This is a genomic window from Paenibacillus sp. BSR1-1, from assembly GCF_030403775.1.
GTDB lineage: Bacteria > Bacillota > Bacilli > Bacillales > Cytobacillaceae > Neobacillus.
Genome location: NZ_JAQMWQ010000026.1, coordinates 1 through 57,671, shown reverse-complemented (window position 1 = coordinate 57,671; position 57,671 = coordinate 1). Strand labels below are relative to the sequence as shown.

The following is a 57,671-nucleotide window of genomic DNA, read 5'->3' as shown; positions in this document are numbered from 1 at the left end:
CTCCTCCAGATATGATCATATTTATAGTATGTATAAGACTTATTTATAAAATGACAAAAGACCGCTAAGCTCATAAAAGAGCTTTAAGCAGCCTTTATCCTCAACAGTATAATTATAGTATTTCAAACCTTTAGGACGTTTTTTGTAATTAAAAAAAGTCTTCGGGTGGAAGCGTTATTTCAACGTGAAACTCATTATCATCTACGGGTTTAGGAACTAAATGAGTACCTATATCCATACAGAAGGAGGCATCAACCAAATCAACCTAAAATAGGAAGGGACGGTAGGGTATTGGACACAATTTGAATAAAAAAGGCCATTAGGATGCTTGTTGTACAAGCATTTCATTCTTTTCCTAATATCATATATTAAAAGTTTAAAAGGTGGTGATAATTATGTCAGATCTAAATTGGAAGAAATCCTCACCAGCCTATGGCTATGTGACACTCACAGGTTCAGATTCAATGACTATTCCAGTCAATCCAATGGAAAATGTAAGATTTAATCAACATGGGGCTTTGGAAAATATAAAGTTCTCCCCATCCAGCGGTACATTAACTGTTTTAGAGTCAGGGGACTATAAGATAGAATATATTTTGCTCATTGGCGGCCCTAAGTCAACATCGGTATATGGTATATTCTTGAATCATTCTCCGGTTAGTCTTACTGACTATGGCATCACAAGGCAAGTGGATAATGCTATTCTTATGCTTACTGGACAGGCTATTATCCATATTCGCCGTAACACTAAGATACATCTTAAAAATATAGGGCGAACTACTGATATCCTATTACCGTTTGTAATAGATGCAGGGGAAACTATTCCAGTTAATGCAGCATCGTTATCGATTGAGAAACTTAGTTGATACCATCAAAATCGAGGCTCATTATAAAAGAGGAGTTTTATAGGGGCTGTTGACAATCAAATAGGAAATTTGAAAAACCTGTATAGAATTTTATTAAATACAGGTTTTTTATATATTCATCAGAGCCAGGGAACCCATAACTGATAATGAGCCCATTGTTAAAAGACTAAAGGTTATCTTTTGGTGTTGTCATTAAACCCTATAACGGATGATAAAGGTGATGCACACACACTTCTTTATTAATTGAAGCTGGTGTAGGTATTAAAGAAATTCAGCAGCGGTTAGGACACAGCGATATTAATACCACAATATTTTTGTTAATTTATTTTCGTCCTTTACACTCATTAAAAATCAACACTTCCTTTTGTATCTTTTTATGTACCTAATAACCAAAAAGGCGGCAATACTCTTTTGCAGTATTGCCACCAGTAAATTACTTAATTCTTAACTTATTTCTATTTTAGTTAGAACCACTGCTTTGCAGGGTGATAAGCTTCTGTTCAACATCCTTTAGGCCATTAAACTAAGTGGGCTCCACCATCAATAAGAACAGCTGTACCAGTAGTAAAACCATTTTTAGCAAGGTATACATAGGTTTCAGCTATGTCTTCCGGCTTTGCAATCCGTCCAACAGGGAGCTGTTGTGCAATGCCGTTGAACAGTGCTTGCCTCTGATCATCTGGCATTCCAGCATAGATTGGAGTGTCTACAATTCCAGGTGAAACCACGTTTACCCTAATAGGGGCTAGGTCTACGGAAAGTCCTCGAACCAATCCTTCAATGGCTGAATTGATTGCCGCTAAAGTAGTAGCACCTTGAGGAGGACGAACGCCATATACACCAGAGGTTAAGGTGATTGAGCTTTCATTGTTTAAATATGGAAGTGCTGAACGGACGGTAATATATTGCCCCCAGAACTTACTATCAAACGCCTCTTTAGCACTTGCCACAGGCAATTCGCTAAAGTGCCCCATTGCGCCTTCCCCTGCTGTTACCACAAGGTGGTCAAATTTTCCAACCTTGCTGAAAAATTCTGCTACTTTTTCTTCGCTTCGAAAATCGATTTCATTTCCTTCTACATTGCCACCAAGAACTTGTTTTGCTTCATTTAATTTGGAAACAGAACGGCTGGCAATGATCACTTGAGCTGATTGATCGAGAAACGCTTTGGCAGTTGCTAAACCAATACCAGAAGTACCCCCTAAAACAACTACTCGTTTACCATTTAATGACATAGTATAACCCCTTTCTTATTAAAACCTTTGTATTGAAATTCATTGTGAAATATTAATTTCTAAAACGATACTATTGAGTACTTACGCTATTATTCAGCTAATAATTTTAAGGATTCACGATTAAAGGCAGGAATGTTATCCGGAAATCGGCTTGTTACAATATAATTGCTTACCACAACTTCTTCATCTTTGTAGTTAGCACCTGCTTTTTGAGATCATTCCTTATTGATTTGAAACCTGTTATATCGACGCCTTTTAATAGGTTTTTCTCATTATGATACGCCCCCTTATAATTGTAAAACGTTGGTATTTTTCTTTTTTAACACAATAAATACAGTAATCTACTGTGTTTAGTTTATGATACTGTTAGATATATGAAGGTATAAAAACATTTAGTATCGCTCTGTCACGTGTTTAATGATGGTGATGCCCTTTGGAAGAATTCGTGATGTCAAATCCTGCTTGCGGCACATAGAAATACTTGATCCAAACCCCATCTAAAAACGGTTCCCTTTTATCAAGTAAAACATCAATGCCTTTGTCTGTTTTCACAATTTCATCATGGTCCGTGGGAGTATCCAGTTTTACTTCATAATGGGCATGGTCCCCATGGTCCAATGTAACATAGACACGAACCATTTTCCCTTCAGCCTCTTCACTTTCCAACATTTGTTTCAGCACTTTAGCAGCATTTCGGTTAATTTTGCAGTTCATATCATTGTCTCCTATTCTAACAACTTTTATCTTTTTAATTAAGGAATCCTGTAAACAACCTCATAACCCGATTTCACGGTTTCATCCATATTCAATGCCCTAGAAAAATCAAAAAGGTTTCCTTGCTGATGTCCTCCTTTTTACCTTTCGCCTTTTGTAATTTCTGTCAGAAGCTCGTATGAATGCAGGCGAGCTTTGTGGTCGTAAACTTGGGCAATGGCCATGATTTCATCTGCCTGGCTCTCCTCCAAAAATGTATGCAGCTTGTCCTTTATGGTCTGCTTGCTGCCAACAATCGATGAACCTAATTGCTGCTCGAGAGCATTTAATTGGTAGCTGCTGGCCACTTCGGATATGTCATCTACCGGTGGTTGAAGCGGTGTAAGGTTGCCACTCATCAGATTCAAAAATTGCTGCTGTATTGTTGTAAAAAGGCGCTTTGCCTCTTTATCCGTTTCTGCTGTAATGATATTCAATGCCACCATCGCATACGGCTTATCGAGAACATTCGAAGGCTTAAACGCCTTGCGATAGATCTGTAGAGCACCCAGAGTGTTAAGTGGCGAGAAATGGGCGGCAAACGCGAATGGCAAACCCAGTTCTCCGGCCAGCTGCGCACTGAAGCCACTTGAACCCAGCAGCCAGACTGGAATATTCAAGCCTTCACCTGGAATCGCTTTTATAGGGTTCCCTTGTGCCAGGGATGGATCAAAGTAACCGCGGAGTTCCACTAATTGCTCAGGAAAGTCATCTCCGGTACTTCCTAAGTCGCGTCTCAATGCACGAGCGGTCCTCTGATCTGTACCGGGTGCCCGCCCCAGACCAAGGTCAATTCGCCCAGGATATAATGATTCAAGAGTGCCAAACTGCTCAGCGATGACGAGCGGTGCGTGATTCGGCAGCATGATTCCTCCTGAACCAATCCTGATTTTTGATGTTCCGGCTGCCACATGGGACATCACCACAGAAGTGGCGGAACTGGCAATAAACGGCATATTATGATGTTCTGCGAGCCAAAAACGGTTGTAACCAAGTTTTTCAGCAAGCTGTGCGAGTTCCAATGTATGGCGGAAAGAGTCAGCAGGAGTACTTCCGGCTGTTATCGGTGAAAGATCAAGCACCGAGAATGGAATTTCGTTTAGTTTATTTGCATGTTTAGACATAAGTTCATCTTCTTCCCTTATCTAATTTTATTAAAAACTAATCTCATACTGGAATTTCATGAGTCGGAAAGTAAGGCCGCACAAACTCTCCAAGCTCCTGGAGGACTTCCTCGGGAGGGCGCTTTGAAAAATACAATACAAATGCCGGGTGATTGACACCAATGGATTGAAATTGATATAGAATATCTAATAACTGTTTGCGCCCTACACGAAATCCTACGGAATCGGAACAGGAAGTGAATCGGGATTTTCCGATAAATCGATAAATAAAGTCTGAGTGAAAGGTTTAAACACTCCTGGGGCGTGAATTTCCGACAATTCGCGATACTCGTTATTCAATTGAGTTTGTTGTGGGATAATCCTCGGGTACTGGATCCAGCCGTCCCCATTCTGGGCGATCCATTCAATCGATTGATTGCTGAATCCTACACTCGCCGTCCCAAGTGCAATATCCTTGGTATGGGCCGCAAGATAGGTCAAATAAATCCATACATCATACATTTGACCATTATCATCAATATTCAAATTCTGAATCGTAACGTCCCTAAGCCACAATGCCGCGAAACCATGGTCGTCAATTTAGCGGGCAAGCGACAGCTGATTTTCCATAATCGGATATTTGGACATCCTTGCCGTCGGAATAGCGAAACCAAGCGTCATTTTATCCTGTTGGTACAACCTGTTTAATGCTCGATGCTGTAATAAACTCACTTCAATTCTCCTTAAATTTTTGTACCAATGTATTTTTCGAACTTTTTAATCGTCTCCTCATTACGGCGATAATACGTCCATTGTCCGATTCGCTTCATTTCAACCAGTCCGCTTTGCAGCAGAATCGATAAATACTGTGAAGTAGTGGATTGCGAAATCCCGGCCTTGCTTCGGATATCCCCTACGCAAACCCCGCCTTCAAATCCTTTATCAGCAATAATGTGGGCTTGCGGTGAAAAATGACTGTCGGGATCTTTTAACATTTGAAGAATGCTCACCCTAGTCTGGTTCGACAATGCCTTAAAAATTTCAACGGCTTGCTCATCATTTAAGCGTTCCAATTCCTGCTTCAATGTCATTTGCCTCTTTCTATATCGATTATCACTATCCCAATGGAAGCTGGATAGATGATCTGAGAGCATCACGCCAAATCGGTAATTCGCGATATTAATATATTAGCCATCTGGTCCGTACAAATCAAAAGATTTGTTTCGAAGGAGATACGGCGAAAAGCTCACATCTTAAAAAAGACGACTAAAAAACCTGCATATAACAGGTTTTTCCGACAGTTCCGCCACTCCATCTTGTGAACTTATTCCATTATTTTTAGTTTATACACTTTTCTAGTTGATACAAGGTCTGCAATATTGTTCCTGTATTCCTGATAATGAGCCGACTGAATATGGTGTTCCAGCGCTTCCTCATCCTTCCACACTTCATATAAAACAAAAGTTTGGTCTTCAGATTGGTGCAAGTCATACTTTATACACCCCGCCTCTTCCCTTGATGCCGCTTGTACCTTTTTGAGTTCTGATAATAGTTGCCCCTGCAGGCCTTCTTTTGGTTTTAATACAGCAGTAATTACAATATGCTCCATTTTCATCCCCCTTAATAATGAGTAGTTTGTCTTTCTTTTAAAAGTTGGTGGCAGTGGAGTTAATGTCCCTCCCAGAATCATGTAAAAATATACCCTTTTTAATCTCTTATCCACTTCAGTTATGTAAGCTTTTAACTGTTACTCTTAACTTTTTTAGTTAGGCTTAAATTAGTACAGGACTTGATACACATTGATAAAACCTCATAAGCAGTTGCTTTAATAAATTATAAAAATAAGGACCTACCAGGTCTGGGGCTTCAAAACCAAATTTCTTATAAAAATCTTGTTTTCCTTTTCCACTAAATAATTGAACTCACTTAATATCTTCTTCCTCATATTTTTTAATAATATTAATAATGATGTTATTACTTTCTTTCCACACTATAAACTTGATGGCAATTCGTTTCCTAAAAACTATACTCCACTTATCAAAGTACAAAAAAATATTTTTATACACTTGACACTTACATTTTTAAATATCACCCCTAAAAAAAGCAAGTGTCAAGTGCTATTCTTTAGATTATTGGGTAATTCAGCTCGTAACTTGGGTAGCAATAGTATGGTGGTCTAAGGGCTATTTTAGACATTGGCCAGGAATCCTCCATATAGACCATCTTTACTTTTTCATTTGAATGGTTTACTAACAATAGCTTTACTTCTGGGTTAAATTCATATCTCAAAATGGTAACCTCCCTCCATTAGGAATGTGTGGATTCTCCCCCATCTACATGAAGAACTTGACCAGTAACAAAACGAGAATCATCAGAAGCAAGATAGACGAAGGTTGGTGCGAGTTCAAATGGATGGGCAACTCGTTCCATTGGATTAAATGCTCCATATACAGCGACTTGGTCTGACGAGAAACTTGCTGAAATAAGTGGGGTCCAAATCCGGCCGGGGGCGACGGCATTGACTCGGATCCCTTGTTTCACGACATTTTTAGCCAGGGCACGTGTCCAACCAACTATTGCGCCTTTTGTGGCCGTATAATCAATCATTTGTTGCTCCCCTACATACGTCACCACTGAAGAAGTGCCAATGATTGAGCTGCCTGGTTTTAAATGAGGAATTGCTGCTCTTGTTGTGTAAAAATGAGAGTATATATTTACTTTGAAGGTGTCATCGAATTGCTCATCGGTAATGTCAAGCAGACTTAGTTGTTGGAATTGGATACCAACGTGGTTACAAAGAATATCAAGACGTCCAAACGTCTTTACTGTTTGTTCTACAATGGAGATACAATGTTGTTTGTCTCGCAAGTCACCAGGCATTAGAAAACATCGTTGTCCGAGTTGTTCAATCCTCGTTTTTGTTCTATTTGCATCCTCATGTTCATCTAAGTATGAAATAGCAACATCTGCGCCTTCTTTAGCAAACGCAATTGCTACTGCTGCACCAATACCACTGTCACCCCCTGTAATAAGTGCTACTTTTCCTGTTAACTTTCCACTCCCTTTATAGTTCGGGTTTTCGATAATTGGAAGGGGTACCATAAATTTTTCCACTCCGGGATGGCGCAGCTGGCGCTGTTCAGGTAAACTTATCGGAATTTCTTCGTAACGTGTGATTTTCCCATAGTTAGGGTACATGGGATAAGGATGAGTTTTCATGTTCGCTTTAAACATTTGTTGCATTTGCTTTATTTGGTCTAATTGACGACTTTGATCCTTTTGATCCATCGAAACCTCCTATAGAAATAATTTTCTTCTATAGAATGTATATGTTGTTCACTACAAATAAAGTAAAAAAAGGTGGGGAAAAAGTTGTTTACTTTCAACACAGAAGCGTATTCTTCCTCAAAAGAGACACCTTTTTCTTTCCCAATTCTGCCCCTTTTTTACTGCGCCCGAAAACCCTCTAGCTTACTTTTTTGGCAAAGTATAAAAGTGATGATTAGATAGAATACTTTATTAGTCAGTGGTCTAATAACATTTCGGAGGAAAAATGCCAATGAATACAAAAGAGTTAAGAAATATCCATGCCCTCGTAACAGGTGCTTCAAGCGGCCTAGGATTTTCCATGGCGGAGGCTTTGCTTCACGCTGGAGCCACGGTGGCGTTAGCTTCTAGAGGTGGAACTAAATTGGATCAAGCAGTAGAGAAGTTAAAGCGCGAGGGTTATCCTGCTGTTGGAATTCCTTTGGATGTTCGATCAGAACAATCCGTTAATCAGGCGGTCGAATGGGTGAAAAGAGAATGGGGGAAGCTGGATGTTCTCGTCAATAATGCGGGAATTGGGATGAGGACAGTAAACCCGCGTTTTTTAGTCGAGCCTCAGCCATTTTTCAAAGTAACACCAGAGGGGTTTCGAGATTTAATTGATACCAATCTCACAGGATATTTTTTAATAGCTCGAGGGTTTGCTCCTTTAATGATGGAACAGGGTCATGGGCGAGTCATTAATATTTCTATGAATCATGAGACTATGAAAAGAAAGGGTTTTGTACCTTATGGACCATCGAGGGCAGCCACTGAATCACTCTCATATATAATGGCAGAAGATTTAAAGGAATATGGAATTATGGTGAATATGCTTTTACCGGGTGGTGCCACTACTACCGGGATGATTCCGGACGAAGTTCGAAAAGAGATTGAATCAAAATTCCAGCTATTAGATCCAAGGGTTATGGCCGAGCCGATTGTTTTTTTAGCCTCAGCTGCTGCAGAGGGAATCACAGGTGAAAGAATAGTAGCCACCGATTTTCAAGACTGGCTTCTCAAAAGAAAATAAGTTTTTTAATCACAGGGACGAATTCTTTCCTCTTTAAAGAAGTAGAGCTGTCCCTGTGCTTATTTTTTTATATTTTATGAGATGTCCAGCTCCGGCGTGTCCGTCAAGAAGACTAAAGAGCAAAGCTTCTCGCCAGCTTATCTAGACTCAACCCTCTCATCTACGCGCTTCCGCTTTTGTTCCTTCGGGTTCTGCAAAGTTTAACGATAAAAAAGGAACATTACGGGTAACCAAAACCTTATATAATCCAAATAACAATTTTGAAGGATATCAGCTTCTTACTCCCAAAACAAAGGGATCCGTCCGAACAATTAAAATTGATGATCACCTGGTCAATTTACTAAAAAGGCATCGTATAAAGCAAAATAAACTCAAAAACAGACTCATTTATAAAGATAGTGGGTTTATATTTGCCCGGGATGATGGACATCCACAATTAAGAAAAGTTATTGAAACAAGGCTTAAACGATTGCTGAATAAATCAGGGATAGAAAAAAATATCACTCCCCATTCCTTCAGACATACTCATACTTCTTTATTAATCGAAGCCGGGGTGGGAATTAAAGAAATCCAGCAACGGTTAGGTCATACGGATAGCAATACAACAATGAACATTTACGCCCATATGACCGCCAATATGGAAGAAAAGGCCTCCCAACAGTTTAGCAAACTGTTGAAAGACCTTCTCATTTAGTTAACTTTTTTGTCATAGGTTGCCGTGTTTTTGTAAAACGAGGACAAATCCGAGGACAAGAAAAGCAAATATTCATTTTAGACGTTGGTATAACAAGGTTTTAAAACCTTAATTACATCATGCCGCCCATGCCGCCCATTGCGCCCATGTCAGGCATTCCAGCAGCACCAGCTGGTTCTGGCTTGTCAGCAACAACTGCTTCAGTTGTTAAGAACATAGCTGCAACAGATGCAGCATTTTGAAGCGCAGAACGAGTTACTTTAGTTGGATCCACGATACCAGCTTCGATCATGTTTACCCATTCGCCATTAGCAGCGTTGAAGCCTGTTCCAACTGCTTCGCGCTTTAAGCGGTCAACGATAACTGAGCCTTCAAGGCCAGCGTTGTGAGCGATTGTGCGAACTGGCTCTTCCATCGCACGTAATACGATGTTGATACCTGTTGCTACGTCACCTTCAGCTTGGATTCCAGCTACTTTGCTGTATACGTTTAGAAGGGCAACACCACCACCGGATACGATACCTTCTTCAACTGCAGCACGAGTAGAGTTCAAAGCGTCTTCGATACGAAGCTTGCGCTCTTTTAATTCAGTTTCAGTTGCAGCACCAACTTTGATTACTGCTACACCGCCAGCTAGTTTAGCTAAGCGCTCTTGTAATTTTTCACGGTCAAATTCAGAAGTAGTTTCTTCTAATTGAACACGGATTTGGTTTACACGAGCTTCGATTGCTGCAGAATCTCCTGCACCTTCAACGATTGTTGTGTTTTCTTTTGTTACAACCACTTTAGAAGCGCGTCCTAAAGATTGGATTGTAGCAGTTTTTAATTCACGGCCAAGCTCTTCAGTGATGACTTCTCCGCCAGTTAAAGCAGCGATATCTTCAAGCATTGCTTTACGGCGGTCACCAAAGCCAGGAGCTTTAACAGCTACAGCATTGAATGTACCGCGAAGCTTGTTCACTACTAAAGTAGATAATGCTTCACCTTCGATATCTTCAGCAACAAGTAATAATGGCTTACCTTGTTGAACCACTTGCTCGAGAACAGGAAGGATTTCTTGAATGCTTGAAATCTTCTTGTCAGTGATTAAGATATATGGGTTTTCTAATACAGCTTCCATTTTTTCAGTGTTTGTTACCATGTAAGCTGAAACGTAACCGCGGTCGAATTGCATACCTTCAACAACGTCTAGTTCAGTTGTGAAGCCTTTAGACTCTTCGATTGTGATAACACCGTCGTTGCCAACGCGCTCCATTGCTTCAGCGATTAATTGGCCTACTTCTTCGTCAGCAGCAGAAATAGCCGCTACTTGTGCAATAGAAGATTTGCCTTCAATTGGTTTTGAGATAGCTTTTAATTCTTCAACAGCTGTAATTACTGCCTTTTCAATCCCTTTGCGGATACCCATTGGGTTTGCACCAGCTGTTACGTTCTTTAAGCCTTCGCGGATCATCGCTTGAGCAAGAACAGTTGCAGTTGTTGTACCGTCACCGGCAACATCGTTTGTTTTGCTTGCTACTTCAGCAACAAGCTTAGCACCCATGTTTTCGAATGCATCTTCTAATTCGATTTCTTTTGCGATCGTTACACCGTCATTTGTGATTAATGGTGAACCGAATTTTTTTTCAAGAACCACGTTGCGTCCTTTAGGTCCAAGAGTTACTTTTACTGCGTTTGCAAGTGTATCTACACCGCGAAGCATCGCGCGTCGTGCGTCTTCACTAAACATAATTTCTTTAGCCATCGTTCAAAAAACCTCCTCTTAAAATTACAGATGTTATTTTTTAAAAATCAACCTTACTACGCTAAAACAGCAAGGATATCGTTTTCACGTAAAATTAAATATTCAACGCCTTCGAATTTTACTTCAGTACCAGCGTATTTTGAGAAGATAATGCGGTCACCTACAGCTACTTCAAGGGCAACGCGTTCGCCATTTTCTAGCACACGGCCAGTTCCAACAGCAACAACTTTTCCTTCCTGAGGCTTTTCTTTCGCTGAATCCGGTAATACGATACCGCTTGCAGTTTTTTCTTCTGATTCAACAAGCTCAATGACAATGCGATCACCTAATGGTCTTAACAAATCAAACAACCTCCTCAAAAATATATGTAATTCTGACATTATTAGCACTCTCTACGAATGAGTGCTAACACAATTATTATAATAATGAATCTGTAAATCTTTTGCAAGTCTGAAGCATAAAATTTTTACAGCAGGGCAAATCTTTTTTTCAACCTTAATCAGTATGTGAAATACAGCAATTTCTATACAAAGAATTTGGATAAATTGTTCAAAATTGAACGGGGCCCTTTTTAAAGGTAAAATGTAGGATGGAATCATATCGAATTTATTTCTTTTTAAATTAAGGCTGTGTTAAAGGGCACTGATGATTTTTTAAACCTGTTGATTGGAGCGGAAGGCGCGAGACTTCTGCGGGATATAGAGGTCACTGGAGACCCCGCAGGCGCCAAAGCGCCGAGGAGGCTCCAGGACCTCCCCGCGAACCGCACGCGCCTGAAGCGCAAATCAACAGCCAAGTCAAACACAGCCATATTAAAAATAGATCAGAAGGAGATTACTTATTTGAAAAGGGAATATTGGATAATTTTAATTGTTTATATCGTTATGCAGTTTTCCAGTTTAGCTGGCGTTCCGTTATTCATGTTCGGTTTTAAGCATTTTGGGGGCAAACTGGAATTAGCTGTGCCCGTTTGGCTGTTGACTAGTTTTACAGTTGCTCTCATCATTATTCTTTTTATTTTACGGAATGAAATGAAAGGACAAAGCTTCGAGCGCAAGGGAAGTTCCTTCTCGTACTCGGCGATGTGGGCAGTGGCCGGCTTTTTCTTAGCTCTATTTGCCCAGTACGTAGCGGCTATTATTGAGCACCTGATTGGCATTAACCCAGGCTCTGAGAACACGAAAGAGATTGTTAATATTATCGAAACCTTCCCATTGGCGATTTTTGTCACAAGCATTGTGGGTCCGATTCTAGAAGAAATTGTTTTTCGAAAAATCATTTTTGGTGCCCTTCATAAACGATTTAATTTCTTTATCTCAGCGATTATCAGCTCGGTCATTTTTGCCGCAGCCCATATGGAGTTTCAGCATATCTTACTGTATTCGGCTATGGGCTTCACCTTTGCTTTTCTTTATGTCAAAACAAAACGCATAATCGTGCCGATCTTTGCACATGTCACGATGAATACCTTAGTTGTCCTCGTTCAGTCTGTTTATCGGGAGGATATCGAAAGACTGATGCGGGAGGCCGAGGCGGTTCAAAACTTTATCGGAGGCTTTCTATGAGACGTTCACCCTTGATTTCCGGATTGATTTACTTTCTACTCGGCAGTTTATTTACTTACTTCGCTGTTGATGACGTGCAATCAAATGGCTGGGGTTTTTTCAGCTACCTGCTCGTTGTCTTAGCCACCTTTGACTTCGGCTCCGGCATAAAAATGATCACTTTCCACTTTAAATATAAAAACAAAGTAGATAAATAATGAAAGGTGTCAGGCACCATGTGAAAAATTCACAATGGTGCCTGACACCTTTTTATTTGGAAATCCCTTTCTGCTTATGGAACACCATTCGTTCTTTGCCTAAGATAAAGATGAAGAGAAAGGCGATGCCTGCCGGGACGAGTGCCCATGTAAAGGTATGAACAATGGAGCTGGAAAGAGCATCGGTGATTTTATCAAGAATCTGAGGAGGAATGTTCTTTCTTGCCTCTTCCGATAATAACGCTCGTGAATCGCCAAATGCGCCACCCTTAGGCATTGGCCCCATTCCGGAAAACGCCTTTTCCAATCCCTCTTTGAAGTCGCTCCTTTGAATTGTTCCAAAAATCGTAATCCCAATAGTCATTCCCAGGGAGCGGATAAAGTTGCTGGTTGAGGTGGCGGAGCCCCTTTGCTCCATCCCGAATGGATGAATCGCAGCCATGCTTAAAACGGAAAAAGAGAAGCCTACCCCTAAACCTATGACAATCATATACAGGGTCAAGATCGCCCTGCTTGTTTCTGGTGCAATGGTGCTTAGAAGGATAAACCCGCCTATTAAAATAACACCTGATATAAACATAATGTTCCGGTAGCTCATCTTCGTCGTTAAAAAGCCGCCAAGCTGTGCCGTCACAACGGAACCAAGCATCATCGGCAATAAAATAAGCCCCGAATTCGTAGCGCTCCCACCATATACCCCCTGCACAAAAATCGGGATATAAACGGTTCCCGCCATAAAGGCAGCCCCGTAAAACAAGCCAACTAGTGTACTTCCAGCGAACAACTGGTTTTTAAACATCGCAAACGAAATAATTGGATCCTTCGCCTTTGTTTCAGCAAACAAAAAGATCAAAAGTAGAACCCCGAAGCCTGTGAATAAACTAATAATCGTTGAAGAATTCCAATCATACTTTTGTCCCCCTAATTCAAGGGCAAACATTAAACAAACAACTGCGCCAATTAATGTCACAGCTCCCCACCAGTCAATCGACTGCTTCTGGTGAATCGGCGATTCCTTGTAAGAGATAACGATAAAAATTAATGATAAAATCCCAAGCGGGAGATTAATATAGAAAATCCAATGCCAGCTGATGTGGTCGGTAATATACGCACCCAACAGCGGCCCGAAGATACTTGAAAGCCCGAAAACTGCCCCGAACAAACCGCCCATTTTCCCGCGTTTTTCGGGTGGAAATAAATCGAACATAATCGTAAACGCAATTGGGACAAGCGCACCGCCGCCAACCCCTTGAATCGCGCGGTAAATACTTAATTGCGTGATCGTTTCGGCTGTTCCGCACAGGGCCGATCCGGCCATAAACAATATAAGTCCAAAAATAAAGAACCTTTTGCGGCCATACATATCCGATAATTTGCCAAAAATCGGCATCCCGGCCATTTCCGCGACCATATAAGCGGAAACCACCCAGACAAAGCTTTCCAGCCCGCCAAGGTCACCAACAATCGTTCCCATCGCTGTGACGACAATCGTGTTATCCATCGATGCCATCAATATCCCTAATAATAGCCCCGCGACAACTAAACCTAATTTACTCTCTTTTGCTACCATCCGATTTCTCCTTTATATCTTTGTCTTTGTTTTGATTGTTGCTTGGGAATCCTGGCTTAGATGCTCTCGATACTCTACCAATCCTATTTGGCAGCCCTGGCCAATTTTCACCTGATTCCCGCGGACAATATCTGCCGTTGTGTTTTCAAGAAAAATGTCATCCCCTTCGATGACTTTCGCTTTAAGAGTCCCAACCTCTTTTCCAAAGGGAAGAAGGGTGTTTTTTTTCTTTTTGACAGTTATTTTTCCCCCGCCAATTTCCTCTGCAGTGCTTTGGCCGAAGCGCAGCCCTACCTTAATCGTATCTGCGGTTAATAAACCCTTAATTTCAAAACCGCCGCTTGAATCGAAGGTTTCATACTCTACATCTCCATTTACCACGATGCTCCCTTTAATTGATGCTTGATCGCCGATAAGTCCCTCGCCTACTTCGAGCAGCCCAAGGATCTTTATTTTTTTCATCTGTGCCCGGCTGCCGACAGACATCGTTCCCATGATAAGCGTTTCTTCAGCCTCGATATTCCCTTTAACCTCTGCCTCCCCCAGAATTTTTACTGAACCTGTTTTAACATTTTCGACCGCTTCGCTCGTTCCATATACATGAAACGAGGAACATTCTACATCACTTACAATCGTTCCTTCTCCCCTGATGCTGATTTTATCGTAACGGCCGCCAGGGTAACTTCCTGAACCATTGATAATCAAGTTTGCGTCTTTTTTCATTTCCCTTCCCCCCTTATGCCTTTCTGATATCATTCACGATAGCGTTTTTATCCTGTGAAAATTCGTCTGTGTATTCAACTACGCCAATCTGACAGTTCGGTCCAATTCTGACCTGATTGCCTCGGACCACTTTGGCAATCGTATTTTCCAAGTCAATTTTATCCCCTTCAATTAACTCCGTTTCTAATTGCGCTTTGAAAATTGGCTTTAATAAAGCACTGATGAACGACCCTTTATGCTGCCTTACAGTTATGGTTTGCCCGCCAATCTCTTTTGCTTTGCATTCCCCATATATCTTTATCTCAACTTGATCCGCGTTTAAAAGCCCTCCGATTGTGAAGCGATATTCTCCTTTAAATAACTCAGCCTCGCAGTCTTCCCCCACTGAGAGCATGCCGCGAAGTTTAATCTCCTCACATTTTACGCTCCCGCCTACAGAAGCTTTCCCAGAAACTCTTAAATTTTTCACATTCAGGTTCTTCTCAAATTTTGCCGTCCCTTCAACTGTCAACTTTTCGCTCTCGAAGGTTCCTTTAAACTTGGCATTCCCGTTTACTCTGGCCGTATCTGCTGTAACATTTCCATTAACCGTCCCTAAACCATTACATTCAAATTCATGACATTCCACATCATTGTTGATCGTCCCTCTGCCATTTAATGTAACTAGGTTAAACTGTCCCCCATTTGAAGAACCTAAGCCATTAATGGCCAAATCCCCTCTATTTTTCAATTCCATACGGATTCTCCTTTATACTAATTTCGATTTGATTTCTTCCATACAGGTCATCAAGGAAACCTGGACGACAACCTTCGTTCCCCGCTCAAAATGGACCTCTTCAGCATTAATCAGTAAGAGACACGATGATACACCGAGCTTGCGGGTAATCATGAGTTCACAGCTTTTTTGCTTAATCAGCGCTGCATTATCCTTTAGTACCTGCAGCAGCATTTTCCCTTCATCCAAATTGATTTCCCCAGATTGCAGCAACTTTTCTAAAACATAAACTTCAAGCATTCTGGAAAAGTTAAATTTTGGGCCGCTTTGGTCATTTTCAAGGTAAAGATTCATCACCGCATTTGAAACAATGTTACGTTTTATTAACTCGTCCCTATCTAACTGCAAATCGCTCAGGCTTGGAGAAAACATGTCGGCTAGTTCATCCAACGATAAATTTTCCTTCATTGTTTGAATCTTATTGATTCTTTCTAGGATTTTTTCCTTCGGAAAGAAGGTTTCCTGGCCGGTAAATGTCGATTTCCTTACAAACCATTCCTCCGGTATAAGATCTTTACGCTTCCATCTATACAGCTGACCATAAGATATTCCCGCCAGCTCTAATAATTCCTTTTTCGAAATTAACTCCTCGCTCATGATTAAAACCCCTTTCTACGTAACAATGTAACATAACACTGTTACGTTGTAAAGATTCAAAAAACTTGTCCTAATAAAAAAAGGGCCATCCGCAAAATTTTGCGAAAAGCCCTTAAACCTTTTATTCTTCGATTTCGATTTCATCTGTTGGATTTGGATAATGCTTTAAAAAGTAAATCAGTGATTGCAGCTCGACAGCTAAATCAATGTGATGAACACGAAGAGAAGACGGAACATTTAATCTTGCTGGTGTGAAATTTAAGATCCCTTTCACATTTGCCTTTACAAGCCGGTCTGTAATCATTTGGGCTACCTGTGCCGGAACGGTTAAAATCGCCACCGATATTTGATGTTCGGTGATTACCCTTTCCAGCTCATCCAAATGATAAACCGGTACCTCGCGAATCATCGTTCCCATTTTTCCAGGATCGACATCAAATGCGCATTCAATTTTCGTATTGTTATTTTTTAAAAAATTATAGTTTAAAAATGCTGTGCCAAGATTCCCTACCCCAATTAAAGCAACCTTTGTCAGCTCATCCTGGTCCAATGTTTTCCGGAAAAAGGTTAATAAGTAATTCACATTGTAGCCATAACCCTTTTTCCCTAAAGCTCCGAAATAGGAAAAATCCCTTCGGATGGTCGCCGAATCTACCTTTACCGCTTCACTTAATTCTGCGGATGAAACTCTTTGCTTGCCGGAAGAATGCAGGTTTTTTAAAAATCGATAATAAAGGGGCAGCCGTTTGGCTGTCGCCTGTGGTATTTTCATCGTTTCATTACTCATAATCTCCCACACCCCATATAAATAGTTTTGTTAAACTAGTTCTGTTCTCTTAAAATCTCCATTTTTACCGCCCGTTTTCTCTACTAAATAGGTCGGTCCGATGACCATTCCTTTATCAACGGCTTTACACATATCATAAACGGTTAAAGCACAGGCAGAGGCTGCTGTTAACGCTTCCATTTCTACACCTGTATTTCCTTTTGTTTTAACAGAAGCAGCAATATGTAATTGATAGTTATCTCCGGTCTGCTCCCATGAGAAAGAGATGTTTACTCCCGTTAATGGAATCGGGTGGCACATTGGAATGAGATCCCATGTCTTTTTCGCAGCCATCACGGCGGCAACCTGCGCTACAGCTAAGACATCGCCTTTTTTCATTTCATGATTTGTTATTTTTTCAAAAATTTCTCTGCTGACTGTAATACTTGAATGAGCAAGAGCGGTGCGAGCCGTTTCCGGTTTATCGCTGACGTCAACCATCTTAGCCCTGCCTTCTTCATTAAAATGAGTGAATTCTGCCATATAAACAATCCTCCGATTAAATCATACACTATTTTTCTTTCTATGTCTGTGAAACTTTGAACTATCGGTACATTTTTTTGTCCATGAGGTATTCACATCAGGGGAACTGACATGCTTTATTGCCGGACCTTAGGGAATACGGTAAACTATTAAGTAGTATAGAGGTGAATTTTATGATTTTATTACAGGTTAATCAATTACAAAAATATTATGGTGCTGACCTTATTTTATCGAATATAAAGCTGGAATTACAAACAAGAGACCGCGTCGCCCTTGTTGGCCGTAACGGTGCAGGCAAATCAACGTTGTTGAAAATCATTGCCGGCCATCTGTCACATGATGGCGGGGAAATTATTAAGCCGAAAGATGTGACCATCGGATACTTGGCGCAAAATACGGGGTTAGAATCCAATTTGTCTATCTGGGAAGAAATGCTGACTGTTTTTGAAGAACTTCGGCAAATGGAGAAGTCGCTGCGCAAACTTGAGGAACAAATGGCGGATCCTAGAATTTTCGAAGACTCGAGCAGATACGAACGAATTTTAAAAGAGTACGATGGACTTCAAGTGAAATTTAAGGAGCAGGGCGGCTACCAGTTTGAGGCGGATATTCGCTCCGTGCTTCATGGACTAAATTTTCATGATTCAAATGTGATGATCGCCAGTTTAAGCGGTGGTCAAAAAACCCGGCTTGCTTTAGGGAAACTGCTATTAACCAAACCTGACATCTTAATACTGGACGAGCCGACCAACCACTTGGATATCGATACTCTATCGTGGCTGGAGCAATACCTTCAGGGTTATGAGGGTGCCATATTAATTGTTTCCCATGACCGCTATTTTTTAGATAAAGTCGTCACACAGGTGTATGAGGTATCCCGGAAGCAGATTCAGCGCTTTACGGGCAATTACAGCTCATATCTAGACCAAAAAGCGGCCAACTATGAGCGCGACATGAGGCTTTATGAAAAGCAGCAGCAAGAGATTGCGAACCTGCAAGACTTTATTCAGCGCAATTTAGCCCGTGCCTCAACAACCAAACGTGCGCAAAGCCGGCGGAAAAAGCTTGAGAAAATGGAGGTCATGGATCGTCCATTAGGGGATGAAAAGTCTGCTTCTTTCTCATTTGAAATTGAGCGGCAGAGTGGTAATGATGTTCTTATGGTGGATTCCCTTGCGGTCGGGTACGAGGGTGCTGTGATTTCTGAGGGGATTTCTTTACGGGCCTTTAAAGGTGAAAGTATAGCTCTTGTTGGTCCAAATGGAATCGGCAAATCAACGCTTTTAAAAACGATCATTAAAAAGCTTCCAGCATTGAGCGGGACGATTCATTACGGGACAAACCTCTCAATTGGCTATTATGACCAGGAGCAGGCGGAGTTAAAATCAAACAAACGTGTCCTTAACGAATTATGGGATGATTATCCGTTGAAAAATGAAAAAGAAATCCGGACAGTGCTCGGCAATTTCTTATTTTCTGGCGATGACGTACTGAAAACGGTCTCGACTTTAAGCGGCGGCGAGAAGGCGCGGCTTGCCCTTGCGAAACTTATGCTCGAGAAAGCAAATGTTTTAATCTTAGACGAGCCAACGAACCATCTTGATTTAGATAGTAAAGAGATTCTTGAGAATGCCCTAATCGATTACCCTGGCACGATTTTGTTTGTATCACACGACCGCTATTTCATTAACCGCATCGCTACAAAAGTGTTGGAGTTAAGCCGTGAGGGCAGCTGTGAATATCTTGGGGATTATGATTATTATTTAGAAAAAAAGCTGGAACAGGAAGAACTGGCGGCATTAGCCCTTGCCGATTCTGTTAAAAAGGTTCAAGTTGATACATCAGAAAAAAATAGTTATCAACAGGACAAGGAAAGTAAAAAACTAGAGCGGCAGCGAAAACGAAAATTAGAAGAAATCGAATTAAGGATTGCTGAGCTTGAAGAGGACATTCAGGATTGTGAAGTTTTATTATGTGAGCCGGATATTTTTCAGAATCACGAAAAAGTGTTGGAAATTAACATAAAAAGTGAAAAAGCCAAAGCTGAGCTCGAGCAATTGATGGAAGAATGGGCGGAGCTGGCGGAATAGTGGAATAACCGGACTGATTAGTCCGGTTATTTTTTTGTTAGGATATCCACAAGCAAATCTCCTTTGCTCACTAGCTTATCCACATTTCAAATAGCATAAATACAAATAGTTTTATTAGTTTTCCACATTATCCACAATAAAACGACTAGTTATCCACAATATTAACAGGAACACATGTACTTATCCACATTAGTGGCTATATAGCCGTTTTTAACAAAAAAATTATCCACATACTAAACAATCTAATTTTAATATTGCGGAAACCTTTCTCCTGTCTCCACTAGTCTCTGAGCATTTAAAACAATCCCCGTATCCAGCAAAGAGATTTGCTTTAATACCTCGCTTCTGCTCGTATCTATTACAATAGTAGCTTCTGATGTTTTCATAATGAGGCTTTTTGCTTTTTCGGATTGAAAATCTACAGCCTTAAAAGTCTCGACGGAGCGAATTTCATCAATATTCCAAACGGCTGCATCAATTTGATTTTCTTTTAACATTTGAAAAAGCTGCATATAGTTTAGATCGATAAATTGAACATCCAGGCCTTCACATTCAAGCAGCGTTATGTTTGTTTGGTCTGGTGACGAACGGTCAATGCCTACTCGCATCCCTGGTTCAATCTTGACCTTTGTTGAATCAGACAAGAATATCTTATGCTCTGAAACATAGGTCCCCAAGCCAAAGGATTTAACGATCTCCAATCCTTTATGGTGTTCTGTCCCCTCTTCAGCAGCCAATCGTGACACAATAGCAAAATCATAACGTCTTGCCCTAAGCGCTTCCAAGCGGTTGCTGGCACCTCTCATATAAGCTAGGCTAATTCGTTTGTTCAGGAGGTTGAAACCATCAATAATGCCGGTTGCCAATCCTTCGTATTTTTTAGAGTATGGCAAAGGCATGACTCCAACCAAAGGACCTGTACCAGATATATCAAGAAGTAGACTTACATCCTTTTTGATTAAAAATGTCCCTAGATGACCTCTTGCCTCTAATTCAATGGCTCCAAGCATTTCAAGCAGTTTAATTGCCCCCTGGACTGTGCCTCTTCCTAAACCGAGTTCATCACAAAAATCGGTGACAGTTGGAATTTTATGGCCTACTTCCAATGCTAAGAGCTCTAGAGCTATATTTTTAGCTGCTAGTCCGTTTTTTGAATACAATTTTTCCCACATATGTCTTCTAACCGCCTTCAGACAAAATCCTATATTCAGTATCTTGAATATATCAATATAAGGACCGCTGGTAAAGAGATCCCCAACTACTGATCCCTGCAAAGCAAAAGAAGCCGCATCTTGTACGGCTTCCTCTAACTGGCATATTATGATGTTTTTAGCTATGGCTCATACTCATTGTAGCGATTAACTTTGAGACAGCCTTTTCATCCGCCACCACCACTGCATTAGGATGGTTTTTCAAAACAGAGGCAGGGCAGTCTATACTTGATTCCCCGGTAAACATCTGATAAATGGCCTCTGCTTTTGATTCACCTGAAGCCAATAATAAAATTTCCTTGCTTTTTAAAATGCTGGCAATCCCCATCGTTATCGCCTTTTCCGGAACTTTATCCACACTTTCAAAATAACGGGAATTAGCTCTTCTTGTTGATTCCGTTAATGTTACAATATGTGTCTCCGTGTCAAATGGGGTACCAGGTTCATTAAAACCAATATGGCCGTTTTCACCAATTCCTAGTAATTGCAAATCTACACCACCGATTTGATCAATGATATATTCATAGTTACTAGCTTCCTGGTGAATGTCCGCTGAAAGTCCATTTGGTATATAGACTTTTTCCCTTGGAATGTTGATGTAATCAAATAAATGTTTAAACATAAATGAATGATAGCTATTAGGATCATCCGGTGCAATCCCTACATATTCATCTAAATTATAGGTAGAAACATTTTGATAGGAAGTATAGTTCCTTCTAAAATCCTCAATCAACATTTCATAGGTTCGAACAGGAGTACCTCCTGTTGCAAGACCTAATTTAACCTGGCAATTGGATTTCACTTTATCCAAAATATAATTGGCGGCAAACTCGCTCATTTCTTCATGACCTTTAACTTTTACAAGTTTCATCTTACCATCTCCTTGTTAAAAGGCACGTCCCCCTCAAATTTCTCACAAAACCTCATGTAAAAAGCTCTCACCGTACTCCGGTCTTTCAACCCCTACAAATTCGGCCATCGTTGCCGCAATATCCGCCATCGTCTCTCTCGTTCCAATGGAGACCGGTTTGACATGTTTGCCCACAATTAATATTGGTGTTTGTTCTCTTGTGTGATTAGAGTGGCCAATCGTTGGATCGTTTCCATGATCCGCGGTAATGATAAGCACGTCTTCGTCGCCTAATTCCGGAATAAAGGAAGCCAAAAACGTATCTGATGTCTCTAATACTTCTTTATACCACTCGCTGTCTTCTTTATGACCAGCAAGGTCGGTTTCCTGTACATTGACCAAGAAGACCGCATTTTCTTCACTTTCGCGATAAAGCTTGGCATAGGTTTCAAGAACGTCTTTTGTATTCACAACAGGATCACTGTATCCATTTGCTTGAATGACATCGGCTGTTTTACCGACACGATAAACAGGGATCTGATTTAACTCGGCAATATGGGCAAATTGCTTCTCAAAATCAACTCCGTACCCTAAATGAAGTACCCGGTATCCCTCTCCATAAACATTTGCCTTCGGAGCATCCACGCCCCATTGCCCAGGATTTTTCTCTTTCACAACGGAAAGGATGGTTTCAATATCCGATTTTTCATTCCCAAAAATAATGACTCGGCTTGTATCGACGTTTTCTCGTACCACTTTCCCTATTTCAGTAACTTCCTCGAAAGATAACTGCTTCAAATCTCCGACAACGTTAATGATATTTCCAAGCTGTGACTCGAGATTGTCACCAATTACAACAGCACCATTTACTAGTAAAATAGTAGACTCTTCAAATGGATTGGTCACAATGTAGCCCTTTTCTTCCAATGCATTTTTCAGGGTATTTCTGATGTCTTTCATTAAGCGTTTTTTTGAAACCTGCGGTCTGCTTCCCATCAGTTCCTGATGGCCCATAAAGGTGTCTGCTCCTGGATGCGCCAAGTTGCTTTTTCCATAAGCAGCTGTTGGAGTACCTACCTGATCTACGATTTTTCCCAATCCTAAGTCATATAAAGTAGGAATATTTAAATCAACGTTCTCTCTGATATGTTTATACGTATGGGCATTGATGTCCTCAACCTTTTGTTCCTTGCAGTCCTCCATGGCCCCGACTCCAAATCCATCCAACACTAGTAACGTGATTTTACTCATACCTTAATTCCCCCTTCTTTGGAAATACACAAGCTCTGGCTGATCAGAATTGACGTTTCGAACGAAAGCAACATGGGCTCTCGTTACAAATATTTGCGTACGAAACGCGTAGATAACCGTGTCGGCCACCTTCATATTTTCCTCACGCTTTAGACATCCATAATAATCAATATTTTCAGGTGATACACAGTCCACTGTTGCATGCTGTTCCAAAATGTCTGTTTCATGGCTTCCGTAAAGTGCATTTTCCATATTGGAACGCGGGTAAAATCCGCCTGCGATCGTGTACGCATATTTTTCATCCATATGAGAAATTTCGGATACATACACCATCGCCGGGACTTCTGGTAGATCCTCTTTGTAGGCATGTAATGGCGTCGTGCCAGTCAGTGCATGTCCTGGTTCTCCATGTGTTACACCATACTCTTTCAGCATTGGTATCGTGTGGCAGCATGTCGCACTCGGAGCATTCACATGGGTCACGGTAATTCCTTTATTTTCAAGGATTTTACGTGACAGCTGGATCGTTTCCATATTGGAGGTAAAATCAAAATTATTTTTTTCTCCATTTATTTGCAGTACAGGAAAACTTGTAATTCCAATTACACTGATTCCTTTAAGCTGCAGCAGCTCGTCCAAACTATCTTCAAGCTGATCCAATAGGAAGCCGCCAAATTGACCTGGATAAACCATATCAGATTGTCTAATCACCCTCAGAATGACATCCTGAACCAGGCCCAATTTTTCAGCTGCCTCTGAAAGCTGTCTGCCTTTTTCTACTGAAAAAAGAGTAACAACCTCCGGCTGTAATTTAGTCAATACTTCTTCCCATTGAGATTTGCCTGGCTGAACAATGTGACCAATATTGCCAATATGACAATCTTGTTTTTTAAGTTCAAATGCTTCATCTATATCAACGGCAACTGCCCGCTCGATGCCACTTTGCTCGATGAACTTGCCCACAAATCCGCTTCTTCCGATTTGCTTTGACATATAATACAAATTAAGTCCATGCTCTTTTGCAGTTTGACTAAGTTTTCTTACGTTATCTTCCAACGAATCCACGTCAATCACATACGTATTGGCAGGTATTTTTCCTTCCTGATGTAGTTTTACCGCCGCTTGGATGAGTCCAGGATTTCGTTTTTTTGTCATATTGATAAACATGGGCAATCACCCCCTAGAGATTTCTTCCAGTACATTTTGTAAAATTCTAATCACAGTAGTTGCAGAAGATTTCATAGGATTTACACGAACCCCATGCATTTTCAGTTCTGGTCTGCTTTCAAGAAAGCTCCCAGATACTCGGTAAATCATCGGAATCAATTCATAACGTGATTCAGCACCGACCGGGTAAGTGGCTGCTCCATATTTGGAGGCAAGCTCAATTACTTGAACGGCAATTGGCTTCTCGAATTCAATGATCACGTTCTTGGATTGTGAATTAGTGATATAAGCTTCTTTAATGTCTTCTAATTCGCCATGATGGATTCGGGAACACAATTCCTCAACCTGCTCATTTTGGATGGCAATCATAACAGGAGCAAACGCCAAGCTTCGAAGCAGTTCATTCGCCTCAAAACCTTGTACTTGCCCTCCACCGGAGTAGTTTCGCTGGTGAAGCCGCTGAATTGTGTCCTTTTTGCCTAAAATCACACCAATCCCTTCTGGCCCTAACAATTTAAAGCCAGAAAAAGTGGAGAAGTCCGCCCCTAACTGCGTACCGATAAACTGGGTTTTCATCGCACAATAATTGTCATCCACGACAATCGCTAAGTCAGGACGCAATTCTTTTACCAAGGAGATGATTTCCTTTAAGTCATACTCATCGACAGGCTGCTGTCGTGAGTGCTGAACATAAAAAACCTTGGATTCTTTATCTGCTTCTAACGATGTTACAAGTGCTTGCATATCATTAAAATTGACTTTGTTTTGTTTTAAACCCATCAGGCGAAATGTTTCTTTTGTTGACGTATACATTGGAGCCGAATGAACGATACATTGATCACCAGGTTCAAGTAATACACTTAGTATCGCCCGGATCGCGCCTGTCCCGCTCCCACGCACTAAAGCACAAGCGTCTGCACCAAAGGTATTGCCAATAACCTTTTCGACTCTTGCAGTGGTTAGCGGTCGTTGATAGTCCGGATGAAGACCGACATCGCCAATTTGAAAGAATTCATTATTCGAAAACTCTTTCGTTACTTCATCCAAGAGCCGAAATTGCAGCTTTTTTGCTTCTTCTAACGTCATATTCTTCAAAATAGAACGTTCATATTTAAGACTCATTTCCTGCCCTTCCTTCTCATAATTCGTACCATTTTAAAATGCTAAAAATTTACGTGGGTTATGAATGAGCATTTTTTCAATGATTTCATTTGTCACGCCGCTTTTTAACAGCGCGGGAATGAAGCTTTCAAATAAATGGTTATAACCATGTCCGCCGTTAGCCTTCAAATGAGAGTTTCTTGTAATATCGCAAGATAGCATAATTTGATCCTGATAGCCGCGGTCCAGTAATACAAGCAGGTTATCAACCTTATCAGAATCTTTTCGGTAGCTGTTTTTGCCGATGGTATCAAATTGGATATAGGCCCCGCTTTGCAATAGAAGCAATTGTTCCTCCAGATCAGTGTTTAAATCCTGGTGGCCGAAAGAAATCTGTTTTAGATTGACTTCATATCTTTGGAAAATCTCCAGCTGTCCTTTTCCCATCGTTCCAATTTCACAATGTGTGCTGATTGGTGCCCCTGTCATCTTATGGGCCATAATGGAAGCTTGAAATACTTTTTGTTCAGTTGGAGTGATTTCGTTCAAGCTGCTGCCGATTTCAGAGATGAAACCTGCTTTGATATCCGTGTCATCCATGCCCTCTGTAATTTCGCGGATCATCATATCAGCCAGCTCTTCAGCTGATTTTTCAAAAACAAAGGCAGGATAAACGGATTCTTTATAAAAACCTGTGGAAGCCACAATGACTAAGTCATGCTTTTTGGCAATGTGATAAAGTCCCTTTGCGTCTCTGCCCATTCCCATATTAGAAACTTCTACGATCGTGTTGCAGCCTGAATCCTTCAGCATTTGGATTTCTCGGTCTAAGATCGGAGTGTCTTCGAGTTTAGAATCCTTATCTACTTCCTGGCGTACACCTGAAAGATCAAACACAAGATGTTCATGAATCATCGTTTTCTGTACTTGCTGCGGATCAACTGTTCCTGTAACGGAATGAACTTTCATAGTAATTACCTCCATAGGGAAAGGTAGGATAAACCTACCTTTCAAGTTTTAGATTAGATGAAGAAAATATAATAAGTTCAGAATAATACCTGTTAAAATAATCGCTACTGGACCGGCTGCAAGTTTCATGACTGGACGGCCGAGACCTTCGTTTGCAGCGTATAATAGAATATAAACGGTTAACGATAAACCAACTGCATCTGGTGCCATTTTCATCGCGGCGAAAGCTCCACCGATAAATAAGGCCAATTCAATCATAGAGTTCATGGATGAACGGATATTATCGGACGCTTCACGCAATGAGGGAAAGCGCTGTAAGAAACGGCCAATTCCGCGAAGAGCAATAACCTCTAAGCAAACCCACAGTGCACCGATAATACCAGCTAGAATTGGATTCGGTAATAATAGACCAATAGGAAAAACAAAGGTTAAACCAACAACACCATAAACACCTGTTGCAAGAGCAGTGGTCGCAATCAATGGAATAAAACTTATACCCCTAATAATGTCAGCAATCGCTGCACTGTGAAGAAGGTTGCTTCGCTCTGCCCCTGAAGCTGCCCAAGCTTGCTGCAAGATTGGACCATCAACCTCTGATCCATTCATTAATCCGAGATTAGTAGCAATGGCAAGTAAAGCACCAATCGCTGCTAGGATTGGCAGACCTTTATATATCCGTTTTGTACGTGCTTCAAAGATGTTTTCTTCATCCGTATCGATAGTAATTTCAGCCTTATTTTTCACGTCTTTCATGACCGCAAAGGTAATTAATAGAATCATACCCATTAACATCAATACGGCAATTTGCATCGTAAAACCAGAAATTGTACTTCCCAACGAAAAGTTATTGGTTGCTTGTGAAATTAAATCTTGTACGTGTGGATTACTTTCAGCTGCGTCCTTCAGCGCCTTCACTTTACCAGCGAAATCAGCCTTATCAGGGAAAGTAACACCAGCAATTTCACTTGCTTCTTTTAAATTTGCATTTGCCTTATCCGTCCAAACGCCGCCGACAATTGGAAGCAATTGACGGACAACCAATGCTGCAAGCCCAGAAAACAAGGCTCGTACCCAGCCAAATTGATATAAAATCGCGATAATCGGAAACGCTGTAAACGCTACAAGAACGGGTGTAGATAATTCCCCTAAAGAACCAAGTAAATCAATTGGCAGTAAGGAAAACGCTGTCTGAACGCCTGTTAGTCCAAATAAGGCAACAACTCCCCATACAGCTCCAAGTCCTGCCGCCATCCACCAGCTGGCAGCCATTACCCCTAAAATATCCGTTGGCAGGAAAAGCAGCCACGGGTTCAGCATCTTAAAGGATACGGCGAACGAAATCCCGACAGAGACGATAAATCCGATACTTAAACCGAAGGAGATTGAAGCCAATTCTGTACGCTTCATTCGACCTTCTAAAAACTCAGGAAGGATCGGGCGAATTCCATCGTGGAATACCGCCTTTCCCAAATGAGCAGCTAACCCAGTCAACGCAGTCAGCAAGACCACAACTGCTATTTCAAAGAACGATAAGTTTTGAAAGATATCCATTTCCCCATCTCCTATCAAAGGTTATGTTTTTTAAGCAAGCTATTCACAATTACTGGTACAGCTTCTTCTATGCTCTCTACAGCCATACCAAAAGCGATTTTTCCGTCCTGAACTAATTTTTCAATTTCTTGCTGATTTGGTTTTTTTCCGTTTTTGGCGACTGTCGAACATTTGCCATAGCCAAGAATACCGATTGCAACCGAAAGGGCTGCACCTCCGCCGCTGTTGCATGCACCTAAATAATAGTCGGCATCTCCGGCTTTTACTTTTTTAGCTGCATCAAAATCAGATGTAACGGTAACTTGTACATTCTCTCCACCAACAGCTTTTGCACTTCTTTCAATAACGTCCTTTTTAAGACCTCCAACAACGATTCGTAACATTATTCATTCCCCTTTCCAGTTAACAAACAGAAATATAAAGTGATAAATGCTGCTTCTGCATCAATATTTGTTTCGTCATTTTCCAATAAATCTTTAGCAAATTGATAATAATCCGGGTTTTCTCCGATAAGCGTTTCCAATTCACTCGCGATGTCTGTGACAGGCTCGTTTTTGGAAATTCTCTGCAAAGCCACTGAAATGTGGCTCGTAAAAGAACCGGCATTTTCTTCCGTTAGTTTTACATCAAGGAAGTTTTCAACTTCTTCCATTAAATAAGGCAGCCGATTATAAATTTCATCATTGATTTGGTTTGTATCATGCAAAAGATCGATTCTCTCTTTTAAAGTAGCATCCATTATTAATGCCTCCCCTTGCTTCTTCAGAATATCAATATATCAAAAACTGTATATTGAGCTATATGATTACGATTAGTTTGCGGATTTAATGTTTTTTTAATCTGGAATGCGTGAAACTGTCATTGTTTGTTGGAAAGTAACCACCCCCATTAAAATACAATTTTTCGTATAATAACTGAAAAAATTAATATTTTGGAATTAAGTCCCCGTTTACGACCTTGGTTTGCGTTTCTACTATTCTTGTTAAAGATAAATGGTGCAGAATGTATTCCATTTTTCGATTTTCCGAACGGATTACACAAACAGCTTCATTCATATGTTTTTCAAACTGAAGCGCAAGTGGTGAGGTCAGCGGCTGAATATTGTACGCTGAATGGTTAATTTCATCCACGTTCCAAATCATCGCATCCACCGTTTGTGCCTTTAAATGTTGAAGTAAATGCATATAGTTGAATTCAAGGTACTGAATGTTGTTTAAACCCTGAACTTCTGCATTTGTCAGGATTTGTTGGTCGGTCGAGAAACTGTCAATTCCAACTTTCATTCCGTCGCTCATGTTTTTCTTTTCCGGGTCGGAAAAAATGACGGCATGTTCAGATACATAGGTCTTTGCGCCGAATTCTAACGCAATTTTTAATGACCGATCTTTTTTCATTTCTTCTATGGCCGAGAATTTCGATACGAGCGCAAAATCATATCTTCCATCCTTCACTCCATGAAGTCTTGGTTTGGATCCTCTCATAAAGGCAATATTGAGAGAAATGCCCAATTGTTCAAACTGTGACGTTATTCCTGTTGCTAATCCTTCATACTTCTTGGAATAAGGAAGCGGCATGACGCTGGTAATTTGATTAGCTCCTGAAAATCTTAATAAGTTTGAAATATTTTTGTATCGCAAAAAGGTCCCAAGATGGCCTCTAGCTTCTAGCTTAATACAGTTTTCATCTTCTAATTTTTTTAACACCGTTTGGACCGTGCCGCGGCCAACATGAAATTTAGCGGCAAAGTCACCAATCTTCGGCAAGCGTTCATTCACTTCAATGAACAATAATTCCTCCGCAACCTTTTGTAATAGGATGCCCTTTTTCGTAAAAAGGTTTTCAAGATTGTCCATCATCACCATCCGTTCAATGTACAGTATTTTGTATAATTAAGATAAAAAAAATCGCTCAAAGCGTTTTGAAAGGTGTTTTGTGATTAATGTGAATGTACAATTTTTTGTACTTTCGACACTCATAATGTAACATCTATTTAAAACGTTTACAATACTTTTTTAAAAGAATTTTTTTCCAGTTATTGAATCTTTTACGTATAATTATTTTTAAATATACAAAAATCAGTATATTGTATTATGATAGAGAATGAAATAAAACTATAATCGTCGAGGTGATTAAATGTATCGCATCGTTTTTCTTGATATAGATGGAACGATCCTAGATTCCAAAGAAGAATTAAGCTTGGAGCTGGTGCAAACCGTAAAGAAACTTCAGCAAAAAGGAATTCTTGTTGGATTGGCGACAGGCCGATCTTATGATGGTGCCAAAAAATATGGAGAGCAGCTCGGAACTTCCATTTTCGTTACTTATAATGGCGGTTTTTCTCTCATTAATGGAGAAATCATTCATGATGGGAAAATACCTGCATCATTAGCCTATCAGTTATGTGTTACGGCGGAAGAATTAGGCAGTGCTTATATTCATTTTTCATATAGGGAATCCCGTTCTAATCGCCCCCCAAAAGGGATTGAGTACTTGCTCCCAGAAGCGAAGCTTTCCGATTTAAACGATACAAATCGTGATGCACATCGGTTAGTACTTTATGTAAACCAGGAGCAGCGGGCCATTTTGCAGGAAACAGCAAAGGATGCAGCAGCGCCTTTTGATGAAGGAGACCGCTTGGAGGTATTTCCGAAGGGATCAAAATGGACGGGGATTTTACCGGTCATCACCCACCTTGGGATATCCCCTGAAGAAGTCGTAACAATTGGTAACGGCGTAAATGACATTGGGATGTTAGAAGCAGCTGGCCTGGGGATTGCCATGGGGAATGCTCCTGATTGTGTCAAAGAGAAAGCGAATTATGTTACACAGGATAATGATCATGCTGGGGTTATAGTGGCATTAAATAAGGTTTTTAGTACCCAGCTTCAGACAATATCTATGGTCTAACTTGCAATAAGCCGACAGGACATTTATACCTGCCGGCTTTCCTCCAAAGCAGCAAAATAAAAAAATTATGATGATTTTGTCTAAAAATATCAAATTGTGTTCTCAATGGAAGAAAGAAAATAGTGTTAATGAGTAGGCTGTTTTTGAAAAAATTGTTGTTTTTGAACTGATTTATTTATTTTTTACTTAAGGGAATCTGATTCAGACAGGATTGTTCTTAAATTCTTCATAGCTGTCCGACTGGGCCCTTGATTCGGACAGGAATCTAATAAAAATGCCCCAATGTTTCCCTAAAGTTTTAGAAAGAATCGAGCATTAGGTTTTCATTCTCCTGTATCTGCCTGGCAGCACGACAATGCCCGCCTTTTAAAAAGAAAGAGCGATGCAATTGCCGGTCATCGCCCGTAGTAAGAGCTTTTTTCATTATTTTTGCCCAGTCGCATATTGCATGACTAATTCCGAATTTGCCTCTTCTCTTGATAATTCCCCTGCAATTGTGCCTCCACGCATAACAAGGATTCGATCACAAACCCCTAATACTTCAGGTAACTCAGAAGATATCATAATAATCGCGACGCCTGTTGAAGCTAGTTTATACATCAGTTTATAAATCTCGGATTTAGCACCAACATCCACACCCCTTGTTGGTTCATCAAAAATTAGTAGCTGCGGCTTGGTATCCACGGTTCTCGCTAATACAACTTTTTGCTGATTTCCCCCACTAAGCTCTACTACTTTCTTTTCAGGTCCGGATGTACGAATTTTAAAGTCTTTAATGTACTGCAATGCTTTATTCCTTTCCAACTTCGAATGCATTAACCCGCCACGGCGAATGGATTTTAGATTCGACATGGAGACGTTTGTTTGAATGGGCATATTAAGAAAAAGCCCCATGTCCTTTCGGTCTTCAGGTACTAATCCAATGCCCAAAGACATGGCCTTTGAAGGTGAATCAATGGAAACGACCTTGCTTCTCAGCTTTATCATTCCGACTTCCGGCTTCATTAACCCATAGAGATGATAAGCTAATTCCGTTCTCCCTGCTCCAACTAATCCGGCAATTCCAAGAATTTCGCCCTCTCGTACAGAAAAAGAAATATCTTTTAGAAGTTCTTTATTCGATAGCCCATCTACTTCCAGTAATACCTTGGGTTTAACATTTGTTTGAAAATCATAGATTTGATTTAGTTCTCGTCCTACCATTTGATTTATTACCGAAGCTTTATTCGTTGAATCGGTTGAACTGGATGTTACTGTGCAACCATCACGTAATACTGTAATTCGGTCGGCTAGTTTAAATACATCATCCAAGTCATGACTAATATAGATAATCCCTACGCCTTTCTTTTTTAAAGCGGCAATAATATCAAATAGATATTTCTTTTCCCCCTCCGTCAAAGAAGAAGTTGGCTCATCCATAATGATAATTTTTGCTTCCATTGAAATAGCCTTTGCAATCTCAACGAGTTGTTTTTGAGCCATGCTTAATCGACTTACCTTCACTCTTGGATCTAATTTAACTCCAATTTGATCTAATGATTTTTTTGCTTCCTCGTTCATTCTTTTCTCATTTAAGAAAATCCCGTGTTTGAATTCTCGATTAAGAAAGATGTTTCCAGCAATACTAATAGTATTAATAAGATTAAGTTCTTGGTAAATCATACTAATTCCTGCTTTTTGGGAATCATCTGTATTTGAAAAGTTTACTTCTTTTTCATCAATCACAATCCGACCTGTATCAGGTTGATGAACTCCAGCTATGACTTTCATTAATGTGGATTTCCCTGCTCCATTTTCACCGACAAGAGCATGAACCTCACCAGCATAAAGATTAAAATCTACTCCTCCTAATGCTTGAACTCCCGAAAATCTTTTGGATATATTGGAAATAGTAAGCAAAGCTGCACCCAAGTGAACACACCCCCATTTTTTGATCATTTTATAACAAGGTAGCTGCGGCAATGCCGCAGCTACTATTTTTAACTCCTTTTACTTTTTCTTGTCCCACTGGGGACCATTTACAACTTTAGATTGTTGAAGTACCCATGTTCTTCCTTCGTGTTGTTCCGTAATTTTTTTACCTTTAAGAACGTCAACGGCTGTTTTAATGGCAAGCTTCCCTTCCTCAAGAGGCAGGATGTCCACTGTAGCAAGTAATTTTCCTTGTTTTACTGCATCTAAAGCTGGAGCAGTTCCACCTACACCTGTTACTACGATTTTGTCTTGTTTCTTTGCTGCAATAATAGCATCAGAAGCACCAAGGGCATTATCGTCATTGTAGGCATAGACTCCATCGATATCCGGATTAGCCGTTAAAATATTTTCCATTACAGACATGGCCTCAGCACGGGAAGTAGCAGATTGACGAGCAACTACTTTAATTCCAGGATATTTTTTTAGTGCTTCATCTAACCCTTTAGTACGATCAATAGTAGTAGATGCACCGGGAATATGTTCAATAACGGCAATTTTCCCTTTTCCACCTAAGTATTCAAAAAGTGCCTCACCGGCTTGCGCACCGATTTCAATGGCTGAAGCCCCTACGTGAGTTACCGTTTTTCCGCCAGTCACCCATCTATCAAAGGTAATGACCGGGATTCCAGCATTATTTGCCTCTTTAACAGCAGGCACAAGTGGGTCTGCTTCTGTTGGGTTAAGTACAATTAAGTCTACCTGCTTTGAAACAAAATCTTCTACCTGGGATAATTGCGTTGCAGTGTTTGCTTGTCCATCTGCGAATACAACTTTTACATTATCCTTTTTTGCTTGATCGAAAATCCCTTGCTTTACATTCACAAAGAACGGATCGGACATTTGGCTTAACGTTACCCCAACAACTAGTTGCTTATCCTTTGACGTGCTATCACTATTGCCACTCCCAGAAGAATTTGATGCACTACTGCATCCGACTAATCCAGTTACTAGTGCAACAGAGCAGACGAGCGATTTAAAAAGTTTTTTCATCATTATTTCCCCCAATTTTTTTATTTTCGATTTCCAATTAAAACAGCCACGAGAATAATAATACCTTTGATAATCTGTTGGATATATACGTTAACGTCCAACAAAACCAATCCATTCGTTATAACCCCTACGATTAGCACTCCAAAAAGGGTTCCGACCATCTTTCCTTCTCCACCAGCGAGACTAGCACCACCAATCGCGACTGCTGCTATCGCGTCAAGTTCATATCCCGCCCCGGCAATAGGAGAAGCGGAACTTAAGCGGCTGGTGAGAATAACTCCTGCTAAGGCTGCCATTGCACCACATAAGGTATAAATTAAAATTTTAATTCTATCAATCTTAATTCCAGCTAATTTACTTGCACTTTCACTTGTTCCTATTGCATATGTGTATCGACCAAAACTGGTTTTAGATAAGAGTACCCATCCTAAAATAATCACAATTGCAAAGACAACAACCAAAATCGGAATTGGCCCTAGATAGTCACTTCCCAATCTTAAAAGAGTTGGATTTTTAAGAGTGATAGGATGTCCACCTGAGACCATGAGTGTAACCCCTTGAACAAGTGTCATGGATGCCATCGTTACAACGAAGGGCTGCACTTTTCCTTTTGTAATAAACATACCGTTTACAAATCCCCATAAAACTCCTGATAACAGCGCTGCTAATAATGCGACAACCGCTCCTTGGCCTTGTGTCATTACCATAATTAAACCGGAAAAGGCTAATACAGCCCCTACAGAAAGGTCAATACCAGCGGAGATAATGGCAAAAGTCATCCCTACCGAAATAATGCCATTAACCGCCACTTGTCGCAGAATATTAATTAAATTAACTTTCGTTAAAAACACAGGGGATAAGAAAGCCATCACTACGAAAAGGATAATAAACCCAACAATGAGACCGTATTTACTTAAGAAATCAGTAAATGATATCTTCTTTTGAATTTCAACATTATTCATTTTTACAACATTCATATTTATCACCCCTAGAATTGGAAGTAAGAGCTTTTTATTTATAGAGCGGCGTGTCACCCCCTTTTTACCTGAAAGGACTTATAGCTGCCTGTTTTCTACAAGTTTATAATCATCTTTCCAAGGTTTAATTCTCTCAAAAGCAGCACTTGCTGCCAGCACATCATGATCTGCATATCTTTTTCCTATTATTTGCATACCTACTGGAAGATTGTTTTTTGATAGACCTGCCGGAATCGATGCAGAAGGGTGTCCCGAATAATTGGTGAAATAAGTCATACACCAGCCGATTAAAGGTTCTACTTCTTCACCATTAATTTGAGTTGGGCCAACTGTATTTCCGTCATTTGCATTGTCAACAGGCATACATGCTAATGTTGGTGTAACAATTAGATCGTAATTTTCAAAGACATTTTGGATGGCATCATAAATCTCTGTTCTGATTTGCTGATCTCTGATCAGATCATGAAGAGTCATTCCATCACATTTTTCATACCAATAAATTAATTCAGGAGGAAGGTCTTCACGATGATTTTTCATCAAGTTGATTCCTTGTTTTTTGAACCCTTCAAATGCTTCAATCGTCGAAATGGTAATCAGACGGCACCATAATTCAGCTAGCTCCATGTGATGGCGCTTAATACCGAACTTGACTTCTTCAACCGTAGCACCTAATTCTTCAAATTTTCTAACCGCCTTAGATACAATATCTTTTATTTCAGGTTCCACTGGATACACATCAAAGTCAGAACTGTAAGCAATTTTCATCCCTTTAATGGAACGCTTAAGAGAGGCAGTAAAATCCGTTTTTTCATCTAAACTAAATGGATCTCTTGCATCGTAGCCGGCTAATACATTTAAGCCAATAGCAGCATCTTCAACACTTCTCGTCATGGTTCCTTCATAGAGGAATGGAGCAATGGCACCAAATGCGTTTGGTCTCGTAATGAATGGAACTCGTCCAAAGGAAGATTTATATCCATATAATCCGCACCATGCAGCAGGAATACGTATAGAACCTCCGCCATCTGTTCCTTCTGCAATAGGAACAAGTCCATCTGCAACTGCTGCCGCCCCTCCACCGGAGGATCCGCCTGAATTTTTTGAAAGGTCAAACGGGTTTCGGGTAGGTCCGAAAAGATAATTATCAGTTGTTCCTCGGAATCCCATAATTGGACTGTTCGTTTTCCCTAGTAGAATGGCCCCTGCTTTTTCCACTCGTTGCGTATATAAATTGTAATTAGTTGAGACGTGATTTTTAAGCGAGCGAATGCCGCCCGATGTGTTGATCCATCCTGGGTGATGAAAAAGGTCTTTCATAGCGGTTGGAACACCGTGCAGCGGACCTAATTCTTTGCCCGATAAAATGTCTTGTTCCGCTTGTTTTGCCTTCTCGCGGGCATAGTCAAACCCATAATATACAAAAGCATTTAGGCTTTTATTTCTTTCTTCAATTCGTTTGATAAATGATTCCACAATTTCCACTGGAGACAATTCACGATTCTTAATTTTCCTAGACATTTCTGCTACTGACATATAAGCTAATTCATTCGGATTCACTTCGATCAACCTTTCTGCCGTTGTTTAAAATTTATTCCAAGCCTCCGCCCACTCGATGCCCTGCCCAGTCCCATACACCGACAAGCCGCGGCGTGTTTGTCGACAAACCTTCTACCACTGCGGAATAGGCTCTTGTCATGAACATCTGTGTACGGAATCCAAACACAACAGTATCCCCCACCGAACAAGAATGCCCTTGACTTTCAAGTAAACCATGGTAGTCGATTGCGGCAAAACTTCCGCCGCCTCTGGCACCAATTCCTTTCCAAATCAATTCTTGTTCTAATACCTTCTCAGGTGTATTGCCTACTAAGGCTTTTCTGACAAAATTGTCTCTTAGTGAAACAGGGGGATCGTCTACGAAGAATCCTCCTCCATAAACATAAATCTGATTATCCCATTTATGTGATACTTCCGTGACATAAACCATGCATGGTTCTTCAGGAAGATTATCTTGATAAAGATGAAAAGTACTGCTTCCTGTTAAAGCCGAACCCGGCTCTACATGTGTTACTCCGTTTTCAGCTAAAAACGACATTGTATTGCAGGCTGTATTTCCCGGAGCATTTACTTGCCAAATTTGAATTCCCAGTCCGTCCAATATGTCCTTTGCCTGGATTAAAGCATGAAGATTAGGCGTTGCAATTGGTTCATTACCATCCCGATTGTAGGCTAGTGCCGGGAAGGTAGATACACCTGCAATTTCTACTCCAGGAAGTTTTTTGATAACACTTGCAGCTTCCGAAAGTTCCTCTAGATAAAAACCGCCTTCCATTCCAGGAAACAAGACATCTTCTCTAGAATGCACTCTAAGCAGGATCGATTGCTTTAGCCCAAGACTGTGAGCCACTTCAGAAATTTGTTGTGCTTTCTCTATACTAAAGACTGTAATGACTTCAGGTTGGTAGGTTCCAATCACTTTTTTTAGTTCCCCTCGAGGAGTTTGAACCAAATTTCCCATGTGACCAAGGCCAATTCCATGCCTATGTAAAATTCTTGAATCCTCCATATTTACCGAAACGGTTTCTTTCGTGCCCGGTTTTACAATTCTTCTGAACAATTCAGGATTTCGACCATGTTGCTTGGTCATGAAATACAGTTTCAAATTATGAGCCTCTGCTTCATGCCTTAGTGCTTGCCCATTTTTTGTAAATGCATCTGCATCGAATACATAGGTATTCGGAGGAATATCCCCTGCTTGATGCAATTGGGTTGCCACTTTAATCAATTCAGGGTTGCGTTTTCTGGTGCGTTCAAGGAACATCTTTTACACTCCCACTTCCATTAATGATTTGTTTTCTATTTCTTCCAAGGCATAGGCAATGGCTCCATAGCTGCCTGCATCTCCTCCTAGGCTTGCTAGTCGAATCTTCGTTTTAATGGGTGTGAGCCGATCAACATTTTCTTCAATTTCTCTAATGACGGTTCCCATTGACTCCGAAACTCCTCCACCAATGACTACACTTTCCGGATTTAATAGATTTATAGCGTTTACAATGGCAATGGATAATCGCTGGATAAAATCTTTAATTATAGGAATTGCTTTCTGATTTCCTTTTTCATATTCTTGGAATAATTCTCTTGAAGTAAATCCGTTTTGAGAAAGAGCTTGGCCAGAGGTCTTTTTTTCGAATAACCCAAATTCACCGAGTTTGTTATAATTACCAAATCTAACATCTTCCTCGGAAACATTGTAAGCGATTTCACCGGACTGAAAATTATGCCCATAAATCAATTCTCCGTCAGAGATAATCGCGCTGCCAACTCCCGTGCCGATGGCAATGAATAACATATCATTCGTGTTTTTCCCGGAACCCAGCCAACGCTCTCCTAATGCTGCACAATTAACATCATTGTTTATAAAGACTGGAAAATTGAATGATTCTGTCAACTGTTCGCGAAGGTTTACGTTTGTCCATTTTAAGGCGGGCGCATCGAGAACGATTCCTTCTTTTGAGTTTGTAATGCCTGGTACACCAACACCCATGGCTATAATTTCGCTTTCTTCAATTTGCGCTTCTTCAAGGCCTTTTTTGATGATATATATAACTTTTTGGATGTCCGCTGTTGTTTTTACTTTTTCTCTGTAAACGATCTCACCTTTGAGATCGGTAATAAATACATTGATTTTGGTTCCGCCTATATCGACTCCAATTCCAAATGCAGACTTGGGATTGAAACCGAGTTTTACACCTCTGCGGCCTCCTTCTTGTGTGGATTCCCCCAGCCCTAGTTCAACCACCATTTTTTTTCGTAAAAGTTCATCTACGAGTGAAGAAACGGTAGAACGACTTAGATTTAGTTTCTTTGCAATTTGTGCGCGGTTAATTGGTTGGTGGTTCAAAATAGTTTCTTGAACAAGAGATAGATTCAATCTCTTAATTAAATCTTGACTTCCAGTGACTCTACTCATTTTTTCCCTCCTTTTTTGGATTGTTTGTTCGGCGACCAAACATTTGACTTAACGTTTCTATATTACAATGGTTATCAATTATAAAAAATTAACAAAATTGCGAAAAAAAATACAGTATATTGTTAACGCATTCAAATTCGTTTTAAAATCTTTCTATAACAATAGAAAAAGCCTTCCACTATGCCATTTTGGAAGACTGTTCACTAGTTGTGTTCAGATAGCAAAATATACAAAATACAAAATATTGTATTTTATATATTGGTTGTCATCTTTCTGTATTTCCCTGGAGGTTTTCCTGTCATTTTTTTAAAAAGCAGATTAAAATAATTAGCATTTTCATAGCCTATTAACGATGATATTTCTCTCACAGAAAGTTCGGAATGCTCCAGCAACCCTTTTGCTTCTTCTATACGGCACTGAATCATGTATTGAATGGGCGGCAGCCCCACTTCTTGTTTAAAAACATGAGCTAAATGATAAGGGCTTACATAAACCATGTTGGCTAAATCGTCTAATGTCAGTTCTTGCCGAAAATTTTCTTCAATATATTTTTTTACTTCGAGGCACAAGGAAGAATGGGAAGAATGATTGCCATTTTTTAAAAGACGAGTAACTTTAATAACAACAGTTTGCAAAATCGACGATATGATATCTTGATATCCAGCACGTTTTGCATCATATTCACTTAAAATAGCATTTAAATAATTTTGAATTTCCCCTTTTTCTTCCTGAAGATGAATGACAGGAAGCACTTTGGGCTCTATCAAAAAACCTTTTTGATTCCCTTTGATATGGAGATTGGAAAAACAGATAGAAATCCCTTTAAGAGGATCGTCGATATTATGTTTCCCCTCGATTTTACTTGATGGATTTAAAATAATAAGGTCCCCTTCTTTTCCGACAAAACGGTTAGCTTCAAATTTAAAATCACTGCGCCCATGTTCAATAAAAATGATCTCTGTACAGTCAGCGTCTGTATGTCTTTTAAACTCCATAGGATTTTTGGAATTGAATTTTGATGCAGCCATAAATCGAGGAGAATCTAGTAAAATGAAGGATTTTTGCACGGCCAATGCCCCCTTTTAAAAAAGAATGGGCGGTGAAGGTGCCTGTTACCGCCCGGATTTGATTACACAACGATTGTTGAACAAGCTTAAACAAGTATTTTGTTATTTGGGTACAGCTTTCTTTTACTTTAAACAACAAATTTATTCTATTGAGCAACAGAGATAGAATTTTTAAAAAATGAAAACATTAAATTTTCCTAAATTACTTTAAGTGCTGTTTGTGCACATTCAGTGTCCTGTTCTGTTGTACCACCGGAAACACCAATACCACCAATCAATTGGCCTTCAATAAAAATGGGTAAGCCTCCTCCTAAGAAAGTCATTCTGTCAGTTTGTACTAGTCCATGTAATACCGCCGGCTCATCTTTAATCATTGGATACCAATCAGCTGTAGGCAGTCCAAACCCAAGTGCTGCATAAGCTTTGGTTTGGGCGATTTGAGCAGGTAGAAGGTTAGCTTCATCCATTTTTAAAAATCCGAATAAATTCCCGCCGTCATCCACAATAGCAATGCATATTTTAATATCCAGCTCTTTAGCCTTACTTATTGCAGCATCAAACATTTTCATAACCAGTTCTTGCGGCAAAATATATTTTTTCGGTATAGACACTACTGACATTCCTTTCAACCCCTTCATTTTGGTGATATTTTAAAATTTTAAGAAAATAATAACTTGATACTTACACTGCAGGTATACGAAAAAAAGCTGGAACTCCAGCTTTTTTTCACGCGTTATACTAGTACTTCTACAATTGCTTTCATATGTTCGATCGATTGCTTTGTGAATTCATCAAAAATATTCGATTCACCTTGAAGACCAGATGCCACGTAAGGATTTGAAACCGCCGGTAAGAATTCCATCGTAATATAGCCCTTATAATCCAGTTCTTTAAGCAGGGCAATGACTGGTCCAAACTCTGTTTGCCCTAGTCCCGCTGCTTCCCTTGTGTTATCAGCGATGTGCACATGGGTAAGATAACGGGAAATGTTCTTGATTGCTTCCGTCATACTTCTTTCCTCTATGCTCATGTGGAACAAATCAGCCATAATTCCTAAACCATCTACATTCACTTCCTGAACAAAACGCAAGGCTAATGTCAGGTTATTAACTAAATAAGTCTCATAACGATTTAATGCTTCAATGGCAAGGGTGATTCCTTGCTCCTTAGCGTATAGTGCCGCCTCTTCGACGCTTAAAACGGCATTATGCCATTCTTCCTCAAGATTCGTTTCTGGAGCCAGTTTTCCAACATAGGTAGGAACGACAATAAGGGTTGAGGCATTTAGAGCTTTCGCTAAGTCAACAGATTTTTTCACATATTCCACTGCGTTTTTTCTAATTTCTTCGTTTGACGAGGAAAGATCTCTTTCAGGAGTATAGATTCCACAAATGGAGCTGCATTCCAAATCATATTGTTTTAAAAGTTCTTTTGTTTCCTCAACATCAATAGCATCCGGCTCACCTGCTAGTTCAACACCCTGATAGCCGTATTTTTTCAGCCTTTTTAAGCTGTCTTCTAAACTTTCATTTCCGAAAATCCATTGTGTGGCACTGTATTTATACATTTGGATTCACCTCTTAGACTATGAAAAAATCAGAGTTCCCGTACAAAACGCAGAGAACTCTGTTTACCACAAAATTAATCTGAAATTTTAACTACAGTTTTAAGAATATCCTTATTATGCTCAGCAGTTTCAATTCCAGCTTTCACATCTGCAAATTCAAAATGATTTGTGAAGATTGGAGTTGGATCAAAACGTTTGCTTGCAATTAAATCAATAGCTTTAGAGAATGTATCATATGTTCCTGCATAAGAGGAGACAATTGTTAATTCGCGGCTATAAATTTCAAAGGGACTTACTGGAATCGTTACATCAGCAGGTGCTGCTCCAAAAACAAGGATTTTTCCGCCTTTTCTCACTAACTTAAACGTTTGCGCGTAAGTATAGGCAGAGCCAACAGCTTCAATAACAATGTCAGCACCACGTCCGTCTGTTAATCTTTTAACAGCTTCAACCGGATTTTCTTCACCTGCATTGATGACATAATCAACACCAATATTTTGGGCTGATTCAATTCTGGCAGGATTTAGTTCTGAAAGGATTACTTTGCTTGCACCTTTCAGTTTTGCAAGTAGTGCATGGGCGATACCCATTGGGCCTCCGCCAATAATCGCAACTGTGTCACCATATTGAACATTGGCTTTATCCTGTCCGCTGATGGCACATGCCAGCGGCTCAATATACGCTCCATCAATCCATGACATAGACTCTGGCAGCTTATGAATATTACTCTCTGGAACTCGTACATATTCTGCAAATGCTCCGTTAACATGTACCCCTAATTGAACGATTTTTTCACAATGTAATTTTTGACCATGGCGGCAATAATAGCATGTACCACAAGCGATATTGATATCCGCAGTAACACGATCACCTGGCTTCACAAAGCTTACTTGGGTACCAACCTTGGCAACTTCACCGGAAAATTCATGACCTAAGATGAGTGGAAGCTTCGCTGGAAAACGACCTTCATAAATATGAGGGTCAGTACCACATACTGCGGTATACTTCACTTTTATTAATACATCTGTAGGCCCAAGTTCAGGAACCGGTACTTCTTCTAATCTTAAATCCTCTTTACCATACAACACAGCAGCTTTCATTACTTTTTGATCAAACTCTGCTCCTAAACCCTGATTGTTTACTACTGTATTTTGTGCCATTTTATTTTTCCTCCTTAAATAAGTTTTTTAAGAAAGTAATAGATTCTTCGCTATATTGATCATAAAACTCTTCACACTTCGAACCATTAAAAGGATCTGCAAACGGAGGCAATAGCTCCATCGTTAAGAATCCGCTGTAGTTAATATCACGTAAAGCTTGAGCGATTGGTTCAAAGTCGATATGTCCTCTGCCTGGTGCTGCTCTGTTGCTATCAGCGATATGAAGGTGATATAGTTTATCTCCAACCATTCTGATTGTGTCCGCAATATCTACTTCTTCAATATTCATATGATACGTATCGCCCATAACTCCTACGTTTGGCAGATTCACACGATTTACAAGCTCAAGTGCTTGCTCTAATCGATTTATAAGATAGTTTTCGTAGCGATTCCATGCTTCTACTGTCAAGCGGACACCATGTTCTCCTGCATAAAAACCAGCTTCTCTTATTCCTTCAACTGCCCAATTTAGCTCAGTTTCCCGATCAGCTTCTCCATAGATTTTCATGCACGCTGTTGGAGTTAAAGAAATACCCTTTGCACCGATTGTGCTTGCAAAATCTACACAGCTTTTAATATATTCAACGGCATTTTTTCTAATATTTTCGTTACTTGAAACGAGATCTCTTTCAGTGTTGTAAATCGCACAAATCGTTGAGGCTTCAATATTATATTGATCTAGCAATTCCTTAATGCGGTTAGCATCCATTTTCTCTGGTTCCCCGACAATCTCAACACCGTCATAACCGAATTTCGCTAACCGGGCAATACCTGTTTCAATGTCTTCTCCAGCAAAAACGAGGGTGTTGTATGAGTACTTAATCATTTGAATATCTCCCTTTACAGAATTTTTAATACCCCATGTGTTGATCTATGAAATCCCATCCCCTGGGTTCGAAAAATAGCAGACTTATGCCCACCACATCTCCGTAATCTGATCCTTGAACATGGCCCCTTTTAAGAGAGCAATAGCTTTACTAAGTCCTTCATCAGTGGAAGCCAGCATGTCTTCATGTTCAATGGAAATCACATAATCATATCCGACAGCCCGCAATGTACTCACAATATCTTTCCAGAGTTTCTCATCGGAGCCGTAACCCACAGACCTAAATGTCCATGAACGGTCTAAGATTTCGGAATAATGCTTTGTATCCAAAACGCCATTAATGCTAATATTGGCGCGGTCTAAATAAGTATCTTTTGCATGGAAATGGAAAATGGCATTTTCGCGGCCCAGCTTTTTGATGGCTTGGACCGGATCGATTCCCTGCCAAACTAAATGGCTTGGATCGAAGTTTGCGCCAATGTTTTCCCCTGCGTGTTCCCTTAATTTCAATAATGTTTCCGGATTATATACGACAAACCCTGGATGCATTTCAAAGGCAATGTTAATGCCATGCTCTTTCGCGTATTTCGATTCCTCTTGCCAATAAGGAATGACGGCCTCGTTCCATTGCCAATTCAAAACATCTAGGTATTCCGGCGGCCAGGAACATGTAACCCAGTTTGGATTTTTGGCATCCGCGTGATCCCCCGGGCAGCCGGAGAAACCATTCACGACTGGAACTCCTAAGCGTTCCGCAAGCAAAACCGTTTTTCTCCACACCTCATGGGAATCATTCGCGAACTTTTTATCTGGATGCAGCGGATTTCCGTGGCAGCTCAGCGCACTGATTGTTATTCCTCTGCTCTCAAGTGCCCGGAGAAAGGCTTTCACTTTCTCCGGAGACTCCAATAATTCATCGGGATTACAATGATGGTTTCCAGGATAGTTACCGGTCCCTAATTCAACCGCCTCAACACCCATACCTGCTAACTTATCAAGCATTTCTTCAAATGACAGGTTTTGATACAGCGGAGTAAATACACCTAGTTTCATGCAAGTACCTCCTTAGCAGCCTGGACCTTCACCCACTTTTTCTGCTCGTGGCTTTCTAAGATAGCGTCTGTAATGCTCATCGAAACGTGTCCATCTTTAAATGTCGCAAACTTAGGCTTGTCTGTTTTCAGGCTCTTGCCATCGCGAACGAATGAGTAGAAATTTAACATCATATTTTTTAATGCATCCGGCCAGCCTTCATTATGGCCTCCCGGATGATGGATGGCAGCTCTTGCCTCCGGTAAGAATAACCCCGGATCTGCTAACAGCACTTCATTTGCTTTATCCCGGTGTCCGATCCACAATTTTTCCGGTTCCTCTTGATTCCAGAAAACAGAGCTTTTACTGCCGTTAATTTCAAAGCTTAATCGATTCTTGCGGCCGGCACTTACTTGTGATACCGTAAAAACTCCTCTTGATCCATCCTCAAAGCGCACAAGGACTGATGCATAATCTTCTGTATTGATTGGAATATCTTCATATTCTTGTTCTTCTATATTCTGTGTACTAAACGTTGCAATCGCATTTTTGGCTTTCTTTCTTACTGGGATAACCGTCGCCAAATCGGCAAAAACTTCGACAATCCGTTTTCCAGTTACATATTGAACGGTATCACACCAATGCGAACCAATATCCGCCACCGCACGGGATTTGCCGCCCACTTCGGGAGCTAGTCTCCAGTTAAAGTCAGTTTCATACAATAACCAGTCCTGCAGATAGCTTCCATGGACCAAATTCACTTTTCCAAGCTCTCCTTTAGCCACCATCGCCTGCAAGTTTTGTACACTGGCATGCTGCCGGTAATTAAAGTTCACCGCATGAATCACATCGTGTTTTTCTGCCAACTCAAGCAATTCTGCGGATTCTTTACTGTTCATTGCCAGCGGTTTCTCGGAAACGACATGCTTCCCTGCTAAAATAATCTCTTTATTAATCGCAAAGTGAAGGTAATTAGGTGTGCAATTGTGCACGACTTGGATTTCGCTGTCCTTCAGCATTTCAGGGTAATCGCCATAGGCTTTTGGGATACCAAGATTGACTGCTTTTTTTTCTGCAGCTTCCTGGCTAGTTTCAGCCAATGCCACTAATTCTACAAAGCCAAGCCGTCGGATCGCTTCTATATGTGTAGGGCCGATAAAACCTGTCCCGATGATTCCTACTTTTATTTTTTTCATTTCTATCATCCTATCTAGTGTAATAAGACTCATTTCTTTATTGCTTCAGCGTCAAAAAATTCAACATTTAATGGTTCAAGTAAATAGTTTGGTAATTGACTAACAAAAACTTTAAAAGCCGTTGTTTCCTCATGATGCAGAACTGCTTTTTGGTCCTTCCACTTCTCTACGAAAACAAACTCACCTGTACCTTCCGGGCTTTCCAAGAAAGAATAGCTAATATTTCCCTCTTCTGCTTTGGAAGAGGCAGCCACAAGCTTGGCCTGTTCAAGAAATGCATCACGTTTATTTGGATCAGCTTTGAAATATGCATGAATGATAATCAACTAAATTCCTCCTTAAAATAGCTCTAAAACCCGAAATCAATTTTTATTTTTTGACTTTGTATCATAAAGGACAGCAGCAATAATAATGATTCCTTTGATAACTTGTTGCCAATAAGATGAAAGGCCTATTAAATCCAGACCATTGTTTAAAACACCAATGATTAAACAGCCAATAAGGACGCCGCTTATTTTACCTTTACCACCAGATAAACTAGTACCACCAAGAATGACAGCTGTAATGGCATCCATTTCTGCACCTTGCCCTGCAGTTGGTAAGGCACCGCCTAAACGTCCCGCAAGAATGATAGAACTTAATCCATATAACAAACCTGCGATGGTAAATACGATAATTCGTATTTTATTAGTATTAAGTCCAGACCAGTGACTGGCTTGGGCATTCCCACCAACCGCATAAATATATCGGCCAAATCTCGTATTATTAATTAAGATAGATCCCAAAATGAATACCACAATCATGATCACAACTGGCACTGGGATAATGCCGCCAACATAACCTGTTCCAAAGATTGTAAATCCAGGTTCTACAATACCAATTGGAGATCCACTTGTTACGATATAGGCAATTCCTCGGGCAATCCCCATCGTAGCAAGCGTTGTGACGAATGCTGGGATTTTTCCTTTAGCTGTAATAAATCCATTTCCGAATCCAATAATGGCACCAGCTGCCAGTGCTGTTAATAGTGTTAAAACGGTATTTCCGGTTCCTTGCCAAACGAAGGCTGCCATAACACCAATTAATGCATATAACGATCCCACCGATAAGTCGATGTCCCCTAGCAGGATAATCATAAAGACACCAATGGCCGCTATGGTCGTCACCGCCACTTGCCTCAAAATATTTGTAAAGTTGTCCACTGAAAAAAAGCTAGCCGTTGTGACAGAGAACAAAATGATTAGTAGTACAAGAATAGAGAGAAGCGAAAACTGTCGTAATATTTCCTTTCGCTTATTCTTTTTTATTAATTTGGCTTGTTCACTGCTAATATCGATTGTTTCCTTTGTTTTATTAGCTAAAACTTGTTGAGCCATTTAAAAACCACCGCCTTAAAAATTTAGCTTAATGCTGCCTGCAGAATTTTTTCTTGACTAAGATCAACATTTGCTTCATCCATTTTGATACTTCCATCATGCATTACAACAACCCGGTCACTAACCCTCAATATTTCGGGCAAATCAGAAGAAATCATTAAAATGGCTTTCCCGGATTCAGCCAGCTCATAGATAATGTCGTAAATTTCAGCTTTTGCGCCGACATCGACTCCACGCGTTGGCTCATCAAGGATGAGTATATCCGGATTCATAGCCAGGATTTTTGATAAAACTACTTTTTGTTGATTTCCCCCACTAAGACTCGAAATCGATTGATGTTCACTTGATGCAGCAACCTTTAATTCATTCATATATTTTACGGCGATATCAGTCTCTTCTTTTAAAGAAGGACGGAAATAAGACAATTCTCTTAATTTCATTAAGACAATATTATCTCTTATACTTTTTCCAGGGATAAAGCCATATTTTTTTCGATCTTCAGATAATAATGCAATTCCATGTTTGATTGCTTGTTCCGGATTACGTATGGAGATTTTTTTTCCTGCCTTTTCCACAGTACCCTTCTGAATAGGATCAATGCCGTAAAAAATTTGTGCTAATTCTGATCGTCCGGAACCAACAAGGCCATATAAGCCTACAATTTCCCCACTATGAATCTTTAAATCTACTTTGTCTTTAAAATCTCCTATCGTGACATTCTTACATTCAAAGGCAACTTTCGAGTAATTGATTCTTTTTCCACGATTAGAGTTATTTTGGGTATCCTCCAGTTTTCTTCCAATCATCATACTTACGATTTCTTCTTCATTTGTTTCACGTACATTGAGTGTTCCCACGAACGTCCCATCACGCAAAACAGTGATCCGATCCCCAATTTCAAATAATTCTTCCATCCGGTGGGAAATATAAACAATACTAACTCCTTGTGCCTTTAAATCGGCAATAATTGCAAAAAGTGTGCGAACTTCTCTTTCACTTAAACTGGATGTAGGTTCATCCAGAATCAAAATCCTTCCGTTATGGGAAAGACTTTTGGCGATTTCTACTGATTGTCGTTGTGCTGCAGTTAAACTGCTAACTAAGGCATTGGGTGAAATATTTAAATGAACTCTTTTTAGCAACTCCACTGTTTGATTGTACATAGCCTTTTTATCAAGGAAACCGTTTTTCGTTGGTTCATACCCTATGAAGATATTTTCAGCTACTGTCATTTCTTCCAGTAAGTTCGTTTCCTGAAAAACCATATTGATTCCAAGCTGTATGGCAGCATTAGGATTAGGAATTTCAATCGGTTCAAGCAGGCCGCTTTCTTTATTTTCCAGCAGGATTTCACCTTCATCCTTAGGATAAACACCCGTCAATATTTTCATTAAAGTGGACTTACCAGCCCCATTTTCGCCAATTAATACATGAACTTCACCTTTGTTAAGGTCAAAATTGACTTTTTCCAAAATTTTAACACTAGAAAAACTCTTCGATATATTTTGCATTTGTAAAACTTCTTCACTCAAAGTGGATTGCCTCCTTTCACACACCGGTTAATATGTCTGGTATCTTTTGAATACCAGACATATTATGGGTTCTAATCAATTATTTTTTAGCTAAAAATCCATTATCACGCTCAAGTATCTTGTCAACATTATCCTTTGTTACCAACTCTGCAGGAATGGCGATTTTTGGTTCTACCTTTTCACCCTTAAGTGCGGCAAGTGCTGTTTTTACTACTGTATAGCCCATTTCATATGGGTTTTGAGCGATAGTCGCTTTTAAGTTTCCACCTGATTTAATTGCTTTTAGTAAATCCTCATCAGAGTCAACTCCCATAATCGGAAGTTTCATATTTGCAGCCGTAGTTGCACCATAAGCTCCCATTGCAGCAGATGCATTTACTCCAAAAATACCATCAAGTTTAGGATGCTTTTGGATCATGTTTTCAGTAACTGAAAGTGCTTGGTTTCTGTCACCGCCACTGTCTTGTGAAGCAACAACGTGGATATTAGGATATTTTTTGAGTCCTTCTAAAAAGCCTTTTTCCCTGTCTTTGGTAGCAGAAACAGTTGTCCAAGTAATAACCCCGATATCACCCTTCTCGCCCATTAATTTTGCTAATTCATCTGCTGCCATTTCTCCGATCTTAACGTTATCAGAAGAGACATGTGCTTGAACGTCTGTTCCGCTTACGCCGATATCACTAGTAAATACAGGTATATTTTTACCTTTTACTTCATTTACAGTTGGGACGATCCCCTGTGAATCGACCGGTGCTACGATTAGGGCTTTTACACCGGACTGTGTCATATTTTCGATATCAGCAACTTGGGATTGTTGGTTTAAATCAGCACTTTTCCAAATTAGTTTTGCTCCATTATCTTTGGCAGCCATTTCGGCCCCTTTTACTTCAAGATTCCAGTGCTTAACCATATTCATACCAACTGAAAATCCAATTGTAATTTGCTTATCATTTGAAGATTTGCTGCTAGATGAATTCGACGAACTTGAAGTAGATTGAGATTCCTTTGCAGAACATCCGACAGCAAAAATACTAAAAATAGCTGCGATGAGGCATATTAAAAAGAATTTTGAATTTTTTTTCATAAACTTTCTTCCTCTCCGTTATAGGTTTTTTCATAGACCCAGATCGTCTTTTCCAGCTGTAATGGGTCCCGATCTTATAAAATGCTTGGGATAATTAGGCAAATTATTTGATTTAATTTCCTTATTGTAATCGAATACAACTAACTTCAAATATTGTGCTCATTTTATAAAGGAATCATAATGGCCGAAAACTCCAGGAACCACCTCCTTAAAAACAATTGTTATTTGCGAAATTCTTTTACAACATGGGTGATGGCCTCTTACAGCATGTGTCTCTAAGCATCAAGCGATGAGGCAATACAATTTGGTTGCGAGTCAACTCTTCTTTTTTAATAATCGACAGCAGCATTTGCATAGCCTGATAACCCATGTCATACCTCGGCTGTGAAACAGAAGTCAGTTCCGGTTCCACCAACCCGCACAGCGGAATATCGTCAAATCCGATAACAGATATATCGTTTGGAACTTGCAGCCCTCTTTGTTTAATCGCCTTCATTGCTCCAACAGCCATTTCATCATTTGTGGCGAATACCGCTGTCGGAGGATCCTTTAAAGCCAGGAGCTTCAGCATCGTTTCATATCCTGAAGTAACCGAAAAATTTCCTTCTTGAATCAGCACTCCCTCTATCGGGATTTCATTTAAATTCAAAGCCTGATAATAACCTTTCACTCGATCCTTGCTAAGGATGACGTCCAGAGGTCCAGTAATCATTCCAATCCGCCGATGACCAAGACGGATCAAGTGCTCTACCGCTTCTCGTCCTGCGCTGACATTATCAATCGAAACAGTTGGTATATCGAAACCATCCATATACTCACATGCTAATACCACTGGGATTTCCTGGCTCGCTGCCAGAATTTCTTCTTTTGGCAATCTTGCCGTTGCTAAGATCAAACCGTCGACTACACGCTCTTTTACCAGATTGATATAATCCCTTTCCTGTTCAAGACTATTACCTGTATCGCCCAGCAGAACATGGTAGCCAAATTCTAAGGCGACATCTTTAAACCCTTGCAGAATACTTGAGAAAAAGGGATTGGTGATATCGGGTACGACTGCCATTACAGTTTTTGAAGACATTTTCCTTAGGTTACTCGCCAGTCGGTTTGGCTTATATTCCAGTTGGTTAACCGCTTTTAAAACCCTGTCACGTGTCTTTGAAGAAACGTTCATGTTGTTTGATAAAACTCTCGAAACGGTGGCTGTTGAAACCTTGGCCATTTTTGCTACATCGACAATCCCAACCATCTTTCTCGTTTCCTTTCTGAATCTCTATAACCGGATTGTAATCGATTACAAAATTGTCGTCTAACGAGCTTCGGACAAGGGTTTTGTCCATTTGGAACCGCTTTCTATCCAATCGTATAACCTTTTTATTCATTCGGACGAAATATTCATAAATTTCAAAAAAACAAAAAAAGAGATCCAGTTAAACTGGACCTCATAATGATTTATTTTTTTGCAATTCTGATAGCTTATTCTTGGAAACCTTCGCCGTCTCGTCGTAATTTTTAAAATAGGCTTTATAGGACTGACCGGATGCTTCAATCCTTTTTAAATGCTGCAAGTTGATTATAAAGGATCGGTGCGAGGCCACAAATCGTGAATCAAGAATTTCCTCTAGATTTGTTAACGCCTCGTTTACCTCGATTTTTTGTTCCATCATATGGATAACCGCTTTTCGGTCAGCTCTTTCAATAAAAATAATCTCATCCAAAGGGATAAAGGAATACTGATTGTATTGTTTAATCATTAGATCCTTTTTTATCGATGGCGGCTGCCGGTCGGCAGGCGGTTTCGAAAATGCCGCGGCTCGATCAAGCGACGCATACAGTCTGGTACGGTCGATCGGCTTGACAATGTAATCGATTGCATTCACATCAAAAGCTTCCAAAGCATATTCATCATACCCTGTAATGAAAATCACCTGTAAAGAAGGGACAATTTTTTTACAGGATTTCACAGCTTCCATACCATTCAATAATGGCATATGAATATCGACTAAGGCGATATCGGGCCGTTCCACCATTACTTTTCTGATTAACTCTTCTCCATTTGCTGCTTCTCCAACAACCTGAAAGTTGGGAACGGTTTTAATAAAATGCTTCAACAACTTTCTGGATGGTGCATCGTCATCTGCAATCAAAACTCTCATAGGTCATCCCCCAAAGCCTACTATTTTGAAATCATCAGCAAAATTCATTACAAACAGTATAAGGCAGTTTATCCTGCATAGGAAGCCTTTTAGAAAAATTGATTCAGACATGAACCACTAGACTATAATAAAGCTAATAACCCGCATTTGAAAAGGCAGGGAGAAAAATGGATCTCAACTTATATAAAGAAGTGCTTCGGACGATGTCAGAATGCGTGATTATCCATGAAAAATCGGGAAATATGGTCGCCCTGAATGATAATGTTGAAAAGGTACTGGGATTTTCAGAGGAATTATTAACAGAATCCACCCTTAGGCAATTTGAATTTTTTCGAGAAGACGGCACCCGTTTACCTTATTCCGAGCTGCCAAATATCCTCACCCTCGAACAGGGTATTCCTTTTAAAGATTTTATAGTGGGTGGAAAGGATCTAAATCACAACTTGAAATGGCTTTCCATTAATTCAACACCACTTAAAATGGACGGCGGGCAGGCTGCCCTTGTGACGATTTCCGATATCACCGAACGAAGAAAAATGGAACACGCGCTACTTCAAGCAAAAGAAGAGGCAGAAAAAGCCAATATGGCCAAATCGGACTTTCTATCGAAAATGAGTCATGAACTCCGAACACCTTTAAACGGAATCCTGGGTTTTGCGCAGCTATTGGAAATAGATGCAACCTTAAACGAGGAGCAGCAGGATTTTGTCCAGGAGATTTTAGGCGGCGGAAATCATCTATTAAGCTTGATTAATGATATTTTAGATCTATCAAGAATCGAAACAGGTCAGTTAAAAGTGACGATTGAAGAGGTTAATCTGCTTACTATTATAAATGAATGTATCAAGATTGTTCAGCCGCTTGCCCAAAAGAAGGAAATTAGTCTCCATAACCGGGTGAATCCATCGCAAAGCATTGTCGTTCTTGCAGACGCCATTCGCCTTAAACAAATCCTTCTTAACCTGCTCGATAATGCGATTAAATATAACCGCATAGGCGGCAAAGTCATTATCCACTCTTATTTGAAAGGAAACGAGGCTTTCGTGCATGTTGTAGATACAGGAGCAGGAATTTCTGCTGACGAGTATCAGAAAGTCTTTGTTCCATTTTATCGGGTTGAGGGAACACAAGAAGAAGGAACAGGTATTGGATTGTCTATGGTGAAACAGCTTGTCCATCAAATGGGGGGCAGCATTAATGTAACGAGCCAAAAACGAATTGGAAGTAATTTTTCCTTCAGCCTCCCCCTTTCCCACGATTTAAAGGCAGCTGTGAGATGGGGTGAGAATATCGAATCTCATGTGGTGAATGAAAATAAGACCGAGCAATATTGCTTGCTGTATATCGAGGATAATGAATCTAACTTAAATCTTGTCACGAACATTATGAAATCGCAGCCTTCCTATACCTTTTTATCTGCCCGTACCGGAAAAGAAGGCTTAGAAATGGCGGCTAAAGAAAAGGTTGACTTGATTCTCCTTGATCTGGATCTCCCGGATATACACGGAAACGAGGTTTTTGAGCGTTTAAAATCTTGTGGAAAAACGAAAGACATTGCTATCATCGCAGTAAGTGCCAATGCTATACCGCAAGATATTCAATATACATTAGACCTGGGGTTCGATAATTATGTGACAAAACCCTTTAATGTTCAAGAGTTTTTATCCGTCATAAAAGAGACCCTGCTTAATACGATCAATCAGAATATACCGGCAGATAAAATTTTAAGTCAAGGACCACATGGAGAGGAAGCTGTTTCGGCCAAAACACTCCAATTATCATTGAAAGATCTGAGAAAGCTGAAAGAAAAGAAGTATAAAGCTGCGATTGCGATGCACTATACGGAAAATGATTTTTCAACCGCAACCATCAATGGTTTAAAGGATACATTCGAGAAAATGGGGATCGAAGTTGTGGCGGTTTCGGATGCAGAATTTAAGGCTAATAAACAAATTTCAGATATCGAAACCATTATAGAGCTGAAGGCAGATGTCATTGTTAGCTTACCGGTCAATCCACATACAACGGCTCCTGTTTTTAAAAAGGCATCGAAAGCAGGCATTAAACTAATCTTTATGGACAGTATGCCTGAGGGCTTGGAAGCAGGCAAAGATTATGTAAGCGTTGTAACGTCAGATAACTATGGAAATGGTATTTTCGCTGGAGAGATTATGGGGGATGCCCTTAATGGAGCAGGCAAGATTGGGGTTATATTTCACAATGCTGATTTTTTTGTCAATAATCAGCGAGTCGAAGCATTTGAAACGACCATCAAAGAAAACTATCCAAATATAAAAATTGCGGCACGAGCTGGAATCACCACTCCAAAAGAAGCAGAAAAAGCAGCCTCTGATATGTTAGCAACAAGCCCTGATTTAGATGGAATTTTTGCGATTTGGGATCAGCCGGCGGAGGGAGTACTGGCTGCTGCCCGCAAAGCCGGGAAAAATGATATCGTCATTACAACCGTTGATTTAGGAAGTAATGTGGCGATTGACATTGCTTCTGACGGAAATATAAAAGGCCTTGGAGCACAGCTGCCTTATGAAAATGGTGTGGCGCAGGCGATTATTGCGGGATATTCCTTGCTTGGAAAGGAAGTGGCTCCTTTCTATGTGGTACCGGCGATGAAAGTAACGAAAGAAAATGTCTTAAAGGTTTGGAAATTGGCTTATCGCCAAGATGCACCAAATGCTATTGAAAAGTACTTCTAACAATCATTTAAGGGTGCCGGTTGCAAGATCCCTTTTTACAATGAATACTTTTTTAATCAATCGCTTGATTAGGTTTCCGGACTTTGTCATACCAAGGATTCAATCCTACTCAAGCAATCGTTTGATTAGGTTTCCTTGGACCAACCTTTTTAATCAAATGATTGATTAGTTTTATAAACTTAGTGATACCTTGGCCTCAACCTTATTTAATTAATCGTTTGATTAGTTTTGTTGCCATATTAATCAATCGTTTAATTAGTTTTATATACTTAGTGATAACCTTGACCTCAGCCTTATTTAATCAATCCGTTTGAATAAAAAAACCCTTCCATTTAGGAAGGGTTAGTCATTATAGATTTCTATATCTAGTCCTGGGTTGGCATTAAGCGAAAGACCGGCTCTTATTCCTTTTTCAAACATAATGCTTCCAGCAGCAGCAATCATTGCTGCATTATCGGTGCATAATGATAAGGGAGGAATTACTAATTCTAAATCAGTCTTTTCTGAAAAAGTCTTTTCTAATGCACTTCTAAGCCCTTTGTTTGCAGCTACACCGCCAGCGACCAATAGCTGTTTCACTCCATATTCAGCTACTGCTCTCTCTGTTTTTTTCACAAGCACTTCAATAACACTTGCTTGAAAGCTGGCAGCAAGGTCTTCAGGTGCGATCGTCTCGCCGCGCTGTTCAGCATTGTGGACCGTATTGATAACGGCTGATTTTAACCCGCTGAAGCTAAAGTCATAGGATCCTTCCTCAAGCCATGCACGCGGTAAATCAATCGTTGGGCTTCCCTCATGTGCTAAACGGTCAATATGCGGCCCGCCTGGATATGGCATGTTCAACGTTCTTGCCACCTTGTCATAGGCTTCCCCAGCAGCATCATCACGCGTTTCGCCAATAACTTCAAAATGGCCATGCTCCTTCATATAAACAAGCTCTGTATGCCCGCCTGAAACAACTAGGGCTAACAGCGGAAATTTCATTTCTGTTACCAGCCTGTTTGCGTAAATATGCCCGGCAATATGATGAACAGGCACAAGCGGAATATTATGTGCAAAGGCAAGGGCTTTCGCTGCATTCACCCCAATTAATAAAGCCCCCACTAAACCCGGTCCTTCTGTAACAGCAATGGCATCAATTTCTGCAAATGTTAAATCCGCTTGATTCAAAGCCTCTTGAATCACGATAGTCATTTGTTCTACATGATGTCGTGACGCAATCTCCGGTACCACGCCGCCAAACCGTTTATGACTTTCAATTTGAGATGCTACAACATTTGCCGCAATTTCCCTGCCATTTTTAATAATCGCAACTGCTGTTTCATCACAGCTCGTTTCGATTCCCAATATATACTGATCTTTTATCATAAATTCACCCACATCACTAGCGCATCTTCCTGATTATCTGAATAATAATTTTTCCGAATCCCGCCATTTTGAAAGCCTAGTTTACGGTATAGAGATTGTGCCACATGATTGGTTACCCGAACCTCAAGGGTCATGCTCTTCGCACCCATTTCCCTCGAAACAGACATCAATTTGCGCATCATCGTTTCCCCCAGCTTTCTGCCTCGAGATTCCGGCAAAATGGCCACATTCGTTACATGCGCTTCATCAATCACAATCCACGTACCGCAGTATCCAATTATTTTATTGTCTTCCTCAAGCACGATATAAACGGCAAACTTGTTATTGTGCAATTCATTATAAAAAGCTTCACGGCTCCATGGCACAGTAAACGAGGCCTGTTCAACAGCTAAAACTTGGTCGATATCCTCTTCCCTCATATAGCGAAAAACATAAGAATCTACCATTTTTCTATCCCTATCCATTTGAATTTTTTCCTTTAGCTTCTAACCACTTGGCTTCGGCTTCAGCTAAGCGTATATAATTAGGTACAAAAGTATGCACATCTTCCCCATCTTTGTTGCGTCCTAACAAGGCAAGTTCAGAAGGACGAGGATTATGTTCTGTGATGCTTGCAAAAAATGCTTTAGGCCCTACGACTTCTTCAAGCTTCGATTGATGAATCGGCAGATCATTCCCGACAAACAATATGGGCTTTGTCATTTCAGCTAGTTTAGCTGCCCAATCTACAGCCATAACTAACTGGTCCTGCTCTACAACTGAAAGCTGTCCGTTCTCAAACTGATACAGCCCAGTATAGACTTGTCCTCTTCTTGCGTCAAATAATGGAGACACAAAGCCATCAAAGTAGCGTCCTGCTCCAGATGCTAAAGTTTCAAGACTAGAGATGCCTACCAGCGGAATATTTAAAGTCCATGCCAGTGTTTTTGCAATCGTAACCCCAATTCTTACACCTGTATAAGAGCCTGGGCCCTTTGCCACCACTATTTTCGTTAAATCTCCCGGCACTCGTTCACAATCCTTCATTAACGTCTGGATGGCCGGCATGATTCGGACAGAATGATTCTTTTTTAAATTTGTAATATACTCCCCAAGCACTTGGTTTTCTTCTAAAAGCGAAACTCCTAATGCATAATTAGAAGTATCGATTGCTAAAATTGTCATGCAAAAATCTCCTTACATAATTGCTCATATCTTTTACCCTTTGGCTTGAGAACAATTTTCCGTTTATCCTGTTCCTCATGATACAAGTAAATGGTTAATAGGTCCGATGGCAATTGCTCTTCAATTAAATGAGCCCATTCAACTACTGTTACTCCATCACCTTCAAAGTATTCATCAAACCCCAAGTCCTCATAAGCATCTGCTACCCGATAAACATCCATGTGATATAATGGCAAGTTTCCGTTATATTCTTTAATGATGGTAAAGGTTGGACTATTTACGGTTTTCTTAATGTCCAGGCCTTTTGCCAGACCTTTTGTAAAAGTGGTCTTTCCAGCTCCTAAATCACCTTCAAGGGCAATCACATCTCCCGGTTGTAAAAAAGAGGCTAATCTTTCTGCAAACTGGGCAGTTTCATCAGAATTCGTTGTATTTAATTCAAATTGGTTCATTCCATCACCTATTTACTCTCTATCTTCATTTTACCTAATTTTAGATGCAAAAAAACCTTAGGATCTCTCCTAAGGATGCCTATTCTTTATGTAGTTTACATGATTTTTTCCTTTTACGCAAAAAAGCATGTTTTTTGGATAAAAAAAAGACGAAACTCTTGTTTCGTACTTACTTAAAAATATGGCGGTCTGGACGGGACTCGAACCCGCGACCTCCTGCGTGACAGGCAGGCATTCTAACCAACTGAACTACCAGACCAAGATTGCGGAGGCAGGATTTGAACCTGCGACCTTCGGGTTATGAGCCCGACGAGCTACCAGACTGCTCCACCCCGCGACGGTAATAATTATGACCACCATATTATCTTATGCAAAATCATAATTTTTATGCATGGTTTTTTAAAAAAAACAGCCTGGCAACGTCCTACTCTCACAGGGGCGCGTGCCCCAACTACCATCGGCGCTGAGAAGCTTAACTTCCGTGTTCGGTATGGGAACG

At 40.3% G+C, this 57,671-nt stretch carries 56 protein-coding genes, 2 tRNA genes, 1 rRNA gene and 2 pseudogenes; 8 read left to right on the top strand and 53 right to left on the bottom strand.

Annotated elements, in window-relative coordinates; all coding sequences use genetic code 11:
• The first annotated feature begins 395 nt into the window (after positions 1-395).
• Complete coding sequence (locus tag PH210_RS25115; RefSeq protein WP_289989110.1) at positions 396-866, top strand: hypothetical protein; 471 nt, start codon at positions 396-398, stop codon at positions 864-866.
• Positions 867-1,384: 518 nt separating this feature from the next.
• On the opposite strand, the gene PH210_RS25110 is transcribed toward PH210_RS25115, so the two are convergent.
• The 9 genes and pseudogenes from PH210_RS25110 to PH210_RS25075 all read right to left on the bottom strand — a co-directional run bounded on the left by PH210_RS25110 (position 1,385) and on the right by PH210_RS25075 (position 7,245).
• Positions 1,385-2,101 (bottom strand): SDR family oxidoreductase, encoded by a 717-nt coding sequence (locus tag PH210_RS25110; protein WP_251455834.1) that lies wholly within the window; start codon positions 2,099-2,101, stop codon positions 1,385-1,387.
• 89 nt (positions 2,102-2,190) lie between these two features.
• Positions 2,191-2,372, bottom strand: a pseudogene (yraA, locus tag PH210_RS25105) (cysteine protease YraA); the annotation flags it as partial.
• A gap of 143 nt (positions 2,373-2,515) precedes the next feature.
• Entirely contained in the window at positions 2,516-2,815 is a 300-nt protein-coding gene (locus tag PH210_RS25100) for an iron-sulfur cluster assembly accessory protein (RefSeq protein ID WP_192654929.1), read from the bottom strand.
• A 140-nt stretch (positions 2,816-2,955) separates the two neighbouring features.
• On the bottom strand, positions 2,956-3,978 hold the full coding sequence (locus tag PH210_RS25095; RefSeq protein WP_289989109.1) for an LLM class flavin-dependent oxidoreductase: 1,023 nt from the start codon (positions 3,976-3,978) through the stop codon (positions 2,956-2,958).
• Positions 3,979-4,194: 216 nt separating this feature from the next.
• Positions 4,195-4,533, bottom strand: a complete 339-nt coding sequence (locus tag PH210_RS29840; protein WP_354670018.1) for an LLM class oxidoreductase — start codon at positions 4,531-4,533, stop codon at positions 4,195-4,197.
• Between the two features lie 24 nt (positions 4,534-4,557).
• Entirely contained in the window at positions 4,558-4,689 is a 132-nt protein-coding gene (locus PH210_RS29835) for a hypothetical protein (RefSeq protein ID WP_354670017.1), read from the bottom strand.
• Between the two features lie 11 nt (positions 4,690-4,700).
• Entirely contained in the window at positions 4,701-5,048 is a 348-nt protein-coding gene (locus PH210_RS25085; RefSeq protein ID WP_289989108.1) for an ArsR/SmtB family transcription factor, read from the bottom strand.
• Between the two features lie 233 nt (positions 5,049-5,281).
• Positions 5,282-5,566, bottom strand: a complete 285-nt coding sequence (locus PH210_RS25080) for a putative quinol monooxygenase (protein ID WP_289989107.1) — start codon at positions 5,564-5,566, stop codon at positions 5,282-5,284.
• Between the two features lie 698 nt (positions 5,567-6,264).
• Positions 6,265-7,245 (bottom strand): SDR family oxidoreductase, encoded by a 981-nt coding sequence (locus tag PH210_RS25075; protein ID WP_289989106.1) that lies wholly within the window; start codon positions 7,243-7,245, stop codon positions 6,265-6,267.
• Positions 7,246-7,516: 271 nt separating this feature from the next.
• Here PH210_RS25075 and PH210_RS25070 point away from each other — a divergent pair, with 271 nt between their 5' ends.
• Entirely contained in the window at positions 7,517-8,296 is a 780-nt protein-coding gene (locus PH210_RS25070) for an SDR family NAD(P)-dependent oxidoreductase (RefSeq protein WP_289989105.1), read from the top strand.
• A gap of 298 nt (positions 8,297-8,594) precedes the next feature.
• Positions 8,595-8,990, top strand: a pseudogene (locus tag PH210_RS25065) (tyrosine-type recombinase/integrase); the annotation flags it as partial.
• Between the two features lie 112 nt (positions 8,991-9,102).
• Here PH210_RS25065 and groL read toward each other — a convergent pair.
• Both groL and groES read right to left on the bottom strand, forming a co-directional pair.
• A complete protein-coding gene (gene groL / locus PH210_RS25060; RefSeq protein WP_289989104.1) occupies positions 9,103-10,734 on the bottom strand; it encodes a chaperonin GroEL in 1,632 nt (543 codons plus the stop codon).
• A 56-nt stretch (positions 10,735-10,790) separates the two neighbouring features.
• A complete protein-coding gene (gene groES / locus PH210_RS25055; RefSeq protein WP_223596509.1) occupies positions 10,791-11,075 on the bottom strand; it encodes a co-chaperone GroES in 285 nt (94 codons plus the stop codon).
• A 501-nt stretch (positions 11,076-11,576) separates the two neighbouring features.
• Between groES and PH210_RS25050 the strand changes: the two genes are divergently transcribed.
• Both PH210_RS25050 and PH210_RS25045 read left to right on the top strand, forming a co-directional pair.
• Positions 11,577-12,299, top strand: a complete 723-nt coding sequence (locus PH210_RS25050; RefSeq protein WP_289989103.1) for a CPBP family intramembrane glutamic endopeptidase — start codon at positions 11,577-11,579, stop codon at positions 12,297-12,299.
• Positions 12,296-12,496 carry a YdiK family protein gene (locus tag PH210_RS25045; protein ID WP_289989102.1) on the top strand — a complete coding sequence of 67 codons (201 nt, stop codon included), beginning with the start codon at positions 12,296-12,298 and terminating at the stop codon, positions 12,494-12,496. The genes PH210_RS25050 and PH210_RS25045 overlap by 4 nt, the downstream gene beginning before the upstream one ends.
• A gap of 52 nt (positions 12,497-12,548) precedes the next feature.
• Here PH210_RS25045 and PH210_RS25040 read toward each other — a convergent pair whose 3' ends face one another.
• The 6 genes from PH210_RS25040 to moaC all read right to left on the bottom strand — a co-directional run bounded on the left by PH210_RS25040 (position 12,549) and on the right by moaC (position 17,470).
• Positions 12,549-14,066, bottom strand: a complete 1,518-nt coding sequence (locus tag PH210_RS25040) for an MDR family MFS transporter (protein WP_289989101.1) — start codon at positions 14,064-14,066, stop codon at positions 12,549-12,551.
• A 12-nt stretch (positions 14,067-14,078) separates the two neighbouring features.
• Positions 14,079-14,789, bottom strand: a complete 711-nt coding sequence (locus tag PH210_RS25035; RefSeq protein ID WP_289989100.1) for a cytoplasmic protein — start codon at positions 14,787-14,789, stop codon at positions 14,079-14,081.
• A gap of 13 nt (positions 14,790-14,802) precedes the next feature.
• A complete protein-coding gene (locus PH210_RS25030; protein ID WP_289989099.1) occupies positions 14,803-15,525 on the bottom strand; it encodes a polymer-forming cytoskeletal protein in 723 nt (240 codons plus the stop codon).
• 12 nt (positions 15,526-15,537) lie between these two features.
• Positions 15,538-16,161 (bottom strand): YhbD family protein, encoded by a 624-nt coding sequence (locus PH210_RS25025; protein WP_289989098.1) that lies wholly within the window; start codon positions 16,159-16,161, stop codon positions 15,538-15,540.
• A 121-nt stretch (positions 16,162-16,282) separates the two neighbouring features.
• Positions 16,283-16,948 (bottom strand): redox-sensing transcriptional repressor Rex, encoded by a 666-nt coding sequence (locus PH210_RS25020; protein WP_289989097.1) that lies wholly within the window; start codon positions 16,946-16,948, stop codon positions 16,283-16,285.
• 30 nt (positions 16,949-16,978) lie between these two features.
• Positions 16,979-17,470: a cyclic pyranopterin monophosphate synthase MoaC gene (moaC, locus tag PH210_RS25015; RefSeq protein ID WP_223596519.1), complete on the bottom strand. Its 492-nt coding sequence runs from the start codon at positions 17,468-17,470 to the stop codon at positions 16,979-16,981.
• 173 nt (positions 17,471-17,643) lie between these two features.
• On the opposite strand from moaC, the gene PH210_RS25010 reads away from it, so the two are divergent.
• Complete coding sequence (locus tag PH210_RS25010) at positions 17,644-19,560, top strand: ABC-F family ATP-binding cassette domain-containing protein (RefSeq protein WP_289989096.1); 1,917 nt, start codon at positions 17,644-17,646, stop codon at positions 19,558-19,560.
• Positions 19,561-19,808: 248 nt separating this feature from the next.
• Here PH210_RS25010 and yhfZ (PH210_RS25005) read toward each other — a convergent pair whose 3' ends face one another.
• From yhfZ (PH210_RS25005) to yhfZ (PH210_RS24960), 10 genes are all read right to left on the bottom strand, one after another.
• The gene (gene yhfZ / locus PH210_RS25005; protein WP_289989095.1) at positions 19,809-20,732 is read right to left on the bottom strand and encodes a GntR family transcriptional regulator YhfZ; all 924 of its coding nucleotides are present in this window, start codon (positions 20,730-20,732) and stop codon (positions 19,809-19,811) included.
• Positions 20,733-20,889: 157 nt separating this feature from the next.
• Positions 20,890-21,642 (bottom strand): glucosamine-6-phosphate deaminase, encoded by a 753-nt coding sequence (gene nagB, locus PH210_RS25000; RefSeq protein ID WP_289989094.1) that lies wholly within the window; start codon positions 21,640-21,642, stop codon positions 20,890-20,892.
• A gap of 42 nt (positions 21,643-21,684) precedes the next feature.
• Entirely contained in the window at positions 21,685-22,872 is a 1,188-nt protein-coding gene (locus PH210_RS24995; protein ID WP_289989093.1) for a phosphopentomutase, read from the bottom strand.
• A 3-nt stretch (positions 22,873-22,875) separates the two neighbouring features.
• Positions 22,876-24,039 (bottom strand): YhfX family PLP-dependent enzyme, encoded by a 1,164-nt coding sequence (locus tag PH210_RS24990; RefSeq protein WP_289989092.1) that lies wholly within the window; start codon positions 24,037-24,039, stop codon positions 22,876-22,878.
• 6 nt (positions 24,040-24,045) lie between these two features.
• Positions 24,046-25,161, bottom strand: coding sequence for an aminotransferase class V-fold PLP-dependent enzyme (locus PH210_RS24985; protein ID WP_289989091.1), 1,116 nt, complete (start codon positions 25,159-25,161; stop codon positions 24,046-24,048).
• Positions 25,162-25,194: 33 nt separating this feature from the next.
• A complete protein-coding gene (locus tag PH210_RS24980; RefSeq protein WP_289989090.1) occupies positions 25,195-26,109 on the bottom strand; it encodes a phosphotriesterase family protein in 915 nt (304 codons plus the stop codon).
• Positions 26,110-26,157: 48 nt separating this feature from the next.
• The gene (locus PH210_RS24975) at positions 26,158-27,660 is read right to left on the bottom strand and encodes a YhfT family protein (protein WP_289989089.1); all 1,503 of its coding nucleotides are present in this window, start codon (positions 27,658-27,660) and stop codon (positions 26,158-26,160) included.
• Between the two features lie 14 nt (positions 27,661-27,674).
• Entirely contained in the window at positions 27,675-28,043 is a 369-nt protein-coding gene (locus PH210_RS24970; RefSeq protein WP_289989088.1) for a DUF2620 domain-containing protein, read from the bottom strand.
• The gene (locus tag PH210_RS24965) at positions 28,043-28,399 is read right to left on the bottom strand and encodes a PRD domain-containing protein (RefSeq protein WP_289989087.1); all 357 of its coding nucleotides are present in this window, start codon (positions 28,397-28,399) and stop codon (positions 28,043-28,045) included. The genes PH210_RS24970 and PH210_RS24965 overlap by 1 nt, the downstream gene beginning before the upstream one ends.
• Positions 28,400-28,583: 184 nt before the next feature.
• Positions 28,584-29,513, bottom strand: a complete 930-nt coding sequence (yhfZ, locus tag PH210_RS24960; RefSeq protein ID WP_289989086.1) for a GntR family transcriptional regulator YhfZ — start codon at positions 29,511-29,513, stop codon at positions 28,584-28,586.
• Positions 29,514-29,793: 280 nt separating this feature from the next.
• Here yhfZ (PH210_RS24960) and PH210_RS24955 point away from each other — a divergent pair, with 280 nt between their 5' ends.
• A complete protein-coding gene (locus tag PH210_RS24955) occupies positions 29,794-30,567 on the top strand; it encodes an HAD family hydrolase (protein ID WP_289989085.1) in 774 nt (257 codons plus the stop codon).
• Between the two features lie 423 nt (positions 30,568-30,990).
• Here the strand turns inward: PH210_RS24955 and PH210_RS24950 are convergent, their stop codons facing one another.
• The 19 genes from PH210_RS24950 to PH210_RS24860 form a co-directional block, all read right to left on the bottom strand.
• On the bottom strand, positions 30,991-32,478 hold the full coding sequence (locus PH210_RS24950) for a sugar ABC transporter ATP-binding protein (RefSeq protein ID WP_289989084.1): 1,488 nt from the start codon (positions 32,476-32,478) through the stop codon (positions 30,991-30,993).
• 78 nt (positions 32,479-32,556) lie between these two features.
• A complete protein-coding gene (locus PH210_RS24945; RefSeq protein WP_289989083.1) occupies positions 32,557-33,531 on the bottom strand; it encodes a sugar ABC transporter substrate-binding protein in 975 nt (324 codons plus the stop codon).
• Positions 33,532-33,551: 20 nt separating this feature from the next.
• Positions 33,552-34,508, bottom strand: coding sequence for an ABC transporter permease (locus PH210_RS24940; RefSeq protein WP_289989082.1), 957 nt, complete (start codon positions 34,506-34,508; stop codon positions 33,552-33,554).
• 78 nt (positions 34,509-34,586) lie between these two features.
• On the bottom strand, positions 34,587-36,065 hold the full coding sequence (locus tag PH210_RS24935; protein ID WP_289989081.1) for an amidase: 1,479 nt from the start codon (positions 36,063-36,065) through the stop codon (positions 34,587-34,589).
• Positions 36,066-36,096: 31 nt separating this feature from the next.
• Positions 36,097-37,329: an alanine racemase gene (locus PH210_RS24930; RefSeq protein ID WP_289989080.1), complete on the bottom strand. Its 1,233-nt coding sequence runs from the start codon at positions 37,327-37,329 to the stop codon at positions 36,097-36,099.
• Between the two features lie 3 nt (positions 37,330-37,332).
• The gene (locus PH210_RS24925) at positions 37,333-38,478 is read right to left on the bottom strand and encodes an ROK family protein (RefSeq protein WP_289989079.1); all 1,146 of its coding nucleotides are present in this window, start codon (positions 38,476-38,478) and stop codon (positions 37,333-37,335) included.
• 251 nt (positions 38,479-38,729) lie between these two features.
• Entirely contained in the window at positions 38,730-39,545 is an 816-nt protein-coding gene (locus PH210_RS24920) for an AraC family transcriptional regulator (RefSeq protein WP_289989078.1), read from the bottom strand.
• 197 nt (positions 39,546-39,742) lie between these two features.
• On the bottom strand, positions 39,743-40,165 hold the full coding sequence (locus PH210_RS24915; RefSeq protein WP_289989077.1) for a GlcG/HbpS family heme-binding protein: 423 nt from the start codon (positions 40,163-40,165) through the stop codon (positions 39,743-39,745).
• Positions 40,166-40,278: 113 nt separating this feature from the next.
• Positions 40,279-41,112 (bottom strand): sugar phosphate isomerase/epimerase family protein, encoded by an 834-nt coding sequence (locus PH210_RS24910; protein ID WP_289989076.1) that lies wholly within the window; start codon positions 41,110-41,112, stop codon positions 40,279-40,281.
• A 74-nt stretch (positions 41,113-41,186) separates the two neighbouring features.
• Complete coding sequence (locus PH210_RS24905) at positions 41,187-42,272, bottom strand: zinc-dependent alcohol dehydrogenase (protein ID WP_289989075.1); 1,086 nt, start codon at positions 42,270-42,272, stop codon at positions 41,187-41,189.
• Position 42,273: 1 nt separating this feature from the next.
• Complete coding sequence (locus PH210_RS24900; RefSeq protein WP_289989074.1) at positions 42,274-43,098, bottom strand: sugar phosphate isomerase/epimerase family protein; 825 nt, start codon at positions 43,096-43,098, stop codon at positions 42,274-42,276.
• 84 nt (positions 43,099-43,182) lie between these two features.
• Complete coding sequence (locus PH210_RS24895) at positions 43,183-44,151, bottom strand: sugar phosphate isomerase/epimerase family protein (RefSeq protein WP_289989073.1); 969 nt, start codon at positions 44,149-44,151, stop codon at positions 43,183-43,185.
• Positions 44,148-45,326: a Gfo/Idh/MocA family protein gene (locus PH210_RS24890; protein WP_289989072.1), complete on the bottom strand. Its 1,179-nt coding sequence runs from the start codon at positions 45,324-45,326 to the stop codon at positions 44,148-44,150. The genes PH210_RS24895 and PH210_RS24890 overlap by 4 nt, the downstream gene beginning before the upstream one ends.
• A gap of 29 nt (positions 45,327-45,355) precedes the next feature.
• Complete coding sequence (locus PH210_RS24885) at positions 45,356-45,652, bottom strand: putative quinol monooxygenase (RefSeq protein WP_289989071.1); 297 nt, start codon at positions 45,650-45,652, stop codon at positions 45,356-45,358.
• 36 nt (positions 45,653-45,688) lie between these two features.
• Positions 45,689-46,702, bottom strand: a complete 1,014-nt coding sequence (locus PH210_RS24880; RefSeq protein WP_289989070.1) for an ABC transporter permease — start codon at positions 46,700-46,702, stop codon at positions 45,689-45,691.
• 23 nt (positions 46,703-46,725) lie between these two features.
• Positions 46,726-48,234 carry a sugar ABC transporter ATP-binding protein gene (locus PH210_RS24875; RefSeq protein ID WP_289989069.1) on the bottom strand — a complete coding sequence of 503 codons (1,509 nt, stop codon included), beginning with the start codon at positions 48,232-48,234 and terminating at the stop codon, positions 46,726-46,728.
• A gap of 79 nt (positions 48,235-48,313) precedes the next feature.
• Positions 48,314-49,318: a sugar ABC transporter substrate-binding protein gene (locus PH210_RS24870; protein WP_289989068.1), complete on the bottom strand. Its 1,005-nt coding sequence runs from the start codon at positions 49,316-49,318 to the stop codon at positions 48,314-48,316.
• A 238-nt stretch (positions 49,319-49,556) separates the two neighbouring features.
• Positions 49,557-50,567 (bottom strand): LacI family DNA-binding transcriptional regulator, encoded by a 1,011-nt coding sequence (locus PH210_RS24865; RefSeq protein WP_289989067.1) that lies wholly within the window; start codon positions 50,565-50,567, stop codon positions 49,557-49,559.
• A gap of 193 nt (positions 50,568-50,760) precedes the next feature.
• On the bottom strand, positions 50,761-51,474 hold the full coding sequence (locus tag PH210_RS24860) for a LytR/AlgR family response regulator transcription factor (protein ID WP_289989066.1): 714 nt from the start codon (positions 51,472-51,474) through the stop codon (positions 50,761-50,763).
• 167 nt (positions 51,475-51,641) lie between these two features.
• Here PH210_RS24860 and PH210_RS24855 point away from each other — a divergent pair, with 167 nt between their 5' ends.
• Positions 51,642-54,188 carry a substrate-binding domain-containing protein gene (locus PH210_RS24855; protein WP_289989065.1) on the top strand — a complete coding sequence of 849 codons (2,547 nt, stop codon included), beginning with the start codon at positions 51,642-51,644 and terminating at the stop codon, positions 54,186-54,188.
• A gap of 342 nt (positions 54,189-54,530) precedes the next feature.
• Here PH210_RS24855 and tsaD read toward each other — a convergent pair whose 3' ends face one another.
• The 7 genes from tsaD to rrf all read right to left on the bottom strand — a co-directional run.
• Complete coding sequence (gene tsaD, locus PH210_RS24850) at positions 54,531-55,556, bottom strand: tRNA (adenosine(37)-N6)-threonylcarbamoyltransferase complex transferase subunit TsaD (protein ID WP_289989064.1); 1,026 nt, start codon at positions 55,554-55,556, stop codon at positions 54,531-54,533.
• Complete coding sequence (gene rimI / locus PH210_RS24845) at positions 55,553-56,002, bottom strand: ribosomal protein S18-alanine N-acetyltransferase (protein ID WP_289989126.1); 450 nt, start codon at positions 56,000-56,002, stop codon at positions 55,553-55,555. Before rimI ends, tsaD begins: the two co-directional genes overlap by 4 nt.
• Positions 56,003-56,012: 10 nt before the next feature.
• Positions 56,013-56,720, bottom strand: a complete 708-nt coding sequence (gene tsaB / locus PH210_RS24840; protein ID WP_289989063.1) for a tRNA (adenosine(37)-N6)-threonylcarbamoyltransferase complex dimerization subunit type 1 TsaB — start codon at positions 56,718-56,720, stop codon at positions 56,013-56,015.
• Positions 56,717-57,172 carry a tRNA (adenosine(37)-N6)-threonylcarbamoyltransferase complex ATPase subunit type 1 TsaE gene (gene tsaE, locus PH210_RS24835; protein ID WP_289989062.1) on the bottom strand — a complete coding sequence of 152 codons (456 nt, stop codon included), beginning with the start codon at positions 57,170-57,172 and terminating at the stop codon, positions 56,717-56,719. Before tsaE ends, tsaB begins: the two co-directional genes overlap by 4 nt.
• A 182-nt stretch (positions 57,173-57,354) precedes the next feature.
• Positions 57,355-57,431: transfer RNA gene (locus tag PH210_RS24830), tRNA-Asp, on the bottom strand.
• A gap of 4 nt (positions 57,432-57,435) precedes the next feature.
• Positions 57,436-57,509, bottom strand: a tRNA-Met gene (locus tag PH210_RS24825).
• A 74-nt stretch (positions 57,510-57,583) separates the two neighbouring features.
• Positions 57,584-57,671 (bottom strand): 5S ribosomal RNA (rrf, locus tag PH210_RS24820); the annotation flags it as partial.

Bases quoted from the DNA above. Each gene is read 5' to 3' on its own strand.
- PH210_RS25115 (WP_289989110.1), top strand. From the start codon at position 396: ATGTCAGATCTAAATTGGAAGAAATCCTCACCAGCCTATGGCTATGTG.
- PH210_RS25110 (WP_251455834.1), bottom strand. From the start codon at position 2,101: ATGTCATTAAATGGTAAACGAGTAGTTGTTTTAGGGGGTACTTCTGGT.
- PH210_RS25100 (WP_192654929.1), bottom strand. From the start codon at position 2,815: ATGAACTGCAAAATTAACCGAAATGCTGCTAAAGTGCTGAAACAAATG.
- PH210_RS25095 (WP_289989109.1), bottom strand. From the start codon at position 3,978: ATGTCTAAACATGCAAATAAACTAAACGAAATTCCATTCTCGGTGCTT.
- PH210_RS25085 (WP_289989108.1), bottom strand. From the start codon at position 5,048: ATGACATTGAAGCAGGAATTGGAACGCTTAAATGATGAGCAAGCCGTT.
- PH210_RS25080 (WP_289989107.1), bottom strand. From the start codon at position 5,566: ATGGAGCATATTGTAATTACTGCTGTATTAAAACCAAAAGAAGGCCTG.
- PH210_RS25075 (WP_289989106.1), bottom strand. From the start codon at position 7,245: ATGGATCAAAAGGATCAAAGTCGTCAATTAGACCAAATAAAGCAAATG.
- PH210_RS25070 (WP_289989105.1), top strand. From the start codon at position 7,517: ATGAATACAAAAGAGTTAAGAAATATCCATGCCCTCGTAACAGGTGCT.
- groL (WP_289989104.1), bottom strand. From the start codon at position 10,734: ATGGCTAAAGAAATTATGTTTAGTGAAGACGCACGACGCGCGATGCTT.
- PH210_RS25045 (WP_289989102.1), top strand. From the start codon at position 12,296: ATGAGACGTTCACCCTTGATTTCCGGATTGATTTACTTTCTACTCGGC.
- PH210_RS25040 (WP_289989101.1), bottom strand. From the start codon at position 14,066: ATGGTAGCAAAAGAGAGTAAATTAGGTTTAGTTGTCGCGGGGCTATTA.
- PH210_RS25035 (WP_289989100.1), bottom strand. From the start codon at position 14,789: ATGAAAAAAGACGCAAACTTGATTATCAATGGTTCAGGAAGTTACCCT.
- PH210_RS25030 (WP_289989099.1), bottom strand. From the start codon at position 15,525: ATGGAATTGAAAAATAGAGGGGATTTGGCCATTAATGGCTTAGGTTCT.
- PH210_RS25025 (WP_289989098.1), bottom strand. From the start codon at position 16,161: ATGAGCGAGGAGTTAATTTCGAAAAAGGAATTATTAGAGCTGGCGGGA.
- PH210_RS25020 (WP_289989097.1), bottom strand. From the start codon at position 16,948: ATGAGTAATGAAACGATGAAAATACCACAGGCGACAGCCAAACGGCTG.
- moaC (WP_223596519.1), bottom strand. From the start codon at position 17,470: ATGGCAGAATTCACTCATTTTAATGAAGAAGGCAGGGCTAAGATGGTT.
- PH210_RS25010 (WP_289989096.1), top strand. From the start codon at position 17,644: ATGATTTTATTACAGGTTAATCAATTACAAAAATATTATGGTGCTGAC.
- yhfZ (WP_289989095.1), bottom strand. From the start codon at position 20,732: ATGTGGGAAAAATTGTATTCAAAAAACGGACTAGCAGCTAAAAATATA.
- nagB (WP_289989094.1), bottom strand. From the start codon at position 21,642: ATGAAACTTGTAAAAGTTAAAGGTCATGAAGAAATGAGCGAGTTTGCC.
- PH210_RS24995 (WP_289989093.1), bottom strand. From the start codon at position 22,872: ATGAGTAAAATCACGTTACTAGTGTTGGATGGATTTGGAGTCGGGGCC.
- PH210_RS24990 (WP_289989092.1), bottom strand. From the start codon at position 24,039: ATGTTTATCAATATGACAAAAAAACGAAATCCTGGACTCATCCAAGCG.
- PH210_RS24985 (WP_289989091.1), bottom strand. From the start codon at position 25,161: ATGAGTCTTAAATATGAACGTTCTATTTTGAAGAATATGACGTTAGAA.
- PH210_RS24980 (WP_289989090.1), bottom strand. From the start codon at position 26,109: ATGAAAGTTCATTCCGTTACAGGAACAGTTGATCCGCAGCAAGTACAG.
- PH210_RS24975 (WP_289989089.1), bottom strand. From the start codon at position 27,660: ATGGATATCTTTCAAAACTTATCGTTCTTTGAAATAGCAGTTGTGGTC.
- PH210_RS24970 (WP_289989088.1), bottom strand. From the start codon at position 28,043: ATGTTACGAATCGTTGTTGGAGGTCTTAAAAAGGACGTTATTGAAAGA.
- PH210_RS24965 (WP_289989087.1), bottom strand. From the start codon at position 28,399: ATGGATGCTACTTTAAAAGAGAGAATCGATCTTTTGCATGATACAAAC.
- yhfZ (WP_289989086.1), bottom strand. From the start codon at position 29,513: ATGGACAATCTTGAAAACCTTTTTACGAAAAAGGGCATCCTATTACAA.
- PH210_RS24955 (WP_289989085.1), top strand. From the start codon at position 29,794: ATGTATCGCATCGTTTTTCTTGATATAGATGGAACGATCCTAGATTCC.
- PH210_RS24945 (WP_289989083.1), bottom strand. From the start codon at position 33,531: ATGAAAAAACTTTTTAAATCGCTCGTCTGCTCTGTTGCACTAGTAACT.
- PH210_RS24940 (WP_289989082.1), bottom strand. From the start codon at position 34,508: ATGAATGTTGTAAAAATGAATAATGTTGAAATTCAAAAGAAGATATCA.
- PH210_RS24930 (WP_289989080.1), bottom strand. From the start codon at position 37,329: ATGTTCCTTGAACGCACCAGAAAACGCAACCCTGAATTGATTAAAGTG.
- PH210_RS24925 (WP_289989079.1), bottom strand. From the start codon at position 38,478: ATGAGTAGAGTCACTGGAAGTCAAGATTTAATTAAGAGATTGAATCTA.
- PH210_RS24915 (WP_289989077.1), bottom strand. From the start codon at position 40,165: ATGTCAGTAGTGTCTATACCGAAAAAATATATTTTGCCGCAAGAACTG.
- PH210_RS24910 (WP_289989076.1), bottom strand. From the start codon at position 41,112: ATGTATAAATACAGTGCCACACAATGGATTTTCGGAAATGAAAGTTTA.
- PH210_RS24905 (WP_289989075.1), bottom strand. From the start codon at position 42,272: ATGGCACAAAATACAGTAGTAAACAATCAGGGTTTAGGAGCAGAGTTT.
- PH210_RS24900 (WP_289989074.1), bottom strand. From the start codon at position 43,098: ATGATTAAGTACTCATACAACACCCTCGTTTTTGCTGGAGAAGACATT.
- PH210_RS24895 (WP_289989073.1), bottom strand. From the start codon at position 44,151: ATGAAACTAGGTGTATTTACTCCGCTGTATCAAAACCTGTCATTTGAA.
- PH210_RS24890 (WP_289989072.1), bottom strand. From the start codon at position 45,326: ATGAAAAAAATAAAAGTAGGAATCATCGGGACAGGTTTTATCGGCCCT.
- PH210_RS24880 (WP_289989070.1), bottom strand. From the start codon at position 46,702: ATGGCTCAACAAGTTTTAGCTAATAAAACAAAGGAAACAATCGATATT.
- PH210_RS24870 (WP_289989068.1), bottom strand. From the start codon at position 49,318: ATGAAAAAAAATTCAAAATTCTTTTTAATATGCCTCATCGCAGCTATT.
- PH210_RS24865 (WP_289989067.1), bottom strand. From the start codon at position 50,567: ATGGTTGGGATTGTCGATGTAGCAAAAATGGCCAAGGTTTCAACAGCC.
- PH210_RS24860 (WP_289989066.1), bottom strand. From the start codon at position 51,474: ATGAGAGTTTTGATTGCAGATGACGATGCACCATCCAGAAAGTTGTTG.
- PH210_RS24855 (WP_289989065.1), top strand. From the start codon at position 51,642: ATGGATCTCAACTTATATAAAGAAGTGCTTCGGACGATGTCAGAATGC.
- tsaD (WP_289989064.1), bottom strand. From the start codon at position 55,556: ATGATAAAAGATCAGTATATATTGGGAATCGAAACGAGCTGTGATGAA.
- rimI (WP_289989126.1), bottom strand. From the start codon at position 56,002: ATGGTAGATTCTTATGTTTTTCGCTATATGAGGGAAGAGGATATCGAC.
- tsaB (WP_289989063.1), bottom strand. From the start codon at position 56,720: ATGACAATTTTAGCAATCGATACTTCTAATTATGCATTAGGAGTTTCG.
- tsaE (WP_289989062.1), bottom strand. From the start codon at position 57,172: ATGAACCAATTTGAATTAAATACAACGAATTCTGATGAAACTGCCCAG.